The sequence below is a fragment of the Streptomyces sp. NPDC001709 genome (genome assembly GCF_053596375.1).
On record NZ_JBSFGB010000053.1, the window covers coordinates 1 to 50135 of the forward strand.

General features: G+C 70.9%; 33 protein-coding genes. 17 read left to right on the forward strand and 16 right to left on the reverse strand.

Annotated elements, in window-relative coordinates; genetic code table 11:
- From ACWC0C_RS42755 to ACWC0C_RS42780, 6 genes are all read right to left on the reverse strand, one after another.
- A partial coding sequence (locus ACWC0C_RS42755) for a beta-ketoacyl synthase N-terminal-like domain-containing protein (protein WP_450870148.1) occupies positions 1-4852 on the reverse strand: 4852 nt, incomplete at its 3' end.
- Positions 4853-4992: 140 nt separating this feature from the next.
- Complete coding sequence (locus tag ACWC0C_RS42760; protein ID WP_449201466.1) at positions 4993-6243, reverse strand: cytochrome P450 family protein; 1251 nt, start codon at positions 6241-6243, stop codon at positions 4993-4995.
- A 49-nt stretch (positions 6244-6292) separates the two neighbouring features.
- Positions 6293-9436 carry a non-ribosomal peptide synthetase gene (locus ACWC0C_RS42765; RefSeq protein ID WP_450870150.1) on the reverse strand — a complete coding sequence of 1048 codons (3144 nt, stop codon included), beginning with the start codon at positions 9434-9436 and terminating at the stop codon, positions 6293-6295.
- 112 nt (positions 9437-9548) lie between these two features.
- The gene (locus ACWC0C_RS42770) at positions 9549-10376 is read right to left on the reverse strand and encodes a hypothetical protein (RefSeq protein ID WP_449201464.1); all 828 of its coding nucleotides are present in this window, start codon (positions 10374-10376) and stop codon (positions 9549-9551) included.
- A 371-nt stretch (positions 10377-10747) separates the two neighbouring features.
- Complete coding sequence (locus tag ACWC0C_RS42775) at positions 10748-13042, reverse strand: AAA family ATPase (RefSeq protein ID WP_450870152.1); 2295 nt, start codon at positions 13040-13042, stop codon at positions 10748-10750.
- A 356-nt stretch (positions 13043-13398) separates the two neighbouring features.
- The gene (locus tag ACWC0C_RS42780) at positions 13399-14250 is read right to left on the reverse strand and encodes an oxidoreductase (protein ID WP_450870153.1); all 852 of its coding nucleotides are present in this window, start codon (positions 14248-14250) and stop codon (positions 13399-13401) included.
- A gap of 207 nt (positions 14251-14457) precedes the next feature.
- Between ACWC0C_RS42780 and ACWC0C_RS42785 the strand changes: the two genes are divergently transcribed.
- A complete protein-coding gene (locus ACWC0C_RS42785) occupies positions 14458-15330 on the forward strand; it encodes a helix-turn-helix transcriptional regulator (protein WP_450870155.1) in 873 nt (290 codons plus the stop codon).
- 28 nt (positions 15331-15358) lie between these two features.
- Here the strand turns inward: ACWC0C_RS42785 and ACWC0C_RS42790 are convergent, their stop codons facing one another.
- Positions 15359-16843: an MFS transporter gene (locus ACWC0C_RS42790; RefSeq protein ID WP_450870157.1), complete on the reverse strand. Its 1485-nt coding sequence runs from the start codon at positions 16841-16843 to the stop codon at positions 15359-15361.
- Between the two features lie 245 nt (positions 16844-17088).
- Between ACWC0C_RS42790 and ACWC0C_RS42795 the strand changes: the two genes are divergently transcribed.
- Both ACWC0C_RS42795 and ACWC0C_RS42800 read left to right on the forward strand, forming a co-directional pair.
- The gene (locus tag ACWC0C_RS42795) at positions 17089-18036 is read left to right on the forward strand and encodes a helix-turn-helix domain-containing protein (RefSeq protein WP_450870159.1); all 948 of its coding nucleotides are present in this window, start codon (positions 17089-17091) and stop codon (positions 18034-18036) included.
- Positions 18037-18320: 284 nt separating this feature from the next.
- Positions 18321-19052 (forward strand): DUF7873 family protein, encoded by a 732-nt coding sequence (locus tag ACWC0C_RS42800; RefSeq protein WP_449201457.1) that lies wholly within the window; start codon positions 18321-18323, stop codon positions 19050-19052.
- Positions 19053-19652: 600 nt separating this feature from the next.
- On the opposite strand, the gene ACWC0C_RS42805 is transcribed toward ACWC0C_RS42800, so the two are convergent.
- Positions 19653-20396, reverse strand: coding sequence for a helix-turn-helix domain-containing protein (locus ACWC0C_RS42805; RefSeq protein ID WP_450870161.1), 744 nt, complete (start codon positions 20394-20396; stop codon positions 19653-19655).
- 230 nt (positions 20397-20626) lie between these two features.
- Between ACWC0C_RS42805 and ACWC0C_RS42810 the strand changes: the two genes are divergently transcribed.
- From ACWC0C_RS42810 to ACWC0C_RS42820, 3 genes are read left to right on the forward strand one after another with little or no spacing between them, the layout of a single operon-like run.
- Positions 20627-21316, forward strand: coding sequence for a DUF4097 family beta strand repeat-containing protein (locus ACWC0C_RS42810; protein WP_449201455.1), 690 nt, complete (start codon positions 20627-20629; stop codon positions 21314-21316).
- 13 nt (positions 21317-21329) lie between these two features.
- A complete protein-coding gene (locus ACWC0C_RS42815) occupies positions 21330-22307 on the forward strand; it encodes an ATP-binding cassette domain-containing protein (protein ID WP_450870163.1) in 978 nt (325 codons plus the stop codon).
- Entirely contained in the window at positions 22304-23089 is a 786-nt protein-coding gene (locus ACWC0C_RS42820) for an ABC transporter permease (RefSeq protein ID WP_449201453.1), read from the forward strand. Before ACWC0C_RS42815 ends, ACWC0C_RS42820 begins: the two co-directional genes overlap by 4 nt.
- A 237-nt stretch (positions 23090-23326) precedes the next feature.
- Here the strand turns inward: ACWC0C_RS42820 and ACWC0C_RS42825 are convergent, their stop codons facing one another.
- The 3 genes from ACWC0C_RS42825 to ACWC0C_RS42835 all read right to left on the reverse strand — a co-directional run bounded on the left by ACWC0C_RS42825 (position 23327) and on the right by ACWC0C_RS42835 (position 26467).
- Entirely contained in the window at positions 23327-23707 is a 381-nt protein-coding gene (locus tag ACWC0C_RS42825) for a DUF6009 family protein (RefSeq protein ID WP_449201452.1), read from the reverse strand.
- A gap of 199 nt (positions 23708-23906) precedes the next feature.
- On the reverse strand, positions 23907-25433 hold the full coding sequence (locus ACWC0C_RS42830; RefSeq protein WP_450870165.1) for a DNA primase family protein: 1527 nt from the start codon (positions 25431-25433) through the stop codon (positions 23907-23909).
- A complete protein-coding gene (locus tag ACWC0C_RS42835) occupies positions 25430-26467 on the reverse strand; it encodes a bifunctional DNA primase/polymerase (protein WP_450870166.1) in 1038 nt (345 codons plus the stop codon). Before ACWC0C_RS42835 ends, ACWC0C_RS42830 begins: the two co-directional genes overlap by 4 nt.
- A gap of 917 nt (positions 26468-27384) precedes the next feature.
- Between ACWC0C_RS42835 and ACWC0C_RS42840 the strand changes: the two genes are divergently transcribed.
- The 3 genes from ACWC0C_RS42840 to ACWC0C_RS42850 all read left to right on the forward strand — a co-directional run bounded on the left by ACWC0C_RS42840 (position 27385) and on the right by ACWC0C_RS42850 (position 32082).
- Positions 27385-28650, forward strand: coding sequence for a ParA family protein (locus tag ACWC0C_RS42840; protein WP_450870188.1), 1266 nt, complete (start codon positions 27385-27387; stop codon positions 28648-28650).
- Positions 28647-29792 carry a ParB/RepB/Spo0J family partition protein gene (locus tag ACWC0C_RS42845; RefSeq protein ID WP_450870168.1) on the forward strand — a complete coding sequence of 382 codons (1146 nt, stop codon included), beginning with the start codon at positions 28647-28649 and terminating at the stop codon, positions 29790-29792. The genes ACWC0C_RS42840 and ACWC0C_RS42845 overlap by 4 nt, the downstream gene beginning before the upstream one ends.
- Positions 29793-30087: 295 nt before the next feature.
- Positions 30088-32082 (forward strand): hypothetical protein, encoded by a 1995-nt coding sequence (locus tag ACWC0C_RS42850; RefSeq protein ID WP_450870169.1) that lies wholly within the window; start codon positions 30088-30090, stop codon positions 32080-32082.
- 82 nt (positions 32083-32164) lie between these two features.
- Here the strand turns inward: ACWC0C_RS42850 and tpg are convergent, their stop codons facing one another.
- The 3 genes from tpg to ACWC0C_RS42865 all read right to left on the reverse strand — a co-directional run bounded on the left by tpg (position 32165) and on the right by ACWC0C_RS42865 (position 36109).
- Positions 32165-32722 carry a telomere-protecting terminal protein Tpg gene (tpg, locus tag ACWC0C_RS42855; RefSeq protein WP_449201446.1) on the reverse strand — a complete coding sequence of 186 codons (558 nt, stop codon included), beginning with the start codon at positions 32720-32722 and terminating at the stop codon, positions 32165-32167.
- Positions 32723-32725: 3 nt separating this feature from the next.
- Positions 32726-34939 (reverse strand): telomere-associated protein Tap, encoded by a 2214-nt coding sequence (tap, locus tag ACWC0C_RS42860; RefSeq protein WP_450870170.1) that lies wholly within the window; start codon positions 34937-34939, stop codon positions 32726-32728.
- Positions 34940-35032: 93 nt separating this feature from the next.
- Complete coding sequence (locus ACWC0C_RS42865) at positions 35033-36109, reverse strand: hypothetical protein (RefSeq protein ID WP_450870172.1); 1077 nt, start codon at positions 36107-36109, stop codon at positions 35033-35035.
- A 545-nt stretch (positions 36110-36654) separates the two neighbouring features.
- Between ACWC0C_RS42865 and ACWC0C_RS42870 the strand changes: the two genes are divergently transcribed.
- The 6 genes from ACWC0C_RS42870 to ACWC0C_RS42895 all read left to right on the forward strand — a co-directional run bounded on the left by ACWC0C_RS42870 (position 36655) and on the right by ACWC0C_RS42895 (position 42658).
- On the forward strand, positions 36655-37767 hold the full coding sequence (locus tag ACWC0C_RS42870; protein ID WP_450870174.1) for a bifunctional DNA primase/polymerase: 1113 nt from the start codon (positions 36655-36657) through the stop codon (positions 37765-37767).
- Complete coding sequence (locus ACWC0C_RS42875) at positions 37764-39278, forward strand: DNA primase family protein (RefSeq protein ID WP_450870175.1); 1515 nt, start codon at positions 37764-37766, stop codon at positions 39276-39278. Before ACWC0C_RS42870 ends, ACWC0C_RS42875 begins: the two co-directional genes overlap by 4 nt.
- Positions 39275-39676 carry a DUF6009 family protein gene (locus ACWC0C_RS42880; RefSeq protein WP_449201442.1) on the forward strand — a complete coding sequence of 134 codons (402 nt, stop codon included), beginning with the start codon at positions 39275-39277 and terminating at the stop codon, positions 39674-39676. Before ACWC0C_RS42875 ends, ACWC0C_RS42880 begins: the two co-directional genes overlap by 4 nt.
- Positions 39677-39973: 297 nt before the next feature.
- A complete protein-coding gene (locus ACWC0C_RS42885; protein WP_449201441.1) occupies positions 39974-40960 on the forward strand; it encodes a Gfo/Idh/MocA family protein in 987 nt (328 codons plus the stop codon).
- Positions 40957-41964 carry a Gfo/Idh/MocA family protein gene (locus tag ACWC0C_RS42890; protein WP_450870177.1) on the forward strand — a complete coding sequence of 336 codons (1008 nt, stop codon included), beginning with the start codon at positions 40957-40959 and terminating at the stop codon, positions 41962-41964. Before ACWC0C_RS42885 ends, ACWC0C_RS42890 begins: the two co-directional genes overlap by 4 nt.
- 130 nt (positions 41965-42094) lie before the next feature.
- Positions 42095-42658, forward strand: a complete 564-nt coding sequence (locus tag ACWC0C_RS42895; protein WP_450870179.1) for an NADPH-dependent FMN reductase — start codon at positions 42095-42097, stop codon at positions 42656-42658.
- Positions 42659-42746: 88 nt separating this feature from the next.
- Here the strand turns inward: ACWC0C_RS42895 and ACWC0C_RS42900 are convergent, their stop codons facing one another.
- Positions 42747-43934, reverse strand: coding sequence for a cytochrome P450 (locus ACWC0C_RS42900; RefSeq protein WP_450870181.1), 1188 nt, complete (start codon positions 43932-43934; stop codon positions 42747-42749).
- Positions 43935-44045: 111 nt separating this feature from the next.
- A complete protein-coding gene (locus ACWC0C_RS42905) occupies positions 44046-45272 on the reverse strand; it encodes an acyltransferase family protein (protein ID WP_450870183.1) in 1227 nt (408 codons plus the stop codon).
- Between the two features lie 311 nt (positions 45273-45583).
- On the opposite strand from ACWC0C_RS42905, the gene ACWC0C_RS42910 reads away from it, so the two are divergent.
- Both ACWC0C_RS42910 and ACWC0C_RS42915 read left to right on the forward strand, forming a co-directional pair.
- Positions 45584-46777: a cytochrome P450 gene (locus tag ACWC0C_RS42910; RefSeq protein WP_450870185.1), complete on the forward strand. Its 1194-nt coding sequence runs from the start codon at positions 45584-45586 to the stop codon at positions 46775-46777.
- A 32-nt stretch (positions 46778-46809) separates the two neighbouring features.
- Positions 46810-50135 (forward strand): AMP-binding protein (locus tag ACWC0C_RS42915; RefSeq protein ID WP_450870186.1); only part of this gene is annotated, 3326 nt, incomplete at its 3' end.

Below are 50135 nucleotides of genomic sequence, written 5' to 3' on the forward strand. Positions count from 1 at the left end.
GCCACACCTCGGCCAGCGACACCATCACCGCCCACGTCACCGGCTGGATCACATCAACCCGGTCCAGCTCCCGGCCCGCACGCAGCACCTCCACCACATCGAAGTCCACGAACGGCGCCAGCGCCGCCGCACACTCCTCGATGCGGGCCTTGAACACCGGCGACTCCTCCAGCAGCCGGGCACCCATACCCACCCACTGCGTCCCCTGCCCCGGGAACACCAGGGCTGTCGGGCCGTCGGCCGTGGCCGTGCCGCGCACCAGCGACGCCGTGACGTCGTCGCTCGCCAACGCGGCGAGTCCGGCGAGGAGTTCGTCGCGATCGGTGCCGACGACGACGGCGCGCTCCTCGAACGCGGTACGGGAGGTGGCCAGCGCGGCGCCGACCTCGGCCGGCTCCAGCTGCGGGTGCGCCTCGGCGTACGCGAGCAGGGTCTCGGCCTGAGCGCGCAGGGCCTCGGGCGTCCGGGCCGACACGAGCCACGGCACCACGCCCGGGGCCGGTCCGCTGTCACCCGACCCCGGATTCGGGGCTTGCGTTGCCTGCTCCACGATCAGGTGGGCGTTCGTACCGCTGACGCCGAAGGAGGAGATGCCCGCGCGGCGCGGGCGACCGGTCTCGGGCCACTCCCGCTCCTCGGTCAGCAGCTCGACCGCGCCCGCCTCCCAGTCCACGTGCCGGGACGGCTCGTCCACGTGCAGGGTCTTCGGGAGCACGCCGTGCTCCATGGCCTTGACCATCTTGATCAGGCCGCCCACACCGGCGGCGGCCTGGGTGTGACCGATGTTGGACTTGAGCGACCCCAGCCACAGCGGCTCGCGGTCCTCGCGGCCCTGCCCGTACGTGGCGAGCAGCGCCTGCGCCTCGATCGGGTCACCCAGCCTGGTACCGGTCCCGTGCGCCTCCACCGCGTCCACATCCGCCGCCGCCAGGCCCGCACTCGCGAGCGCCTGACGGATCACCCGCTGCTGGGACGGGCCATTCGGGGCGGTCAGGCCATTGGAGGCGCCATCCTGGTTGACGGCGGAGCCCCGGACGACCGCGAGGACCTGGTGGCCGTTGCGCTCGGCGTCGGACAAGCGCTCCAGGAGCACCATGCCCACGCCCTCGCCCCAGCCGGTGCCGTCGGCGCCGTCCGCGAACGCCTTGCAGCGGCCGTCCTCGGCGAGCCCGCGCTGGCGCGAGAACTCCACGAACATGCCCGGGTTGGCCATCACGGCCGCGCCGCCCGCGAGGGCGAGGGAGCACTCGCCGGAGCGCAGGGACTGGGCGGCCATGTGCAGGGCGACCAGGGAGGAGGAGCAGGCGGTGTCGATGGTGACGGCCGGGCCCTCCAGGCCCAGGGTGTAGGCGATGCGGCCGGAGGCGACGCTGCCGGTGGTGCCGGTCAGGACGTAGCCCTCGTAGCCCTCCTCGGCCTCGTGCAGGCGCGGGCCGTAGTCCTGGGCGGTGGCGCCGACGAAGACTCCGGCGGGGGCGCCGCGCAGGGTGCGGGGGTCGATGCCCGCACGCTCCAGGGCCTCCCAGGAGGTCTCCAGGAGCAGGCGCTGCTGCGGGTCCATGACCAGGGCCTCGCGCGGCGAGATGCCGAAGAAGCCCGCGTCGAACTCGGCGGCGTCGTGCAGGAAGCCACCGTGCCTGGTGTACGTCTTGCCGTGCTGCTCCGGGTCGGGGTCGTACAGGCCCTCGACGTCCCAGCCGCGGTCCTCGGGGAAGCCGGTGACGGCGTCGCCGCCGTCGGCGACGAGCTGCCACAGCTGCTCGGGGGTGCGGACGCCACCGGGGAAACGGCAAGCCATGGCGACGATCGCGATCGGGTCCTCGTCGCCCGCGGTGGTGGCGGCGACGGGCAGCGGCGCGGCGCCGCTCTCGCCGCGCAGCTCGGTCAGCAGGTGGCGGGCCAGGACCTCGGGGCTGGGGTAGTCGTAGAGGGAGCTGGCGGGCAGGGGCACGCCGGTGGCGCGCCGGAGGGCGGCGCACAGCTCCATCGACATGTGGGAGTCGAAGCCGAGTTCCTTGAAGGGGAGCCCGGGGGTGACGCCGTCGGTGTCGTCGTGGCCGAGGGCGGCGGCGGCGCGGCTGCGGACGAGCTGGACCAGGGCGCGGTGAGCTTCGTCATCGCCGAGGGCGGTGTAGCGGGCGCCGGGACGCTCGTCGGCGGCGGCGCCGGTCTCCGCATCGGGGGTGCCGGCGGTGGCGGGGGCCCGGCCGGTGGGTATGCCGGTCGACTCCTCGACCCAGTACCGCTCGCGCTGGAAGGCGTAGGTGGGCAGGTCGACGCGGGCGGCGCCGAGGGGCGCGTAATACGCGTTCCAGTCCACCGACACGCCGTGGGCGTGGAGTTCGGTGAGGGCCGTGAGGACGGCGGTGTCCTCGGCGAGGCCCTTGCGCTGGGCGGGGACGAGGCGGGCGTCGGGCAGGGTCTCGCGGGCCATGGCAGTCAGCACGGCGCCGGGCCCGATCTCCAGGAAGGTGTCGACGCCCTGGTCGGCGAGGTGACGGACGTCGTCGGCGAAGCGGACGGCGTCGCGCACGTGGCGCACCCAGTGGGCGGCGTCGCGGGTGCCGTCCAGGGCGGGTGGCATGGGGATGCGCTCGGGGGCGTACGAAAGCGAGGCGGCGATCTCGCCGAACTCGGCGAGCATCGGTTCCATCAGCGGCGAGTGGAACGCGTGCGAGACGGTGAGGCGCTTGGTCTTGCGGCCCTGCCCGGCGAGGCGGGCGGCGACGGCGAGAACCTGCTCCTCGTCGCCGGAGACGACGACGGAGCGGGGGCCGTTGACGGCGGCGATGCCGGTGGACTCCCCCAGCAGCGGGCGGACTTCGTCCTCGGACGCCTGGATGGAGACCATGGCGCCGCCGGTGGGCAGGGCGCCCATGAGGCGGCCTCGCGCGCTGACCAGGGTACAGGCGTCGGGGAGAGTGAGGACGCCCGCGACGTGGGCGGCGGCGATCTCGCCGATGGAGTGCCCGGCCACGAAGTCGGGGCGTACGCCGAGGGATTCGACGAGGCGGTACAGGGCGACCTCGAAGGCGAACAGGGCGGGCTGGGTGTGCTCGGTGCGGTGCACGGCGTCGCTGTCGCCTTCGCCCTCACCCTCTCCGAACACGATGTCCTTGAGCGGGAGTTCGACGTGCGCGCATATCTCGTCGAAGGCGGCGGCGAACACGGGGAACGCCTCGTACAGCTCGCGGCCCATGCCGGGGCGCTGGGCGCCCTGGCCGGTGAACAGGAAGGCCGTCCTGCCGCCGGGCACGGCGGCGGTGTCCGTCTCGACGGCGCCGGGCGCGTTGTCGCCGGACGCCAACGCGCTGAGCGCGCGCAGGAGTCCGGCGCGGTCGCGGCCGACGGCGGCGGCGCGGTGGGCGAAGGCGGTACGGGTGGTGGCGAGCGAGAGCCCGAGGTCGGCCGGGCGCAGCTCGGGGCGCGCCTCGACGTGGGCGAGGAGGCGGGCGGCCTGGGCACGCAGGGCCTTGTGGGACCTTCCGGACACCGGCCAGGCGACGGGGAGTGCGGGGGCGGCGGCCTCGGGGCGGGGCTCGGGCCGCGGGGCGGCTTCGAGGACGACGTGGCAGTTGGTGCCGCCCATGCCGAAGGAGGAGACGCCCGCGAGGCGGGGGCCCCGGTCCTCGGGCCAGTCGGCCGGCGCGGTCTGCACGCGCAGGCCGAGGTCGTCGAGGGGGATGGCCGGGTTGGGGGTCTCGTAGTTGAGGCTGGCAGGGATCTGGCCGTGCCGCAGGGCGAGGGCGACCTTCAGCAGGCCGACGATGCCCGCGGCGCCTTCGAGGTGGCCGACGTTGGTCTTGGCGGAGCCGACGGCAAGCGGGGCGCGGCGGCCGGGCGCGGTGCCGAGGACGGCGCCCGCGGCGGCGGCCTCGACGGGGTCGCCGACCTTGGTGCCGGTGCCGTGCAGTTCGAGGTACTGCACGTCGGCCGGGTCGACGCCCGCGTGGCCGTAGGCGGCGCGCAGAACGGCCTGCTGGGCCTCGGGGTTGGGGACGGTGAGGCCGTCGGTGGTGCCGTCGTTGTTGACGGCGCTGCCGCGGATGACGCACAGGACCCGGTCGCCGTCGGCGAGGGCGGCGGCGAGCGGCTTGAGTAGGACGGCGCCGCCGCCCTCTCCGCGTACGTAGCCGTTGGCGCGGGCGTCGAAGGTGAAGCAGCGCCCGTCGGGCGAGAGCCCGCCGAACCTGGCGGCACCCAGGGTGCTCTCGGGCACGATGTTGAGGTTGACACCCCCGGCGATCGCCAGCTCGGACTCGCCCTTGCGCAGCGACTCGCAGGCCAGGTGGACGGCGACGAGCGCGGAGGACTGGGCGGTGTCGACGGTGAGGCTGGGGCCGCGCAGGTCGAGTCCGTACGAGACGCGGTTGGCGATGATCGAGCGGTGCAGGCCGGTGACCGAGTGCTCGGTGACGGCGGCGAGGCCCTGGCGGGCGAGCAGCGTGGCGTAGTCGTCCCAGATGGCGCCGACGAATACGCCGGTGCGGGTGCCGGTCGCTCGCTCGGGCAGGATGCCCGCGTCCTCGAAGGCCTCCCAGGCCAGTTCGAGCATCATGCGCTGCTGCGGGTCCATGGCGCGGGCCTCGCGCGGGGAGATCCCGAAGAAGGCGGCGTCGAAGGTGTCGACGCGGTCGAGGTAGGCGCCGTGGCGGATCACGTCGCGCAGGGCTCCCCCGTCGCCCCAGCGGTCGGCCGGGACCTCGCCGACGGCGCTGCGGCCGTCCTGGAGCAGCTGCCAGAAGGAGGCCGGGTCGGGTGCGCCGGGCAGCCGGCAGGCGAGTCCGACGACGGCGATCGGCTGCTGCTCGGAGGCGGCGGACGGGTCGGACTTGGCGGCGTTGTTCACCATGGCGTACGGGACCCCACTCTTGATGCTGGCCAGGGATGTCGGGGGAGGGATGTCGGGGAGGGCGCGGGCGGGCGCCGGGGCCCGTCACCGCGTCGCGTGCGGGTGAGCGACGACGGGCCCCGCGGGCGGATTGCTGCGGGTTACTGCTCGGGCACCAGGCGGACCGGCAGCTCGAACAGGCCGCGGATCAGGGTGCTGGTGCGCCAGCGCAGCTCGGACGGGTCGGCGGCCAGGCGCATGCCGGGGTAGCGGTCGAGCAGCGCGGTGAAGGCGAGCTGGGTCTCCAGCCGGGCGAGCGGCGCGCCCAGGCAGTAGTGGATGCCGTGGCCGAAGGCGACGTGACCCTTGGTGGGGCGCCGGATGTCCAGCTCCTGGGTGTCGCCCTCGAAGCGGTCGGCGTGCCGGTTGGCGGCGGCCAGCGAGATGAGGACGAAGTCGCCTGCGGGCAGTTCGACGTCGCCGATGGTGACGGGCTCGGTGACGCACCGGAAGGTGGCGTGCTTGAGCGGGCTCTCCAGGCGCAGGAACTCCTCGACGGCACCGGGCAGCAGGCCTCGGTCGTCGATCAGGGCCTGCCACTGGTCGAGGTGGGTCATCAGGTGGAAGGTGCCGTTGGAGACGGTGTTGGCGGTGGTCTCGTGGGCGCCGATGATCAGCAGGAACGCCATGGAGATGAGCTCGTTCTCGGCCAGGCGGTCATCCTCGTCGCGCGCCTCGACGAGCGCGGACAGCACGTCCTCGGCGGGCTCGCGGCGCTTGTGCGCGATGAGCTCGGTGAGGTACGTGTGCATGGTGGAGGAGGCGGCCGCGGCGACCTCTGCGGAGCCGCCGGAGATCAGCTGCTTGGACCACTCCTTGAAGTTCTCCTGGTCCTCCTCGGGCACGCCGAGCAGGGCGCAGATGATACGGAAGGTGAGGGGGAAGGCGAACAGGTCGAGCAGGTCGACGGTCTCGTTCTCCGGCAGGGTGTCGAGCAGTTCGTGGGAGACCTGCTCGATCTGCGGGGCGAGGCGTTCCACGGCGCGGCTGGTGAAGGCCTTGTTGACGAGCTTGCGCAGCCGGGTGTGGTTCGGCGGGTCGTTGTGGAGCATGTGGTTGGCGAGGGTGGAGGAGAAGCCGCCGCGCTTGGTGGAGTCGGGCTGGTTGCGGGCGAACAGTTCCTCGGTCTTGCGCAGGTCGGTGCTCAGCCGGGGGTCGGAGAGGGCGCTCCGCACCTCTTCGTACCCGGTGACGAGCCAGACGGTGAGGCCGCCGCAGACGGGGACGCCCGGCGGGATCTTGACCTGGTGGACCGGGCCCAGCTCGTTGAGCCGGGCGTAGACGGAGTGCGGGTCCTGCATGAAGTGGTCGTCGAGCTCGATGACCTCGTGGCGCGTCGTGGTCTGCGGCATGGCGTGCTCTCTCGTGGTGAGTCGTGGGCGGGGGTGGCGGGGGCGTGGTTCAGGCGGCGGCGCGGCGGGCGCGCACGGTGTCGGCCAGCTCGGTGGGCGTGGGGGCGGCGAAGATCTCGCTGAGGCGCAGCCGGGTGCCGGTGGACTTGCTGACCCGCTGGGCGAGTTGGGCGGCGAGCAGCGAGTGGCCGCCGTTGGTGAAGAAGTTGGTCCCGGCGTCGGCGCCCGGGGCGTCGAGCAGTTCGCGGAAGTACTCGACGATCTCCTGGACGAGCGGGTCGTCGCTGTCGCGGGCGGCGGGGGCCTCCGCGGCGGCGTCGCATTCGGCGGTGTGCCACTGCTGGGCGCGCCGCGCGAGAGCGGGGTAGTCCGTCTTGTCGTTGGCGGTGGTGGGCAGCGCGTCGACGACCTCGAAGTGGTGCGGTACGGCGGCGCCGACCAGGGCGGTGCGGGCGTACTCCCAGAGGGCGTCGGCCAGTTCGGCGGACGCGGTGGCGCGGGGCTGGACGAAGGCGACGAGGACGCCGTCGGCGCTGGTGTCCCCGGCTACGACGACGGCCGCGGTGGCGAGGTCGGGGTGGTCGGCGAGTACGGACTCGACCTCGCCGAGCTCGATGCGGTTGCCGCGCAGCTTGATCTGGCGGTCACTGCGGCCCAGGACCTCGATGCGGCCGTCGGCGCGCCAACGGGCGGTGTCGCCGGTGCGGTAGAAGCGGCCGTACGCGGGGTGGTCGCCGAAGCGCTCGGCGGTCAGCTCGGGGCGGTCGTGGTAGCCCAGGGCGACGCCGGTTCCGGCGATGCACAGCTCCCCTGGGACGCCGACGGGCAGTTCGGCGCCGTCGGGGGCGGCGACGAAGACACGGGTGTTGCGCAGCGGGCGGCCTACCTCGACGGTGGTGTCGTCGGGGGCGATGCGGTCGGCGGTGACCACGGCGGTGGTCGACCAGATGGTGGTCTCGGTGGGGCCGTAGACGTTGCGCAGGGTGCAGCCGGTGGTGAGCAGGCGCCGGGCGAGCTGGACGGGCATGGGCTCGCCGCCGCACAGCACGTGCCGGCCGGCGAGCGCGGGGGCGGCGCCGTCGGCGACCAGGCGCCAGGTGGTGGGGGTGGCCTGGACGATGCGGACGTCGTGGTGGGTCAGGAGCGTGCCGAGGGCGGCGCCGTCCAGGCGGCTCTCGTCGGAGGCGACGACCAGGCGCCCGCCGCGGGTGAGCGGCAGGAACAGCTCCAGGGCGGAGATGTCGAAGGTGAAGGTGGTCAGCCACAGGGTGCCCGTGCCGGGCTCGACGGCCAGTTCGTCGGCGAAGTGGTCGATGAGGTTGGCGAGCGCGCCGTGGCCGACGACGGTGCCCTTGGGGCGTCCGGTGGAGCCGGAGGTGTAGATCAGGTAGGCGGGCTCGAGGGCGGCCCTACGGTACGCGGACGGGTCCGGGGCCTCGTCTGGCGCGGGGTCACCGGTGACCGGGACGACGGGCAGGACGGTGCGGCCGGGCGCCTCGGGCGCGGGCACCGCGGGGTCGGTGAGGACGACGGGCACCGCGGAGTCGGACAGCTGGTACTCCACGCGCCGGCGCGGGTGGTCGGGGTCGAGCGGCACGTAGGCGGCTCCGGCCAGCCACGTGCCGAGGACGGCGGCGGCCAGTTCGGGGCTGCGCGAGGCGTGCAGGGCGACCAGGCCGCCCTCGCCGACGCCGGTGTCGCGCAGCAGGCGCTCGGTGCGGCGGGCGGCGTGCCACAACTGACCGTAGGTGACGCAGCGTTCGCCGTCCTCCACGGCGACGTCGCCGGGCGTGGCGGCGACCCGGGCCGCGATGTGCTCCAGGACGGAGGGGCCCTCAGGGGCGTCGGTGGCGTTGGCGGCGGCGAGCAGCGCGCGGTCGGCGGGTCCGTGCTGGGCCAGGGTGCCGACGGCACGGTCGGGGTCCTCGCCCAGGGTGGTGAGCAGAGCGCCGTAGCGGTCGGCGAGGGCCTCGGCGTGGGAGCGCTCCAGCGTCTGCTCGCCGTAGACCAGGCGCAGCGTGATCCCGTCGGCGTCGGGCAGCAGGAAGAACTCCACCTCGAACTTGCTGCCGCCGTTCTCCACGGTGACGGGGAAAGCGCGGGTGCCGGCCACGGTGAACTCGCTCGGCCCGTTCTGCGGCACGTAGTTGAAGACGTGCCGGAAGAGGGTGTGCCGCCAGGAGGACGAGGAGCGGGGGATTTCGGACAGCAGGTGGTCGACGGGAACGTCGCTGTGCGAGAGGGCGCCGAAGAAGGTGTCGCGGGTGCGCTTGACCAGCTGGCGGAAGCTCTCCTCGGGGCGGTGGGCGAGGCGCAGCGGGAGGACGTTGACGTGGTAGCCGACGGCGCCGCGCTCGGCGGGGCGGCGTACGTCGATGGGCGAGCCGATGACGGTGTCCGGCCCGGCACCGTGCCCGGCGAGCAGCAGGGAGTAGGCGGCGAGCAGCACGACGGCCTCGGGGGCGCGCAGTTCGCGGGTGAGGCGGCGCACGGTGGCCACGGCGTCGGCGGGCAGCGGGAGGGTGACCTGGCCGCCGTCGAGTCGGGGCGCCTCGCCGCGGTCGGGCTTGCCGTAGGCGAGTTCCAGGTCCTGCGGGCGCACCCCGGCGAGCTGGTCGCGCCAGAAGGCGAAGGAGGCGTCGGAGGCGGGGGCCTCCTCGACGACGGGCGCGGGTGCGGTGAGCGCGTCCGGCAGGGGGGTGCCGTCGGCGAACGCGGCGTAGGCTGCGGCGAGTTCGCCGGTGAGGACGATCGCGGAGCTGGTGTCGAAGACCAGGTGGTGCACGGCGAGGCAGAAGACATCGCCGTCGGCGTGGGTGAAGTACCCGGCGCGCAGGACCGGGGTGCCGTCCAGGGCGAAGGGGCGGGCGACGAACCGGGACAGCTCTTCGTCAAGGCGCGCGGCGGGCCCCTCAACGGCGACGGGGACCACCGGGACGCGGAACACGTCGGGCGCGAGGACGGCCTTGCGCATTCCGGTCTCGTCGGCGTGAAAAACGGTGCGGAGAATCGCGTGGCGCTCGACGAGGAAGGTTATCGCCTTTTCCAAGTGGGTTATGGAGAGCGGGTTTTCCACCCGGAACGCGAGGGAGAGGTTGTTGACGCCGGTTCCGGGTACCAGTCTCTCCAGCAGCCAGAGCGCTTCCTCTTTGCGACTGACCGCGGTCGTCGACTCACTCGAAGAACTCGACATGACAGATTCAGCTTCCTCGGATTACTGGGTGGGGGCGTGCTCGGGGCGTTTCCCGGGGATTCCCGGACGACTTCCTGGGTTCCCCGGGGATTTCCGGGGCCGTGCGGGACGCTCAGGCCAGCAGGCCGGCGACGGCGCGCGCCACGGCGGGGGTCCGCAGCAGGTCGACGTGCTCGACGTCGAGGCGGATCTCCTCGGCGACGAGCGAGGCGCGCTCATCCTCGGGCAGCGGGTTGAGGCCGCTGTGCGGGGTGCGCGAGGTGATGACGGTGGCGTGCCGCCAGGCGGGCCGGTGGTCGACGCCGGTGGCGGCGACGAGGTAGGTGAGGAAGGAGGCGTACGTCTCGATGAGCTCTTCGGCGAGGAAGTCGTCCAGGCCCGCGGCCTCGAAGGCGACCGGGACGAGCCGCTGGAACAGGTCGGTGAGCTCGGTGGCCATCTCGCCGAGCGGCCTGCCGCTCTCGGTGATCACGCGCCCGGCTTCCTGGGCCTCGGCGACGCTGTCGGCGGCCAGGCCCGCGGCGAGGCCGCCGGTGACCTTGTGGAAGTGGTAGCGCAGCGTCTGGTCGTTCGGTGTCTCCGGGTCGACCAGGATCAGCTTCGGGGCGCTGCCCTGGAGGCGGGCGACCTCGTCGGCGACCCCGGCGGCGAAGGTGCCCCCGGCGCAGTAGCCGAGCACGGCGCGGACCGTGGGGCGGTGCTCGGCGAGTTCGGCGGACCAGCGCTTGACGTAGTCGGCTCCGGACATTCCCCTTTCGGTGCCGAGCGGCGGCTGGACGCTTTCCCATATCGACGGGACGGGGCCCGCGGCGATTTCTGTCAACTGCGCGGCGAGGTCCGTGAATCGGGCTTCGGCGCGTCCGGTCACGTCGTAGTCGACAGCGAGCACGACGTCGCCCGTTCCCTCGTGAATTACGCGCCAGGACTTGAGCTCCGGCATTTTCGTCCTCCCACGACGAGGCATCGGTGGTCAATGCATTCGCAGCGTAGCCCCGGACTGAATTTCCCTCCCCCCTATTCGAGTTGGCACCCCCCTACCGCCGCGTGTCCGGGACACCGGCCGCTCCCGGCCGCGCTTGGTGATCCTTTTACCTGCGCTTGGCGGGCAGCCGACCGACTCCTGACAAGCTTCTGATGTGGCCCAGGACACACGTGAACCACTCGTACGCCGCTGACCTGGACGGACACCACGGAAGCCGGACACGCCGAGGCGGCGGGCGGGTAAGGGGATGCGATGCGCGCCCGTCCGCGCAGTGGAAAGTAGGGGGCGCCGCCCGGGCGCCCGTGGACCGAGCGCGCCGGGAGCGGTTGTCACCCGGCCGCCGAGCGACTCTCCAAAGGATCTTGAGTTTCCGGTGCGAACAGATGAACGAGATCGGCCAGTTCTGATCGCCGCCCCAGGCCGAGCTTCCGGTAAACCCGCGTGAGGTGCTGTTCCACGGTGCTGGCGGTCACCCGCAGCCGCTCGGCGATGACCCGGTTGGTGACCCCGCCCGCCGCGAGCAGGGCCACGCGCCGCTCGGCCCGGCTGAGCCGGACGGCCAGCGCGGCGACGTCCCGGGCGCCCGGTCCCCCGCTGTCGAGGGCCCGGGCCGCCTCGGACGCGTACTCCTGCCACGGCAGCGGCCCGGGCAGGGCGAGCGGGATCCGCGCGAGCAGGGCGCCGCAGGCGCGGAAGTCGTCGAGCGCGGCGTGGTGGTGGCCCCGGGCCAGGTGGTGGCGGCCACGGGCGTAGAGGTAGTGCGGCGCGGCGGCAGTACGGGGCAGCGCCTCGGGCACCGGGCGGCGCAGCAGTTCCTCGGCGGTCGCGTGCTCGCCCCGTTCGGTGGCGGCGAGCGCGGCCCCGGCCAGCGGCAGCCCGAAGGCCGCGCCCCAGCCCTCGGGCGCCATCGCCTCGAGCGCGGTACGGGCGTGCCGGGCGGCCCGCTCGTGGTCGCCCAGGGCGCAGTCGAGCTGGGCGGCCACTGCGGCGAGGACCGCCCGGGGCGCCACCGGGCCCGGCGCCACGGCCTCGACGAGTTCGGCACAGCGCCGCGCGGCCTGCTCCGGCTGCCCGGCGGCGTACAGCACGGACAGCGCGGTGAGCGCCGGGGTCAGTGGGGGCAGCGGGTCGAGCAGCAGCCCCTGGAGCACCCGCTCGGCGGCGTCGGCGCACCGCTCCCCCGGGCGCGGCCCGAGCAGCTCGTCGACGACCCCGCCCCCTGCCTGCGCGTATTCGCCGAACTCCGGGTAGAAGACGGCGAGCTGGGCGGCCAGGTGACGGGCCCGGGCCGGGTCGTGGGCACCGAGCGCGGACAGCACGGCGGCGAGGGTGTCGACGCGGCCGTGCCAGGCGAGCACACGCAGCGCGGGCTCGGTGGGCCCGGGCTCCAGGAGCCCGTCGGCCAGCGCCTGCTCCAGGTCGGGCAGCCGCCGCAGCACGGCGCCCGGGTCGGCGCGCCACTCCTGGCGCACCAGGGCGACGAGCACCTGGGCGCGTTCACGGCGGCCGGTGCTGTGGGCGTGGGCCAGCCGCAGCCAGGCCACGGCCCGCCGGGGCTCGGCGCCCTCGGCGGCCCGGGTGAGGACGGGTACCGCCCAGGGCTGCACGGGGGCGCCCGGGCCCGGTGCCACGGCGGCCAGTTGGCGGGCCACGTCGGCGGCGGGGGCGCCGTCCTGGTGCAGCAGCCGGGCGGCCTCGGCGTGCAGGGCACCGAGCCCGTCGGGCTCGGTGCCTTCCAGGAGCGCGTCCGCCAGCGCGGACCCCACCTGATGCCCCGTCACAGGGAGTCCGAGTGCCTCGAGTCCGTCGAGGGCCGGGGCCACGGCGTGGACGGGCACCCCGGCGAGCCCGGCGATCCGGTCGGGGGTGGCAGCGGTGCCGAGCGCGGCGGCGGCACGGGCGACGGCCAGCGCGGCGGGGTCGGCGCGGCGCAGCCGGGCGGCGACGGCGGTACGGAAGGCGGGGCCCGGGCGCGGCACGGCGTCGCCGCGCCGCGCGGCGTCCTCGGCGAGGGCTCCGAGCAGCCGGGGGTTGCCCGCGGCGGCGCGGTGCCAGGCGGCCGGGTCGGCGGCGGAGTCGGCGAGCGCAGCGGCAGTCTCCTCCTCGGTAAACGGCCCCAGGTCCAGCAGCGTCAGCCGGGGGTGGTGCACCAGCTCAGCCAGTGGCCCGGTGAGTTCGTGCGAGGGCTGGGTGGCCGCCAGGAGCACCAGAACCGGCTGCGCACCCAGCCGGCCGACCAGATGGAGCAGCGAGCGGGCCGTGTCCTGGTCGACGTACGGGAGGTTGTCGACGCAGACCACGACCGGGGCGACGGCGGCCAGTTCGGCGACGGCCCGCGTCAGTTCGGCCCCGGGCACGAGCGACATCCCGGCACCGGGGAGCCACGCGCCCTGGGCGCAGCCCAGCAACTGTCCCACCACGCTGTACGGGACGTCGCGCTCCGAGGGGGCGGCCAGCGCCGTCAGCACCTGCGCGCCCTGGTACGCCGCGTCCTCGCGGACCGCGCGCAGCAGCGCGCTCTTGCCGGTGCCGGGCGCCCCGCGCACCAGCACGGCGACTCCCTCGCCCTCGCGGCAGGCCGCGAACAGCTCGGCCAGGGCGCGCAGTTCCCTGTGCCGGTGCACCGGGCGCGTGTGCCCCGCGTGCGCGTGTATCGACTGAGTGTGTACCGACTCCATCTCATCCCCCGATGTGATCATCTCGGGGCCAGTGTGCCCAGTGGAGGCGATCACGTCTGCACGGGTCGCCTGAGCTTCACTCGACTCCTGTGCATGCCGACAACCCCTGTCGCCTTATGCGACCTGGGCGTATTCGTGGATGAGGCCGCCAAGGCGGTCCAGCCGGATGAGCGATCGCCTGCGGGCACTGGCGGAAGCAACGACCGGCCCCCAACCACCCCTCGTGCCCCCAGCTCGCACCTTTCACAGTCTCAAAGCTTGAGCTTTAAGGTCCGGCTGTGGTGGACCAAGAGCGAGTGACGTCAGGCGGAGCGGCTGACGTCGTCGAAGTCGGTGGAGGACGACAGCTCGGCCCATGCCAGCATCTCGCGCTCGAAGGCGTCGCGTCCGGCCTTGACGAGCCGAAGCGCGTCGGTGCCGAGCAGCAGGCGCGTCGGCGGCTGGTCGGCCGCCACGATGCGCAGCACCGCGGCCGCGGCCCTGTCCGGGTCGCCCGGCTGGTGCCCGTTGCCGTAGATGCGCCGGGCGCGCAGCGGCTCGAACAGCTCGTCGTAGTCGGCGATCACACGGGGTGCGCGGATCATCGAGCGGCCGGCCCAGTCGGTCCGGAAACTGCCCGGCTCGACGGCGGTGACGTGGATGCCGAAACCGGCGACCTCCTTGCCGAGCGTTTCGAGGATGCCCTCCACCGCGAACTTGCTGCCGTGGTAGAAGCTGAGGCCCGGCATGGTGATCAGCCCGCCCATCGAGGTGACGGCGATGATGTGGCCGCGGCGGCGCTCCCGCATGTGCGGCAGCACGGCCTTGATCACCGCCACGGTTCCGTAGACGTTCACCTCGAACTGACGGCGAAGGTCATCCATCGACGACTCCTCGAAGAGGCCGTCATGGCCGTACCCGGCATTGGCGACGAGTACGTCGACCGGGCCCAGGTCGCGCTCGGTCTCGTCCACGACCGTGTCCACCGCGTCATGGTCGGTCACGTCCAGGATGCGGGCGTGCGCGTCGCCGGTGAGCGCCTCAAAGGCGCGTGCGTCGGCGGGCGTGCGTACCGTGCCCACCACCCGGTGGCCCGCGGCCAACGCCGCACGCGCGAGTGCGCGGCCCAGGCCGGTGCTGACGCCGGTGATCAGGAATGTCTTGGTGTCCGACACAGGAGTTCCCTTCGTGCGATGCGAACAGAGGCCGACCGGGGCGGTGTTGGGCCCCGGTCGGTCCCGACACGTTCCACTTCAGCACCGCAATCGGCTGCTGATCGGCTTCCGGGGGGTCCGCTTCGCCCCGGGGACAGCCGGACCGGGGGACTGCCAGTCCCCCTTTCGCGGGCCGTCCGGGCGAACTTGGGCCCTATCGTGAACGGCATGGACCGCAACACAGCCCTCGGTGAGTTCCTCCGCTCTCGGCGGGCACGGATCACCCCGCGCCAGGCGGGCCTGTCCGACGACGGCGGCTCCCGGCGAGTGCCAGGACTGCGCCGCGAAGAGATCGCGCAACTGGCGGGCGTGAGCGTCGACTACTACGTACGCCTGGAACGCGGACGCCGACTGAACGTCTCCGAGACCGTGCTGGACGCCATCTCCCGCGCGCTACGCCTCGATCCCGTCGAACGCACCCATCTGTTCCAGCTCGCCAAGCCCGCCGCAGGCAGGCCCCGCCGCACGGCGACGCGTCCGCAGCCGGTCCGCCCGGGGCTGCGCGACCTGCTCCGGATCCTCGAGCACACCCCCGCCCTTGTGCTGGGGCGGCGACTGGACGTCCTCGCGTCCAACCAGATGGCACGTGCGCTGCTCACCGACTTCGACGCGCTGCCGCACCGCGAGCGGAACCTGGTGCGGTTCATGTTCTGCGACGAGACCGCCCGCTCGCTGTATACCCACTGGGACACCCACGCCCAGGACATCGTCGCCTCGCTCCGGCGCGACGCCGGACGACATCCCCACGATCCACTGCTGGCCGAACTCGTCGGCGAACTCTCCATCACGGATGAGGACTTCCGCCGCTGGTGGGCCGACCAGAACGTGTATCGGCACACGCACGGCAGCAAACACTTCCACCACCCGATCGTCGGCCCGCTCACCCTCAACTACGAGTCCCTCACCCTGCCCGCCGACCCGGACCAGCGGCTGAGTGTCTACACCGCCGAGGCAGGCTCCGGCTCCGAAGAGGCGCTTCGGCTACTGGCCGCGTGGATACGGCAGCCCGAGAACTCGCACGGGCAGCACGCCGATCATTAGACGCCCGCCGGTCCGCAAGCTGAAGGGGTCAGCCACGGGGCAGGAGGAGGCGGGACAGGGCCGCGGTGGCGAGGAGGAGGGCGGCCACGGTGAGGAGACCGATGTGCATGCCCGGGAGGGAGAATCCTCCGCCGGGGCCGGAGAGCAGGCTGCCGAAGAGGGCGACGGCAAGCGCACCGCCGGTCTGGCGGAACGAGTTGAGCAGCCCCGACGCGGTCCCCGCGCGCTCTCCCGGGACGGCGTCCATCAACAGCGCGGTCAGCGCGGGCACCGCGAGCGCCCCGCCGACGCTCAGCGGCACCAGCAGGACCAGCACCAGCCACACCTGGGTGTGCGCGGTCAGCGGCAGCATGGCGAGCATCGCCCCGATGAAGATCAGCTGGCCGGCGACGATCACCGGCCGCCGCCCGATCCGCTCCGCCAGCCGCGGCGACACCAAGTTGGTCGCCGTCACCACCGCCGACATGGGGACGAACATCAGCCCGGCCTCGATCCCCGACATCCCGCGCAGCTGCTGGTAGTACAGCCCGAGGAGGAAGATCCCGCCGTAGAAGGCCGCGTTGACGGCGAAACCGACCGCCAGGGGGACGCCCACCCGGCGGTCCGTCAGCATGCCCAGCGGGACCATGGGCTGGCTGTGCCGGGCCTCCACCACGCGGAAGACGCACCCGGAGGCGACGGCGAGCGCGGCGGCGGCCAGCACGGGGCCGCTGGTCCAGCCCAGGTGGCCGCCCTCGATCACCGCGAAGGCCAGCCCGGCCAGGGCCAATACGGCGGTGAGCTGGCCGCCGCCGTCCACCGCGGCGGGCCGGCGCACGGAGCGCGGCACCCTAACCAGCAGACCCAGGATCACCGCGCCCACCGGAAGGTTGAGCAGGAAGACCGCCCGCCAGCCGGCCGACTCGGTGAGCAGCCCGCCCAGCACCGGACCCGCGGCCATCGCCACCGAACCCCCGACCGTCCACAGCGCGATGGCGCGGGCACGCGCCCGGGCGTCCTCGTAGGCCTGCCGGATCAGAGCGAGCGAGGCCGGCATCACGACAGCGGCGGCGCCGCCCTGCGCCACACGTGCGCCGACCAGCACGCCGATACCGGGCGCCAGTGCGCAGCCGAGGGAGGCGAGGGTGAACAGGGCCACGCCCCAGGCGTAGGCGCGACGGGCGCCCGCACGGTCGGCGAGGGCGCCGGCGGAGAGCATCAGGGCCGCGAACATCACGGTGTACGCGTCCACGACCCACTGCAGTCCGGTCATCCCGCCACTGAGGGACTTCCCTATCGCGGGCAGGGCGATGTTCACGGCCGAGACGTCGATGGTGATCACCGTGAAGCCGAGCAGCGAAGCGACCAGCGCGGCGCCTGCGGGCCGAGGCACGGTGGGGGCGTCGGCGGGCGGCGCGGCTGGTCGGGACCCGTGCGGCTGTCGTCGCCGGAGCGTGGACGCCGACGACTGCTGACCGTGCCCGTGGGCGGGCGCGGTGGACGCGGACGTGGAAAGGACAGGGGCGGACCGCATGATGAACTCCTCTGAGAACAAAGGGAATTGACTGCTGATCGGAGGACGAGCGGGCGGCCCCGGCCTGCCCGGGCCGCGGTCCTGTGCCTTGCACCCCCTGGGCCCCGGCGGCCGGGCCGCCCGCTGCGGGGACAACTCTCCGCCTTCACGTGGCCGCCCGGCAGACCGGGCTGTTCCCGGGGTGCGGCGTTCCAGGTCCTGACAGGGCCCCCCACCTTCCCGGTCGGCCTGCCACAATGGGCCGAATGGCAGTAGCAGACGCACGGGGCACCGAGCTCGGCAGATATCTGAAGGCCCGCAGGGCGCAGGTCCGCCCGGAGGACGTCGGCCTCCCGGTCGGCGCGGGACTGCGCCGTACTCCCGGACTGCGCAGGGAAGAATTGGCCGCGCTGGCCGGAGTGAGCGTCGACTACTACATCCGTCTGGAGCGCGGCCGGGAGACCAACCCCTCCCCCGCCGTCGTGGACGCCCTCGGCCGCGCCCTGCGACTGCGCGGCGATGCTTACGAACGCCTGCACGAGCTGGTGGAGTTGGCCTCCGGCCGGATCGGTGAACTGCCCGCCTCCTCCGATCACACCGTCCGCGACTCGGTGCTGCGGATGCTGGAGTCGGTGCGTCCCCTCCCCGCCTACGTGGTGAGCCGCTACAACCGCGTACTCGCCGCGAACCTGCCCGGCCGGCGACTGCTGCCCGGACTCTGGGACTGGCCGCAGGACCAGCGCAACCTGACCCGCTACCTCTTCCTCCACCCGGTCGGCCGGACGCTCTACCAGCCGTGGGAGGAGACGGTCGCGCTCTCGGTGGCGCATCTGCGGGCGGTCGCCGGAGCCGATCCCGACGACCCCGAACTGACCGCGCTCGTCGGGGAACTGGTGCTGAAGTCACCGGAGTTCGCCCGACTCTGGGAGCGGTACGACGTCTGCGAACGCGGCGGCGGGCAGAAGTCCTTCCTGCATCCGAAGGTCGGACCGATGACCCTGACTTACGAAGTCATGCAACTGGCCCGGACGGGCGGCCAGCGAATGGTGGTCTACCAGGCAGCCCCCGGCACCCCGGACGAGACGGCCATGCTCCGCCTGGACTCCGCGGACGCCCGACCGGAGTCGGCGCCCTCGGATCAGCCGGGGCCGGCCGCCGAGCCATGCTCATGCCCTGCCAGCGTGCTTTCCCCGGCCCACGCCTCCGCCGGCTGAGCTGTCCGCAGATCCGTGGATCCTCAGCCGGAGGCCGGTGAGTCGGCCGTGGCCGCCTGCTCCGTGCGCGAGAGGGGCGGCCTGCGGCGAAAGATCTCGGCCACCGTTGTGGGCGTTGACATGAGGTCCTCTCAGCGCGCCGGGGCACCCAGCATCCCAGGGCGAGGGCGAAGACCCCCGCCTTGGTGTCGACGCGCTCGCTCGTCTGGGGGCAGGGCGATAAAGAACGTGCGGGTGTTCGAGCCGGTGAGATACGTTCCTGCCTGTTCGAAGGGGGACCCGAAGTGGCGAAGTTGAACCAGATCATCGCCGTCGAGAAGGGTGTCAAGAGCAAGTCGCTCCAGGACATCACCGCGGCGCACCACAAGGTGCAGAAGCCGGCACTGCTGGCCGGTATCTCGCGTACGTACCAGCCCAAGGACGAGGAGGGCGAGCAGCTGCCGCCCGAGTCCACGCGGGTGCAGGTGCAGGCCGAGGACGTACTGCGGGAGATGTCCGCGTCGCTCACCCGGCTCTTCGACGTGACCGCCACCAAGGACTGGGCGAACTGCACGGCCCGCGCGGACGTCACGGTCGACGGCCGGACGATCCTCACCGACGTCCCGGTCAGCTATCTCCTGTTCCTGGAGAAGCAGCTCACCGACCTGCACACGTTCGTCAGGAAGCTTCCCACCCTCGACGCCGCGGAGTCCTGGTCGCACGACCCTTCCACCGACTGGTGGAAGACGGACCCGGTGCGCACGATCCGGACCAAGAAGGTCCCGCGCAACCACGTCAAGGCGGAGGCGACCGACAAGCACCCGGCGCAGGTCGAGGTGTACTACGAGGACGTGCCGATCGGGTACTGGACGACCGTGAAGTTCTCCGGAGCGCTGCCGGCGCGGCGGGTGAACGAGCTGGTGGAGCGGGTCGAGAAGCTCCAGCAGGCGGTGAAGTTCGCCCGCGAGGAGGCCAACGGCGCCGAGGTCACCGACCAGCGGATCGGCGACGCGGTGTTCGGCTACCTGCTCGGCTGACGCCGGCTGCGGGTAGCATCCACGATCGCCCCCGCGTGCGAGCGCGGGGGTGCGCAACAGGCGCGGGCCGGATTGAGGCCTGGTCCGCGCGATGAGCGCAAGCTGACACTGAAGTTCAGCCTGAAGACACGGTGACAGTGAAGGTTCGAGTCCTTCCCCCGGCACACACACCCGTTATCGGGCCGGGGTAGCCCAACATGGCAGAGGCAGCCGCGGTCAATCTCAGACTCTCGCTCCAGTCTCAGCATCGCCGCCGATCGCCGGATCGACCGGGGACGGACGAACGCCGTCGGATGCGAGTTCGACTCTCGCCTGCACCTCTCACCTGGTGCGGTAGTTCAAAGGAAGAACACGACGGCATGATGACTGATCCGTCCTCTTAAACGCCGCCGGCGTGCGCAATTGGGTGGCATCCCCAGGGGCCCGGGAGCTGGATACGACTCCCGGGCCCCGCCACGTTCACCGGCCTCGGCCAGGGCTGTCCGACGGTGCCGGGCTCCGAAGGTATTACGGCGTAATAGCTCCTGGTAACCGGTGAAGCCCTCCCGGCAGCACCGGGGTGCAGGGGTGGGCGGCCGTCTCCCCTGCGACGTCTGGCTATTACGGCGTAATAGGGGTGTCGTCCGACTTCGTTTCGGGTTTCGTGTAGAGGATGTCGCGAGCCTGCTCCGCGGCGCGGGCCATGCTTTCGGCGACGAAGTCGACGAAGCGGGCGATGTTTTCGAGGCGGGTGGCGGCCAGGGTGCCCGGGCCGAGGATGCTGACGCCCTGCCGGGCTGTCTCGGCGAGTTGGGCATTGGACTGGGCGGCGGCGATCATTCCCTGGTAGAAGACGCCGTTGTCGACGAGGTAGCGCTCGCGGCGGCGTTCGTCGCGTTCCCGGCGGATGAGGCCTTGCGTTGCGAGGAACGTGACCGCTTTGGAGATGGACGCCGGGCTGACCTGGAGGCGCTGGACGAGTTCGGACGCGGTGAGGCTGCCCGCGTCGGTGGTGTAGAGGCAGGTCAGCACCCGGGACATCATCTTGGGCAGGCCCTGTTGCATGAGGAGGGTGGTGAACATCTCCTCGTACTCGCGTACGGCCTCTGCGTCGCGTCCATGGGGCAGCTCGGGCGCCTGAGTTCCTCGGGGCGCGGCCTGCTTGCGGCGGTGGGCGCGGCGTTCGGTGGCACGGTGGGCCAGGTCGGCGCGGTAGGCGGTGGGGCCGCCATTGCGCATCACCTCACGCGTGATCGTCGAGGTCGGTCGGTCGAGGCGTCGCGCGATCTCCGCGTAGGCGAGGCCGTCGGCCAGTCCCAGCGCGATCTGCTGGCGTTCCGGCTGAGTGAGTCTGCCTCCCGGCATCGCGGTCTCCTTTGTGCTCCCTCGTGGTCCGTGCTGGCTCCAGCATAGCGTTCATCCCAATTCATTGCAACGGAAGGAGTGGGCGATGTTGCGTTAAGCGCATATCCATTGCAACGAAATCTCTGCATCTACCTGCATTGATGGCAGCCATGCGCAACGAAGACGTTGCAAGATCTATGAATGCAACGTAGCGTTTCTGTCATCAGAAACTACGGATGAAGGAACGCACGATGCAGAAGAACCAGAGCGCGACGCAGAAGTTCGACACCCCCGCCCCCATCTCCACCGTTCTCGACATCCCCGCGGGGCGCATCCAGTTCATCGCCGCCGACCGGACCGACACCACGATTGAGATCCTGCCCGCGGACGCGTCCAAGGGCCGCGATGTGAAGGCTGCGGAGCAGATCACGGTCGCTTACGGCGACGGCGTCCTGCGAGTTGAGGCTCCGGTGGCGAAGAACCGGATCCTCGGTGCTTCCGGATCCGTCGAAGTGACCATCCAGCTGCCCGCCGGCTCCCGCGTCGAGGCGAAGGCGGCCAGCGCCGAACTCCGCGGTGTCGGACGCCTCGGTGACGTTTCCTTCGAAGGCGCCCAGGCCGCTGTCAAGCTCGACGAAACCGACGGCGCCCGCCTCACTCTCAGCGCCGGCGACATCTCCGTCGGTCGCCTGGGCGGCCCTGCCGAGATCAGCACCCAGAAGGGTGACCTGCACATCACCGAAGCCGTACGCGGCACCGTCAAGCTGCGTACCCAGCACGGCGACATCGCCATCGGCGCCGCCCGCGGAGTCTCCGCCGCCCTGGACGCCGGCACCTCCTACGGCCGTATCCACAACTCGCTGACCAACAGCGCCGGCACCCCGGACCTGAACATCCACGCGACCACCAGCTACGGCGACATCACCGCCCGCAGCCTGTAAAGGAGCTCCCCTCATGACCAACTCGGCCATCGCGGCGAACGGGCTGCGCAAGTCCTACGGCGACAAGACCGTCCTCGACGGCATCGACCTGACCGTCCCGGCAGGAACGATCTTCTCCCTGCTCGGCCCGAACGGCGCCGGCAAGACCACCGCCGTCAAGATCCTCTCCACTCTCATCTCCCCCGACCCCGCCTCCGGCCAGGTTCTCGTCGGCGGCCACGACATCACCGCCGATCCGCAGGCCGTGCGGGCCATGATCGGCGTCACCGGCCAGTTCTCCGCCGTGGACGGTCTGATCACCGGCGAGGAGAACATGCTCCTCATGGCGGACCTGCACCATCTGTCCAAGGCGGAAGGGCAGCGGGTCACCGCCGAGTTGCTGGAGCGGTTCGACCTGGTCGAGGCCGCGAAGAAGCCCGCGTCCACCTATTCCGGTGGCATGAAGCGCCGGCTCGACATCGCCATGACGCTGGTGGGCAGTCCGCGGATCATCTTCCTCGACGAGCCGACCACCGGCCTCGACCCGCGCTCCCGCCACAGCATGTGGCAGATCATCCGCGAGCTCGTCTCCGACGGCGTCACCGTCTTCCTCACCACGCAGTACCTCGAGGAGGCCGACGAACTCGCCGACCGTATCGCCGTACTCAACGACGGCAAGATCGCCGCCGAGGGCACCGCCGAGGAGCTGAAGCGGCTCATCCCCGGCGGACACGTGAAGCTCCGCTTCGCCGACCCGGTCGCCTATCAGTCCGCCGCGCTCGCGCTGCACGGAGCGACCCACGACGACGACTCGCTGTCTGTGCAGATCCCCAGTGACGGCAGCCAGCGCGAACTGCGCTCCATCCTCGACTGGCTGGACTCGGCCGGCATCGAGGCCAACGAGCTCACCGTGCACACCCCCGATCTCGACGACGTCTTCTTCGCCCTGACCGGCGCCACCATGCCGACTCAGCCCAGCCAGTCCAGCCAGTCCAAGGAGGCTGTCCGATGAGCTCCCTCTCCCTCGCGGTGCGCGACTCGTCCACCATGCTGCGCCGCAACCTCCTGCACGCGCGCCGCTACCCCTCCCTCACCCTGAACCTGCTGCTCACCCCGATCATGCTGCTGCTGCTGTTCGTCTACATCTTCGGCGACACCATGAGCGCAGGCATCGGCGGCACGGGCCGCTCCGCGTACATCGCCTACATCGTCCCCGGCATCCTGCTCATGACCATCGGCTCCACCGTCGTCGGCACCGCGGTATCGGTCTCCACGGACATGAGCGAGGGCATCATCGCCCGCTTCCGCACCATGGCCATCCACCGTGGCTCCGTGCTCTTCGGACACGTCGCCGGCAGCGTGCTGCAAACCATCCTGAGTGTGGTGCTCGTCGGCGCCGTCGGCGTCGCCATGGGCTTCCGTTCCACGGACGCCACCGTCCTGGACTGGCTCGCAGCATTCGGACTGCTCGTACTGGTGGCCCTGGCGTTCACCTGGATCGCGGTCGGAATGGGCATGGGCAGCCCCAACGCCGAGGCCGCCAGCAACAGCGCCATGCCACTGATCCTGCTGCCCCTCATCTCCAGCGCCTTCGTCCCGCTCCACGCGATGCCCGGCTGGTTCCGGCCCATCGCCCAGTACCAGCCCTTCACCCCGGCCATCGAGACCCTGCGCGGGCTCCTCCTCGGCACCGAAATCGGCAACAACTGGTGGATCGCCATCGCCTGGTGCCTCGCTCTCACCGCACTCGGCTACCGCTGGTCGAAGGCACAGTTCGACCGCGACCCCAAATAGGCGCCATGAACACGCGGGCCACCACCCGCAGCTCTCCCCCGGTGCCCGGACAGCAGCGCAGACACAACCAAAAGAGCGCCCCACCTCGCGAAGGCCCGTAGCTGCCATCACCCCTCGATGGCAGCTACGGGCCTTCGCTCAGTCGTACCCGGGGGCGAGGCTCTGGCCATCGAGGCGACAGCTATTACGTCGTAATAGCCGGTCCAGCAGGACGGAGCTGGGTAGCCGGGTCCGCTGTCAGCTTGCCGACGCCATGGCCGTGCTGCGTCCTTGGGAGCGGTCCGTCTTGGCGCCTGGGTTCTTCGGCACGATGGTGCGTGGGTCGACGGCTTCTCCGGGGGCGCCGACGGCGTAGGGGCCGTTGGGCTGGCTGTCGCGGTCGTGCGGGAGGAGGAAGAAGACGCGCCGGCGGTACAGGCCGCTGTCGGGATCGGGTTCGGCCTGGTCGTCCAGGACGGCGTAGCCCACCATGCGGCCGTCGCGTGCGTAGCGGGGCTTGTTGCCGCGGCGGGGGGTCTTGTCGACGGCCTGACGGACGTAGTCGAGTTGTTCGGGGTCCTCCAGCCACACCACGTTCTGCTCGTGGGTGATCTCGCTTGCGTCCAACAGCGAGCTCATGACTGCAGCCCCTCCTTCGTTGGCCGGCCCGCGCGGTGAGGGATGGCCAGGTGTGCGTGTGTGGTGCGGTGCCCGCCACGCCGGGTGGCGGGCGAGCGGTGTGCGGGGGCCGCGAGGTGCGAGGCCGGGCCTTCATGGTAGTTCGGCCGGCGTCGGGTGCGCAGGGGCGCCCGGGCGGGCTTGCGGGGCGTGTGGTGGGTCATGCGTCGCTCACCAGGGCGAGGCCGGGGTAGTACTTGCGGCCGTTGGATTTAATCATTTCGGAAGGCGATGTCAGGCCGAGGTCCTGGCGGACGCGGGTGGCGAAGGCGCGGGCGGTGGCGGGACGGATGCCTTCGCCCAGGTCGCACCAGGCGCTGTATTCCGTGTAGAGCAGGCCTTGTTCGACGCGGAGTTCGGCGCCGGCGTCCGTGTCGCGGGTGCAGCATTCGGCGAGGAAGCGGCCGATGTGGTCCTCGGTGGTCGCATAGGCGCTGGTGGCCAGGCGGACCCGGTCGGGGCCTTCGAGAGGGTCGCGGGTGGCCAGGTAGCGGCGGGCGCCTTCGATGAGCCACTGCAGGATGCCGGGGCCTTCGTCGCGGACGAGTTCGAAGGCGAGGTTGTCGATACGGCGCTCGGCGCTGACGGTGCGGGTGAAGGGAATGAGGCGGATCCGGCGCCAGAAGGCGTAGCCGCCGGTGGAGACCTCGGGGCGGTGGTTGCCCAGCAGCCACAGGTGGTGTGTGGGCATGAAGGAGAAGTAGTCCTGGCGCATGCGGCGGGCCTTGATCTTGTCGCCGCCGGTGAGCAGCCGTACGCGTGCCTCGTCGAACTTGTCGTGTGGTTTGAGTTCGCTGCACACCACGAGGCGACGGCCGTGGAGTTCGGTGAGTTCGGTGGAGTGCTCGCTGTAAGAGCCTCGGTCCATGAGGAAGCCTGGCGGCGCGGCGTCCGCGTAGTCCCCCAGGATCTGGATCATGGTGTCGAGCAGGACGCTCTTGCCGTTCTTGCCTTCGCCGTGGAGGAACGGCAGTACCTGGGCGCCGACATCGCCGGTGATGGAGTAGCCGAGCAGCAGGTGGAGGAAGCCGATCATTTCGCGGCCTTCGGCGTCGTCGCCGAAGGTGTCGGCCAGGAAGCGGTTCCAGCGCGGAGTGTCCATCGGCTGGGGCTCGACGGTGGTGGCCCTGGAGTGGAAGTCCTGGGTGGGGTCGGCCTTGCGGAGCTGGCCGGTCTTCAGGTCCACGACGCCTGCCGGAGTGCACAGGGCATAGGGGTCGCCGTCCAGGACATCAGGGTCGACCGAGAGGTCCGGAGAGGCTTTGGCCTGGGTGAGCAGGGCCTGCATGCCGGTGGTCGAGAGGGTCTTGCGTTTGTGGGTGGTCAGTTCTCGGTTGCTGTAGAGGCCGTCCGGGTCGGTGACGGCCAGGTTCTCGGCCATCTCCCCCGCCGCCCACAGTGCGGCCTTCTCTCCCCCGGTGCGCTTCCAGCGGTAGCCGTCCCACGTGAACCACCCGAGGCCTTCCGCGTGTCGGAACTGCTCCCGGTACAGGCGGATGAACAGCCGGGCATTGCCGCGGTCGGAGAGGTGCGGCGGCAACAGGCCCGCCGGGCGCGCTGCCCGGACCGACGGAGCGGCCTGGGCCTGGGCAGGGACGAGCCTGGGAATCTGCTCGGCCGCCTCGAGATCGAGCATCTGCTGAGCTGCGGCCTGTGCATCGAAATGCGGCATGTCGGCGCTGCTCATGAACGTCCTTCGAGGTGGAAGGGGCGGGCGGCCCCTGCTGCAAGTCCGCTGTCGATGATCTTCTCGTTACGCATCTGCTGGGTCGGGCGGGCGGCCTGGGCGGCCTCGAGCAGTTGGTCGCGGACGGCCGCTTCGTCCAGGTGTCCGGCTGCGCTGAGGCCTCCAGCCGTGAAGGCGGCCCGGTTCAGCTTCTCGGTGAATCCGGTGCCCTCAGGAGCCGCCGAGCACGCCGCGACGGCCTCCAGGAGCGGGTCGAGGACTCGCTGGGCGGCTTTGGGTGCGCGTCGGCTTCGGGTTCTGGGTGCGTGGGGCAGCGAGGGCTTGGGGGCAGGGGGTTCGATGACGTGGCCGGTACGGACGAGTTCCTCTTCCAGCCAGGCCGGCAGCGGCGCCGGCAACCGGGTGTCGCCCAGTGCGTGGTAGTCGCCGTCGGCGGTGCGGGTGCTTGGAGCGACGATGTAACCGCCGTCAGCCCGTACGTCGACCTGCCAGGCCAGCGCGGTCTTGGGGCTGGAGCCGGTGGAGCAGCGCAGACGCCGTTCTGGGCGGGGATTGGTGTACCAGAGGTGCAGGCCGCCGGACGGGGTTCGTACACGCAGTGTGCTGTCGTCCAGGGACGGGTCGGGCTGTTTGCGGTACGCGGCGAGCAGCGCCAGGGTGTCGAAACCCGATGCGAGTCCGGTGAGGTTCACCGAGTCCGGGATCGGGATGCCGGGCAGGAGCCGGGAGCGGTCCGGGACCGGCGCGGAGTGTGCGTCGACGTCGATGACGACCAGGTTGGCAGGCCCGCAGGCGATGCCTACGCCGGAGCTTGGCTGTGCCGTCCACCAGGAGTCGATGCGGTCGGTGTCGGTGGTGGCGGCGTGGAAGCCGTGACATGGCCTGCCCGCGGGCAGGCAGGGGCACGTCTTCGGGTCGTGGCCTCGGTCCCTGCATTCCGCACAGTTCCCGGCCGGTGTCTTGCGGCCCGGGGCCAGCGGGTGGACGGGCCAGCCCTGGGCGGCGCACCAGCGGGCCACGGCGTGAGGTCGCACGGGCCTGCCAGGGGCGGGCGGGCGGGTCTCGCCAGGGCGCGGCACTGGATCGTCCTTGTCGGGTCTCGTTCTTTCTCCTTCAGTCCCTGCGGAGAAAGGCCAGGTCGTCCGGGGGATGACGCAGGCTCAGGGACCGAAGGGACTGTACTTCGAAGGAGAGTGTAGGCCGTCACGCGGCGCTGGTGAGGCAGCTTCGTCGGCGCGCCGCTCATTCGCGCATTGAGTCCCTTGGGTCCCTTGGGACCCTTCTGATCCTTGACAGGGGCCGGCGCCGGGGCAGGAGCGGGTTCCGGCGTGGCTCAGGGTCTGGGCTGCAGGGACCGAGGGACCATCGAGAGGGGGCCGAGGGTCCGGCCGACTTTCAGTCCCTGGAGAGAAGTAGCAGGTCAGAGGCCATTTCGCCGCGATGAGAGGGACCGAAGGGACCGAAGTCTCTAATTATGAGCTGAGCTTGCATATCTCTCGTATGCGCGCACGCGCGTGTGAAGTCATACGTAGGTGGGCTCATATATAGGGAGGTTCAGTCCCTTCAGTCCCTGTGCTGGGCTTGGAGACCCTTCTGACCTGCAGAAACACCGGCCGGAAGGGTCAGCTGAGTTCAGTCCCTCGGTCGGTCACTCGATCCCTGGGTCCCTGGTCCCTGGGTCCCTGGTCCCTCGGTCCCTGGCCACTGCAGGAGCGCGGGCGTCCCTGTGACGGTGAGTTTGGACGGGGCCCGGCCAGCCCCAGGTACAGGCGGGTAGCGGGAGGTTGGCTATTACGGCGTAATAGGCCGGGGGCTGCCGTGTCCTCCCCCGGTCGGCTATTACGGTGTAATAGGTCTGGATGCGCACCACCTGGCCCTGATGTCCCATCAAGATCCTGTAACTAACGTGTCGGTGCTTCCAAAGATCTTGGACGTTAGTAAGGTGTCATCCATGAGTTCGCCAGCCACCTCCAGCGACCGCGAGAAGGTCGTCTCCAAACTGCCGGGATGGCTCCGGCAGAACCTCAAAGTCAGAGCCGCACAGCGCGGCATCGAGATCCAGGCAGCCGTCGAAGAGGGCATCCGGGAGTGGTGCGGCCTTGCCTCCACACCCGCGACGATCGACACCTCGGGCGCCGACTCCTTCTCCACCTTCCTGCCTCCCGGTCAGTGGGATGAGTTCCGCCAAGTCGCCACCGACCGCCGTGTCTCCCTGATTCAGGGTCTGGCCCAGTCGGTACAGCTGTGGCTCGACTCGAACCCGGCACCGGGCGTCGCACGGCCCGAGATCACCCGTCGTATCGTCGTCTGCAACCAGAAGGGCGGCGTAGGCAAGACAGCGATCGCCGCCGGTGTCGGTGAGGCGCTCGCCGAAGACGCCGACAGGCTGTATGCCGTCCGTGTGGCGAAGGCGCTCGCCGAGGCTCTCCGCGCAAGCGACGCGGAGTCCGACGGCGAGCAGGCCGCCGACGATCCGCTGGACATCGAGAACCTGCCCGGTCTCGGACTCCGCGTCCTGCTCGTCGACTTCGACCCGCAGTGCCACCTCACGAACCAGCTCGGGGCCGTACCTCTGCCGATGAACGGGGACAGCCTCACCAACCACATGGCAGGCGACCCCAAGGGCGACCTCCGCGATCTCATCGTCTCCATCGACGACGACACCTTCGGCGGCCGGCTCCACCTTCTGCCTGCCTGCAACGACGCCTTCCTCCTCGACGTCCGGCTGTCCGCCGTACGAGCCAGGGAAGCAGCACTGGAACGCGCCCTTGCTCCGCTCGAAGCCGACTACGACGTGATCCTCGTCGACTGCCCTCCAAGCCTCGGCCTCAGCATGGACGCCGCCGCGTACTACGGCCGTCGCCGTGACGGCGAGACGCTCGGTCAGTCCGGAGCCCTGATCGTCGTACAGGCCGAGGACAGTTCCGCCGATGCCTACGAACTGCTCACCACGCAGATCGACGACCTGCGCAACGACCTCCAGGTCGACATCGACTACCTCGGCATCGTCGTCAACCTCTATGACTCGCGCCGTGGGTTCATCGCCACGTCCTCGCTGCAGGGATGGGTCGACATAAAGGATCCACGGGTTGTCGGGCTCATCGGTGACCTCAAAGAACAGAAAGAAGCGGTCCGGATGAAGCGTCCGCTGCTGTCCTACGCGCCCAAATCACAGCAGGCGATCGGGATGCGTGCACTGGCTCGGGAGATCGCATGAGCAAGGCCGACCAGCTCGGAGCCGGCCGTTTCGGTGGGGGAGTACGGCCGGTGAGCGCGCGCCGCCAGGCCGTGGCCGCCGCCACCGGGGTGCCCACTGACGGCGTCGCCCCGCCCAGCGAGTTGCCTCCGCACCGCATCAGCCTCAACCCCGACAACCCTCGCTCCAGCCTCGGTGACCTCTCCGACCTGGCGGGCAGTCTGAAGACGCACGGACAGAAGCAGGCGATCACGGTCATGAACCGCGATGCCTACGTCAGGGCCAACCCGGAGCGCGAAGCGGACCTCGACCCCGACACCACCTACGTCGTCATCGACGGCAGCAGCCGACTCGCCGCCGCGCGCGAAGCGCAACTCCCGACCATCAAGGTCCTGGTCAGCGACGATCAAGGCGTCAACTCCGAAGAGCTCCTCGAATCCGCTCTGGTCGCCAACATCCACCGGCAAGACCTTCCGGAGCTGGACGAGGCCCGAGCGCTCCAGCGTTTGCTGGCCATCCACGGCAGCCAGACCGCGCTGGCCAAGCGGCTCCACCGTTCCCAGGGCTGGGTGTCGCAACGGCTCGCACTTCTCAACCTCACTCCCGAACTCCAGGACCGTGTCGGAGAAGAGCCCATCGATTTGCTGCGCGCCGTGGCCAACAAGCCGGCCGCACAGCAAGAGACGGCGCTCAAGGAACTCAAGGACGAGCGGGCCCGGAAGGAGGAGGAGAAGCGCGGCCGGAAGGCGGCCCCGGAGCGTCCGGCGCCGGTAGCCACCGCGCATCAGACGAGCGAGCCTGAGAGCTATTACGGCGTAATAGAGGAAGGCAAGCCGGATGCGTCGCCGTCGAGCGCGTCGTCGGCGCCGGCCGGTGGTGAGCGTGCTGTCCAGCAGCCGGTGCCGGAGCCACGGACCGAGCCGCCCGCGGCCGCGTCGTCCGCGGGCTCGGGCCAGGACGCCGAGACCGGATCCCACCCGCGCAGGGTTCCCTATAACGAGCCCGGCATCCTGGCCATGCTCTTGGACAGGAACATCGAGAGCGACGACACGTTCTTCGATCTGCTGCGGTTCCTCAGCAAGAAGGGTCTGGAGCGGGACCCGGCCCGGCTTGCGGGCCTCGCGCAGTCCCTCACCGAGCAGGCCGCGGCGCAGGGCGACTGACGTCGTGGATCCCGGGAAAGGGCCGACTCCGTCTCGGAGTCGGCCCTTTCGGCGTTCCTTCACCATCCACGAGGTCCGAGCCGAAGGCTGCCGTACCGCTATTACGCCGTAATAGCTTCCTGATCCTTCTCTGTGGCAACGGCGGAGGGGGAGAGGAGCGTTTAGACGTGGATCACGTTGGTGGCCGGGGGAGTGGCGGGATGTGCGTGCAGGTGGACGGACCCTGCACAGGCCGCCTTCCTCGATGACAGGATGTTCGTCGGGGAGCCGATTCGCGAGGTCACGGGGGATATGAGTGGCAGGCATAGAGCTTGAGGCGCTGGACGACATGCCGTGGGAGCGGCTGGAGTCGGCGCTCGGGCAGCACCCGCCCAAGGAGATGCGGCGAGCGCTGCGTCGTCTGGCACTCAAGGGTGGGGCGGCGACGGAGGAAGACTGCTACCCCCTGTTCGACTGCTTCGCGCTGGGCACCGGACGCGTGGCTTCCGTCGCAACCGCCGCGCTGCCGTTCGTCGTTTCACTCGCCGGCGATCCGGACATGGGCGCCCGGGTCACGCTCGTCCAGCTACTGGCGAGCTTGTCCAAGGCGGCAGCCGAAGCCGACCCGGGGCTGGTGGACGCGGGGTGGCACGAGGCGTGGCGGCTCCAGCGTCCCCGGATCAGGGCGCTGCTCGCGGACTCCCTGCCCGAGGTGCGGAGGGAAGCCCTCCCCCTCGGAGAGGATGTCGGCGCTCTGCTGGAGCGGTGGCACGCCGAGACGGACCCGACGGTGCGGCTGCCCGTCCTGCTCGCGCTGGGCACCGCCGCAGCCGGCTCCACCCAAGCCGGGCTGGTGGGCCGGGTGCGGGCGGTGGTGGCCGAGGCGCTGCGGACGGACGGTCCCGTCATGCGGGTGGCGGCCGTGCACGCCTGGGCCGCGTTCGATCCCCAGGCATCGGTCCGTGAGCTGGATCTGCTGGTGGAGGTCCTGTCCGACCCAGCCGTGCGTCCGCAGTTCGAGGCGATCTGGTACGTGCCGGACGTCGACAGTGCTTTCACCCGTGAGGATGTCATCTCCTGTACGGCCGACCTGTTCCAAGGCGCTCCGCGGACGGCACTCGCCTTCGTCGTCCGGCTCATCGGCGCGGCGCGCCGGAACGGGGACACCCTGCTGTGCCGCGCCGCGCTGGACGAGGGGTGGCGGCTGCTGGTGGTCCGGCCGTCCGCGGCATCCGCGCTGTTGCCGCTCGCGGGTGCGCTGCTCGCCGAGCCGGACGACGCCGTACGGTACCGGGCGGCCCACCTGCTGGCCGTGCTTGGTTCGCAGGCGACTCCGTACGCCGATGAGTTGGCCGCGCTCCTCGACGACCCGGGCGAGGACGAGTTTCTTGAGGGCACCGTCGGCGACCACGCTCGCTGGGCGCTGACCCGCATCGGCGACGAGCGCGCCCTGCCAGGGCTGGTCGAGCGGCTGTACGCGCCGTACCGGGGCCAGTATTCACGCGGGTACGTCTCGGGCGACCCGCACCTGCCGGAGGTCAAGGACGTCCTGACCCCGCTGCGGGCGCATGCGGAGGCCCTGCTGCCCGCAGTACGGAAACTGCTCCGGGACGACGGCGTGGGCGGCTCGCTGACCTGCTGCTTCCTGGAAATCCTCACAGCGTGGGGGCCGACCGCGTCGCCCGCGCTGCCGGAAGTGGTGGCCCTGCTGGATGACACCCGGTACTCGCTGCGCGCAGTCGATGCGCTGGTGGCGATGGGACCGGCTGCGGAGTCAGCCGAGCCCGCCGTGCGCCGCTGCACGGTCCTCGACTTTCCCGGCAATCATCACAAGGTGGCGTGGGCGGCCTGGCGCCTGGGCGGCGACCGCGACGCGGCGCTGCGGCTCATCGGTGAGGCGGTGCTGACCGAGGAGGGGCCGCGTTACGGTCCGGTCGGCCTCCTCGGCGATTTCGGACCGGCGGCCGCGAGCCTCGCCGACCGGGTGCGGCATGTCATGGAGCACGGTGACAGCTGGCTGCGGCTGCGGGCGGCGGTCGCGCTGTGGTCGATCACTGGTGAGCCGGAGCCGAGTGGATCCGTCGTGGAGGAGTACCTCCTTCCCGTCGCCGATGGCGGCGACGCCTACGGCTACTTCTTCGAGGCGCTGCGCGCCCTCGCCAGGATCGGCACGGTCTCTCCGGCGGCGCGGGCAACCTTGCGTACGGTGCATGGATCCGACCGGCGGCTGTCGACGTACCGGGACTACCGGGCTTTCCTGCAGGACGAAGAGATCCGGTCCGCGATCGACGACGTGCTCGCCCTGCCGTGACGACCGGCCGGCGGGCGGTGCCAGCAGCGGTCCCACTGATGACGACAAGCCTGCCTATGTGACAACTATCGTGCGGGCGTTGTCAGAGCTCGAAGTCGATGCGCTCCACGTCCGTGAATGCGACGCCGAGGCCTTGGGCGCGGGTGTTGTCGGCGCGGAAGTACATCTCTGCCAGGCCCTCGGCCGCGATGTCCTGGAGGCGGCGCTCGGTGGCGCCTTCGTCGCGGGCGGTGAAGAGGCGGTCGGCCCAGCGGGGAGGGAGGGCCTGGGTGATGTCGCGGATGCGGGCGTCGTCGGTGGTGCCCGGGGCTGCGGTGAAGCCGAAGCGGGCGCGGGTGGCGAAGACCAGGCCGTCGGTGGTGACGGCCTTCTGGCGTGCTCTGGCCCGGAGCCTGGGCTGCCAGCGGTGGCGTACTTCGCGTTCCAGGCGGGCGGCGAGGTCTCGGCGGGGATGCTTCAACTGGCCGACCACGTACCGCTCCACGGTGCGCTGGGACACGCCGAGCAGCTCCGCGACCTGTCTGGTGCCCTTGAGCTGCTTGACGAGGTATTTCATCTGCGCCTGGGCACTCTTGGGAATCGGGCGGGTGAACGCGCCTTCCAGTGCGCGGTCCAGGCCGTCTGCGATCGAGTCGACCATGGTTTACTCCCCGTCGCCTGCGGTGGCGTCGTCCTTGATGAGGTTGGCGATGTTGAAGACGCCGCCGTGCTCCTCGAACTGCTGCTCAGCCCACAGCACGGTCCGGCTGCCCTGGTGCTTGACCATTCCCGGCGAGATGCCGAGGCGGAAGGTGCCCGGTGCAGGCTTGCCGTCGGCCGTGTGCGGCAGGAAGTCGAGCGGGCTCGGGCCGGTCGCGGGATACACGACGGCGTCGGTGCCGATGGCGACCGGGTAGACGCCGGCCGCGGCGGCGGTCTTCAGCAGTTTGCGGTGCATGCCGATCCGGACGGTGGCCAGTACGGCGGCCCGGATGTCGGGACGCCATGTCTCGCGCGCGAGCGCCGGCCATGGCTCGTAGTACGGCACCTGACCTCGGTTGCGCTGGCGCAGCTTGCCGATGCCGCCCTTGGCCGTCGCCTTGATGGCGCCCACGAGCAGTGCCATCGTCGGGTCGACGCTCTTGGAGCGTGCCATGGCGTCCAGGAAATCCTGGCCGGTCATGGCGGTGGTGACTCCGAGGTCGGCCATGGTCGCCACGTAGGCGTCCCGCAGGCGCCTGTACCAAGGGTCGAGGTAGCGGCCGGTCCTGGTGCGTACGTACGCCTCGATCGGCGCGACCTGGAAGCCGAGTTCCTGCGCGTACGCCACTGTCGGAGTCGCATACCAGGCCGGGCCCTCGGGGCGGTCGCCCTTCGGTGTGAAGGGGCTCGGGAGCCGGTCGCCGTCGACCGTGCGGCCGTTGATCTCCACTCGGGAGAGGTCGACGTGGGAGAGGTCGACCAGCCAGGAGCCGGGCAGGGACGGGTCGAACTTCGGGTTGCCGGTGAGGTGGGTCGGGCCGTTCAGGCCGACTGTGAGGCCGTTGGCGGCCGCCGCGAACGCCATGTTGACGTCGATCGCGACCAGGTACGGCCGCATGCACTCCTCGTCGGTCAGCTCACGGCACCAGTCGTACGGCTCCTCCATGAGCATCTCGGCGGGAGTGCGCAGGTGGTGCCGGGCGTACTTGCCTTTGAGGACGGGGTGCTCGTCCGGCACCTCGCACTCCACGACGTCGTACACCGCTGTCAGCGCGTCCGCGTTGAAGGCCTGCCGGAACTCTCCGGTGGTCTCGTCCTTCTCCGCGCGGGTCGGCGGCCGCAGTGCGGTCATCAGCTCCAGTCCGGTGACCGCCGTGGTGCCTCGTGGTGTCATCACCCGGTCCGCGTACGTGCCCAGGTATCGCGCCAGGTCCGCCGGGTGCATGCCCGGCAGCCGTGGGTCGTCCTTCTTGTCCCATTCCCGTGCATCCAGCGCGTGCCAGGCCGGGATGCACAGCTGCACGCAGTTGCGTTTCGCTCCATCGGCCGGGCGGTAAATGCGCGCCCAGGGGCCGAAGCCGCGCTGGGTCAACTTCCAGTCGGCGCGCGCGAGTTGCTTGACGACCTTGTGGCCGTCCGTGAGCCGTCCGGCGCGCTGCTCCTGCTCGGAGAGGGCGGCGGGCAGGCCGTAGCGCTCCAGTGCGGCCGGTGCGAGGACGAGGAGCGGGTCGGCGTCGCGGCCGTTGCGGTGCAGCCGGGCGCGGCCGAGCCTGGCTTCGGCCAGGGTCCATTCCACCAGGGCGGGGAGGGTCTTGGCGGGCACGTCGAGGATCAGGCCGCCGACGCAGTACGCCAGGACCTGGCCGTCGGTGTCGAGGTCGATGACGGCCAGTGGGCCGTTGGCGAAGCGTGGGTCGGCGGTTGTTGTGGACGTGGCCGGCTTCGTCTCGGGCTTCTTCGGCGTCCTCTTCGGCGTCTTCTCCGGGTTCTTCGTGTCCGGGTGGCGCGAGGAGGCGCTGGTGGCGGTGGCCGGATGGGGCAGGGCCGCCGGGGCTTGTGGCGTCCGGGCTTGTGCGGGCTCCGGTGTGGCGGGAGCGGTGGCGGGATGTGGCGGGTCCGGTTCCGTGGGCTCCGTGGGCTGGTCCGGGAAACGTTCGGCGAGCTTGTCCAGGAGGCGGGAGTAGGCGGCGCGCTGCGGAGGGCGCGGCTCGGTCTTGCCGAGTTCCCAGTTGGCGACGGTCTCGCGGCGGGTTCCCAGAGTGGCTGCGATCTGCGTCTGGGTCAGGCCGGCGGCCTCGCGCAGACGCCTGCGCTCGGCGGGTGACGGCAAGTCGTCCTGAGAGAGCTGTTCCAGCAGCGCGTCGACGGCTCCGAACAGTTCGTCCTGAGTGGGCACAGCGCTCACCTCCGCGCCCATCCTAGCCGAAACGCTCACCACATTTCATGTCAATCGCTTGCTGAAACGCTCATATGGCACTCATTGCGGCACTCAGAGGACGCTCATGGCCGACACGTCGATCGTGCTCGTCCCGACCAGAGCGGTGGCCGGTCGCCAGCTCGTCGTCAGTGTGCCGGGCGGCAGACCGCAGTCGGCCGCCAGGTCCGCGGCGCGGCCGAAAAACGCGTCGCCGGAGGGATCACCGAGGACGTCCAGAGCGTGGGCATAGTCGAACATGACCCGGGCCAGTTCGACACGGTCCTTGCAGCGGCGCGTCTCGCCGACGGCGCGAGCGAGGGTCACCAGGCGCAGGGCCGGGTCCTCGGTGGTGGCGAGCAGGCGCAGCGCGACGGCGCGGTGGCGAGGGCCGATGGCGGGGACCGCGAGTTCCTCGGCGAGCAGTGCGCGGGCCTGGGCGATGCGGCCGCAGTGCAGCAGGGTCTCGGCGATGTCGCAGCGCCAGGGCAGGTGCGGGAGCCTGCTGGGGGCGTGGCGGCGGGCCAGGCGGGCGGTGGCCAGGAAGGTGTCCAGAGCGTCCTGGTGGCGGTGCAGGGCCAGCTGGAGCCTGCCACGGGCCCGTAGCCAGGGCACGCCGGACCAGCCCGGGTCGGTCTCGGGCCGGCCGAGGTGGGCGGCGGCCTCGTCGTACCGGCCCTGGGTCATGAGGACTTCCGCCTGTACGGCGGTGGACCACAGGTGCAGCGAGGTGTGCCGCCGTCCGATGGCGTTCTGGGCCTCGGCGGCTTCGTGTCCGGCGGTGGCGAGGTCGCCGAGTTGGAGGAGGGCCTCGGCGCGCAGGATGCGGAACGCGGCGGCCCAGGAGGCCGTTGCGGCCCGCTGGTGGAGCTTCGCGCACCAGGCGACTGTCCGATGAGGAGCGCCGTTGTGCAGCAGGACGCGGGCGGCGTGCAGCAGGGCCGGATGGGTGCCCGGTGCCGGGGTGGTGGAGTGCAGGAGTCGTTCGGCAGTGCGGGCGTCGCCGGGCCGGATGGCCGGGTGCCCGGTATGCCAGTGCGGCGGCACGGTGCGGTCCCGGTGCGGCGGCCGGGCGGGGCGGGAGGTACTGCGTCCCAGACTGTCGGACCGCTGTGGCGTAACGGTGCGTCGGGTCGTTGAGGTGTACTCCATCGGGTCAGTGAAGCCGAGAGCCCAGGTGCGGGCCAGGTGCCTCAGGCCGCCCTCGAGCGGGCTTCAGGCGGGATCGGCTCGCGGTAGAGCGGTGATCCAGAGGGCAGCGACTGAAGAACAGCTACCGAGACTGAAGAACAGCTACCGAGCGATGGTTGGTCGCTGTTGAGTCGCTTGAGGAAAAGGCCAGTTCAGAGGCGGTGTGGAGGCGGTGACAGCGACTGAAGCGACTCAAGGTCCGGATATACGAAGACATTCGCGCGTGTGTGCGTGTGTGTGCGCCTGCGCGTGTGGGCGTCATATATAGAGGGCTTGAGTCGCTTCAGTCGCTGTTGGTTTGCTGGCGAGGCTGTGACCTGCGGGTTTGTGGAGCGACTGAAACAGCGACTGAACTGTGCTCGGTCGCTGCGGGTTTGCTTCGGTCGCTGGCGGGCTTGGCGGGGCGGTGCGTGTGAACCTCCTGCACAGGTCTCACTTCCATTTCACATCTGGTTCGCTAGTCTGTGTCTGTTGTTGAGTCGCTTCGGTCGCTAACGGGGGAATGCATGGCCGATGAGCTGCGCGTTTTAAGCAGCGACTCACCCAGGCCCGTTCCTGCCGAGGCAGACGTCCCACATTCCCTGGCCGTCGCCCGGTGGTGTGCCGGCCGTGGGTGGCCGGTTCACCCGCTGGCGCCGGGACGCAAGACGCCCGCGGGCAATTGCGCGGCGTGCCGCCAGCCCGGGCACACGTACCGTGGCTGCGGCTGTCCGGCCGCCGGTCGCTGGTGTCACGGATTCCGTGCCGCCACGCTGGACTTCGCCCGGATCGGGCAGTGGTGGGGCAGGAGGCCCGACTTCGGAGTCGGTATCGCCTGCGGCCCCGCGGGTCTGGTCGTCATCGACATCGACGCGCACGCACGGCAGTTGCCGGGGCGGGACCGTCTGCTTCCGGGTATCGACATCGCCGACACCGTCGATCTGACCGGGCTCGCCAACGGCTTCCACACCGTCGGTGTGCTGGCCGCGCTGCGCGGCGCGACGTCTCCCGCGGACGACGAGAGCACCTTGCGGGTGCGCACGCCCTCGGGTGGTCTGCATGTGTGGTACCGGAGCCTGAGCGGGCACCGTTGGCAGTGCTCCTCCGGCTCCGGAGGCGGGCGGGCGCTGGCGTGGCAGGTCGACGTACGGGCGCACGGCGGGTACATCGTCGCGCCCGGTACGGTGACGGAGGCGGGAATGTACGGGGTGGCGGGTGAGGTACGGGAACCCGCGCCGCTGCCCGCCTGGCTCGCGCGCGAACTGGAGCGCACCGGCCATCTGGAGCCCGCGCACGTGCCCGCGCCCCGGCCGGTGCCTCCACGGGCCCGGCAGGCCGTCCTGGCCCGCAGTCGCGGGTCCGGTGCCGGCGGCCGGTTCCTGGCCGGCCTGTTGGCCGAGGTGACCGCCTGTGCGGCCGTGCCCGAGGGAGCGGGATTCACCGAGAAGCTCAACCGGGCCGCCTACACCGCCGGCGGGCTCGTCGCCGCAGGCCTGCTGAGCGAGCAGGAGGCGGAGCGGGCGCTGCTGGAGGCGGCCGCGCAGGCCCGGCCCGGCCAGGAGCGGCGCTTCGGCACGGTCATCCGTGGCGGGCTGAGCGCGGGCCGTAACCGTCCGCTGCATCCAGGAGGCGGCCGATGACACAGGGCCCCAGCAACACCCTCTTCGATGCCCAGGCGGTCGCCGCGCAGATCCTTGCCCAGCCCGTGCCCGTGTCTTCCGAGGACGACGAGGATCAGGACGGTCTACGGGCCACCAGTGATGAGGCCGTCGCCGACGGACTGCTGCCCGACACCCTCAGCGACCGCGGCAACGCCAAGCTGTTCGTGAAGCTCTACGCCGACGACTACCGGCATGTTCCGGGTCTCGGCTGGTACCGGTGGGACGGCACCCGCTGGCAGGCGGACGAGGACGACACCGTGCTGTGGGCCGCCGGTGATCTGGCGGAGTCCATAGCGACCAACGACCCGCGCGGTGTGTTCAGCACGGTGTCGCTGCAGCGTCACCGCAGCCGCGCGCTGAGCACCAGCGGGATGAACGCGATGCTCGCGCAGGCCAAGTCCGCGCCCGGCATGGTGCTCAACGCGTCGCTGCTGGACGCCGATCCGTACGCCCTGTGCACTCCGGCCGGGATCGTGGACCTGCGTACCGGTCTGATCCGTACACCGGAACCGAACCGGGACTTCCACTCCTGCTCCACCACCGCGGCTCCGGAGCCGGTGCCCACGCCACGGTGGGACCGGTTCCTCTCCGACACCTTCGGCGGCGGGCCCGAGGGCGCGGAGATGATCGACTTCCTGCATCTGCTGCTCGGCTACTCGATCACCGGTGACGTCGGCGGTCAGGTCATGCCGTTCCTGTTCGGCTCCGGCAAGAACGGCAAGTCGGTGCTGCTGGACGTGCTGATGAAGCTGCTCGGCGACTACGCCGACGCCGCGCCGCCCGGCTTCCTGATGGCCCGTCCGTACGAGGGACATCCCACGGACCTGGCCGAATTGCACGGCCGCCGGGTCATCGTGTGCAGTGAGGTCAAACCCGGCGACAAGTTCGACGAGGCCCGCGTCAAGCTGCTCACCGGCGGTGACCGCATCAAGGCCCGCCGGATGCGTCAGGACTTCTTCAGTTTCCAGCCGACGCACAAACTCTGGCTGCTGGGCAACCACCGGCCCGAGGTCGGCACCGGCGGCTTCGCGTTCTGGCGGCGCATGCGGCTCATCCCGTTCGAGCGGGTCGTCCCCGATCACCGCAAGGTCGACAATCTGGCTGACATCCTTGTCACAGAGGAGGGACCGGGCATTCTCAACTGGCTCATCGTCGGCGCGCGTCGCTATCTGGCCGGTGAGAAGGACCTCACCGGGCCGGAGCGGGTCCGGATCGCCACGACCGTCTACGCGGAGACAGAGGATCACACCGGACGGTTCCTGACCGAGTCCTGCCGCATCGAGCCCTCTCTGCGGGCAGAACAGGCGCAGCTCTACGCGGCGTACAAGTCATGGTGTCAGAATGAGGGGGCCCCGGCCGGTTCGTCCCGGGCCTTCGCGGCTCGGGTCCGTGAGATGGTGGGACTGGCGTCGCCCAAGGAGATGATCCTCTCCAACCAGCGGAAGTACTACCCGGGTATCGGACTGGTCGCCGACGAGGAGACAGCATGAGCGCCCTCATCGCAGAGGACGAGATCATCCACGAGGTCGAGCTGGTCTGGCTGGAGGACACAGACGCGCTCGACTACGTGCGCCAGAGCCTGGACCGGCTCCCGACGCGGCGCGGCAGGCCCGCCTACCACCGCGACGGACGCATGGTCGGATACGCGCTGCTCGGACCGGATGCCAAGCCCTCCCGCTCGTCGGGAACGTTCCGCCGGCGTGTGTTCTGGCTGCTGCCGCACGACCGTGACGCCGTTCCCGACGGGCTGTATGTCACCGGCGCGCCCGCCGAGGCCGTCGATCCGCGCACGCTCGCGCCCGGCAGCAAGGGCCGCAAGACCGAGCGTTCCGAAGGCGGGCCGCAGTCGCCGGAGGTGCGGAAGCTGGGCGTCACGCTGCCCTTGTGAGCGGGGGAGTGGAACGTTCCGGCGGGATCGTGGTGCCCGGCGGCTGTCTGTGCTGTCCGGGCTGTCCGCGCCGGGGCGTGGGTTCGGATGGCGGCGCGCGCCGGGCTGAGGGCCTGGTTTGTGTCACCGGGCTTTGAGACTACCCACGTTGGTGATGTTCCCGGCCTAGCGGTGCGGGTGAGACTGATCAGGATTTTGACCTGTGGGAGGTCGGCGGCGCCAGGCGCAGGACCGACGGTTCCCGCAGGTGGTCTCGCCTGTGCAGACGCTCACTAGGGAAGAAGAGCTGGGGACCCCATGCGGCAGCTTGAGATAGCACTGATCGGCGCCGGGCTGATAGCACGGATGCATCTGGAGGCGTGGATCGGCGCCGGCGCGTCCGTGCGCGTCCACTCCCTGGACGGCCGCGCCGCCGACCTGGCCGGCGAGTTCGGTGCCAAGGCCGTGGACACGCTGGCCGAGGCACTGGACGGCGCGGACGCCGTGGACATCTGCTCGCCGACGGGCACCCACCGGGACATCGCCCTGGCCGCCATCGCCAAGAACGTGGCGGTGGTGTGCGAGAAGCCGCTCGCCGCCGATGTCGCCGAGGCCGAGGAGATCGTCGGCGCGGCGCAGCGGGCCGGTGTGCCGGTCTATCCGGCGCACGACATCCGCTTCGCTCCCGCCTTCTCCCGGCTGCACGACCTGGTGGCCGAGGGCCGTCTCGGCGCGGGCACCGTCGCCAGGTTCACCGTGGCCGGATACCATCCACGGCCCTGGACCGGTCACGCCTCCGCGGAGTCGGGCGGCATCCTGACCGACCAGATGCTGCACGGCGTGGACATCGCCTACTGGCTCTTCGGTGACGTCGTACGCGTGCACGCCCACTACCAAGGAGAGATCGCCGCACCGGCGCCGGAGGGAACAGCCGCGGTCGGTACGGCCGTTCTCACGCACGCCAGCGGTGCGCTCAGCCAGGTGGTGAGCCGGTGGACGCCGACGCCGCAGCCGCCGATCCGCGTCACCTACCACGTCTCGGGAACCGGCGGGACGATCGTCCACGACTCCGAGTGGCCCCAGGAGATCCAGGTGTCCGGCGGACCGGCCGGGACGTTCGGCTATTACGGGGAATCTCCGTTCGCCTCCGAGATCCGGGAATTCGCCGAGGCGTTGAGGGGCGGACCCGAGCCGCGTCTGGTGTCCCACGACGCGCTGGCCGCCGTCCGCATCACCCAAGCCGCGGCACGCTCCGCATGGACAGGACGCGCCGTCGAACTGCCCGTGAAGGAGGCTGCCGCATGAAGGTCGCCGTGTTGTCGTTCGCCCACGAGCGCGCCGTGACATACGCCCGGCTGCTGCACGACATGCCGGACGTGGACCTGGTCGTCGCCGATCCCGACGGTTCACCGGACGACCCGGCGCGAGGCAGTGGCACGGCGCGCCGGATCGGCGCGAGGTATGTCGACAGCTGGGACGAGGTGTTCGCGCTGCGCCCGGACGCCGTGGTCGTCACCGGCGAGGCCGGCCGTCGCCGTGAACTCGTCGAGCGGGCCGCAGGAGTTGGTGCGCAGGTGCTGTGCGAGCAGGCGCTCGCGGCCGACGAGGAGGACGCGCGGGCCATGGTGCGTGCCTGTGAGGACGCGGGAGTGCGGCTGAGCATGGCCTCGCCGACCTGCTTCGGCCCGGCGTTCGCCGCCGTACGCAAGGAGATCGCCGAAGGTGAGGTGCTCGGCGCGCTGACGGCCGTGCACGGGGCGTACAACGCGCCCTATCCGGCCGGAGCGCAGGCGCGGCGAAACGGAGCGCTCGGCACCAACGCGCCTCATCTGCTCGACATGCTGGACGTCGTGCTCGGCGGGATCCCGGCGGAGCAGGTCTACGCGCAGTCGAACAGCATTCTCGGCGCGGAGCCGGACGTGGAGAGCGCGGCGCTCGTCACCGTGCGCTACGCGGACGGAACCGTCGCGTCGCTCGACTGCAGCTGGGGCCCGGCGGAGTACGGGCCGGCCGTGGGCGGACCGGCCATGACGTTCATCGGCGAGCGGGCGAGCGTGGAGTTCACCGCCTCGCCACGGCTGCTCGGCGGCTTCGACCGCGCCACGTCCGGCGAACGGTGGGAGACGCGCGGCGAGGACCCGTACGCGGTCATGCTCGGTGAGTTCATCGGCGCGGTGCGGCGGGGGAGCGGGGCCGGACCGGACGGTGCGGCGGGTCTGCGCACGCTGCGGATCGTCCAGGCGGCCCGCGCATCGATGCGCACCGGTCAGCCGGTGGAGTTGGCCGTGCCGCAGGCCGTACGGCCGTGACCGTACCGCCGTAGCGGACATCGGTCTGGCTGGTTCGCGCCGTAGGGGCCGGCGTGCTCGGAGACCCTGTTGACGCTTGCCCTTTGATCCTCTTGATCCTCGCCCACGACCTCGTACTCGGGAGACACGCATGACCACCATCGGCATCATCCTCGGCACCACCCGCCCCGGCCGTGTCGGGCCGCAGATCGCGGAATGGATCCAGAAGACGGCCGGTGCGCGCGAGGACGCGGACTTCGAGCTCGTCGACATCGCCGACTACGCACTGCCGCTGTTCGACGAGCCGCGTTCGCCCCGCATGGGCGCCTACGAGCACGATCACACGCGTGCCTGGGCCGCCAAGATCGCCGAGCTGGACGGATTCGTCTTCGTCACGCCCGAATACAACCGGTCGATTCCGGCCGCGCTGAAGAACGCCATCGACTTCGTCTACAACGAGTGGAACAACAAGGCCGCCGGCTTCGTCGGATACGGCAGCAACGTCAGCGGCGCCCGCGCCGTCGACCACCTGCGGCACATCGCCGGAGCGGTCCAGCTGGCGGCCGTGCACACCCAGGTCCACCTGTCGCTGCAGAGCGACTTCGAGCAGTTCACGACCTTCAAGCCGGCCGAGCGCCACGAGGCCGCGCTGCAGCAGATGCTCACCGAGGTGATCACGCTGACCGAGGTGCTCGCACCGGTCCGCCGGGCCTGATCGGAGCTGTCGCGCCGGCGGCAGGCGGTCACCTCGGCGGTGCCCAGCCTGCCGCCGGTCCGCCAGGTGCTAGCGGTGCTGCCAGGTGCTACCAGGTGACAGGCAGTTCGATCAGGCCCTGGATGGTGCTTCCCGGCTTGATGGGAATCTCGTGCGCGGGCGCCGCGAGGGCCAGCTTCGGCAGCCGCTGGAACAGCGTCCACAGAGCGATCTCGAGTTCGGCGCGGGCCAGGTTCTGGCCTAGGCACTGGTGGATGCCGAAGCCGAAGGCGACGTGGTGGCGGGCGCCGCGGTGCCAGTCGAGCTGGTCGGGCTCCGGATAGACGCCGGTGTCGCGGTTGATGAGGGACAGCGGGAAGACGAGGCCGTCGCCGGCGCGAATGGTGTGGCCTTCGATCTCGATGTCCGCCGTCGCCATGCGCAGCATGATGTCCGCGATGGACGTGAAGCGCAGTAACTCGTCGACCACGGACGGCATCAGCGTCTCGTCGGCCAGGAGCTCAGCGAGCTTTTCCGGGTGCTGGAGCAGTGTGAACGTACCGAGCGAGATCATGTTGGCCGTGGTCTCGAAGCCTCCCACGAGCAGGACGCTGGCGAGCATGACCAGTTCCTGGCGGTCGTCCGAGCCCGACGCGCGCTGCTCGCGGATCAGGTCGCCGATCAGGCCGTCTCCGGGATCCTGCCACTGGCTTTCGACCAGCTTGTGGAAGTAGTCGTTCAGCTCCTTGCGGCCCTGCTCGACCTCCTCGGGACGCTGGCCGAGCGTGAGCCGCCGGGACTGCTCCTCGAAGAAGCCGGCGTCGGCATAGGGAGCGCCGAGCAGCGCGCAGATCACGATGGCGGGCAGCGGGAAGGCGAAGGCGGTCACCAGGTCGGCGGGCGGGCCCTGTTCCTCGAGCGAGTCGAGGAGCTGGTTCACCGTCTGCTGGATCCTGGGACGCAGTGCGGTGATCCGCTTGGTGGAGAAGCTCGGGATGAGCTTGCGGCGCTGTGCGTTGTGCTCCGGGTCGTCGACGCCGACGAGCGGCAGGCGCTGGCCGCGGACGGTCGCGCCGCGTGCCGTGGGCGACGGGAAGTCCGGGTGCGTACGGTCGCTGGACAGGCGCGGGTCGGCGAGCAGCCGGCGGGCCGCGTCGTGGCCGGTGACGGCCCACACCGAGCGGCCGTCGAACAGCGTGACACGCGCCAACGGCCGTTCTTCGCACAGTGGTTCATAGCCTGCGGGAGGGCGGTACGGGCAGGTGCGGTCCTGAGGGAATGCCACTTCTGGTGTCAAGGACGACCTCGCTCTGCTCGGTAGGGGGTACTCCGACAGGTCCGACAGGTCCGACGCGTTCTATGTGTTCGACGTGTTCGGCGGGTCGGTGTACGAGCTGTGTGGTCGGGGTCAGGGTAGTGAGGGGTTCTCGAGTGTGGATCGAGGGCGGTGGGGCTGCGGCGCCGGCTCGGGCTGTGCCTCAGACGCGTTCGCACGCTTCCTGCCGCGGCCCCAGCGGCGCATCACCGGCTGTTCGACCAGGGTGTGGAGCAGCCAGGCGGCCAGTAGGTTCGCCAGGAACAGGGTCAGGTAGAGGCCGAGGGCCGGGACAAGGCCGTAGGTGTGTGCTCCGAGCACCTCGCGGCGGCCGTAGAAGACGACCAGGACCTGGACCATGTAGAAGGCGAAGGAGACATTGCCCAGCCACACCATGGTCCGGCTGCCGAGCCGGCTGCCGTCGCCGCGCAGGTCCGACGAGGCCGCGGCGCCGATGAGCATGGCGATCGGGACGATGGTGGTGGCGCTGAAGTAGTACGGCGGCGGAACCACGTTCGCGAGCCAGTAGCCGCAGGCGAACAGGACGGCCGAGGGCCACAGGCCGATGCGCGGCCACAGGCCCGCCGCGACGATGCGGGCGAGGATCATGCCGAGAGCGAACTCGAACAGGCGCGGCGGCGGGAACATGTAGCTGAACCAGTACTGGTTGAGCGTGAGGCCGTGCCCGGTGTCGAGACCGCCCGGAACGAACCGTGTCACGGCCGCCATGCCCACGACGCCGGCGACCATTGCCGCGGCCCACAGCCACAGCCGGCGCTCCGCGATCCGCCGCACCAGGAGGATGAGCAGCGGGAACAGCGCGTAGAAGAGCAGCTCGGAACAGAGCGACCAGGCGGGCCAGTTGACGCTCTGGAGGTTCTCGATCCGGTTGCTGAACGCGTGGAGCAGGAAGAGGTTCGACAGCCAGGCGTGTACGGGAGTCGCGGAGGCGAACAGCCACATCGCCAGCGCCCAGGTCACGATGTGGTTCGGATAGATCTTCAGGCCGCGCCGGCGCCAGAAGGCGGTGACGTGCTCGCCGGGCGTCGCCGACCATGTCAGGACGAAGCCGCTGAGCACGAAGAAGAACGACACACCGATGGCGCCGGCCTTTCCGGCGAGGTGGGCCAGGGGTCCCGCGATGTCCTGGTCGGCGAAGAAGTTGACCGGCGCCGTCGGCTGCAGTGGATTGGCGAGCACCGTGCTGTGAGTGAGGAACACCAGCAGTGCCGCGATGAACCTGAGGCCGGTGAGCGAGGGCAGCGAGGCCCGGTGTCGCGGTGGATCGCCGAGTGACGAAGCGGCGGTTAAGTCTGCCATGTGCATGACTGCCTTTCGGTCGGGGGCGTGGCCCGCTGGGCGGTCGGTGCGCGGCTCCATTAGCGCGTCGGGTGCTCGACGTCGGGACGAGCGCGGATCGAGGCCGGCCGCACGAACACATTCCGAGCAGAGCTGGATTCGAATTCAAGCAATTGTGGCGTCACATTCAGGCGCATGAAGAAGCGTGCTCCGGCTCGCTCGTGACCCGCTCGAGGTCCACTCCCACCTACCAGTCCTGGGGATGGCATGCCGATACCGATCGTTTAATCTCGGATGGCCAAGCGGGCTATTCCCTGGATGAGAAGGATTCCATGAGCGACGCAATCTCCTTCGAAGAGCCGTGGGCACGCACCCATCAGTTCGACCCTCCGGCGATATTCGATTCGCTGCGCAAGGAACGGCCGCTCGCGAGAATGGTGTATCCCGACGGACACGTCGGCTGGATCGTCTCCAGCTACGAACTCGTACGCAAAGTCCTCAGCGACCCGCGGTTCAGCCACAGCACGGAGATCGGCCACTTCCCGGTGACGCACCGCGGACAGGTGATGCCCAACCATCCGCGGATTCCCGGGATGTTCATCCACATGGACCCGCCCCACCACACCCACTACCGGCGCCTGCTCACCGGCGAGTTCACCGCCCGCCGGGCCGGCCTGCTCACGGCGCGGGCCGAGGCCGTGGCCGCCGAGCAGATCGACGTCATGCGGGAGCACGGCTCGCCCGCGGACCTGGTGGCCAACTTCGCCAAGCCGCTGTCCCTGCGGGTCCTGTCCGAACTCGTCGGCCTGCCCTACGACGAAGTCGACCGCTACGGCCACGCGCCGACGCTCCTGCACGACTCCGAAGCGGACCCGCAGGAGGCCGCGGCAGCCATGAGCCAGGCCGTCGCCTTCTTCGCCGAGGTCATCGAGGCACGGCGCAAGGAGCCCGCGGACGACCTCATCAGCCGCCTCATCGCCGGCGGAGAGCTGACCACCGAAGAGCTGTGCAACATGGTCACGCTGCTCCTCTTCGCGGGCTACGAGACCACCGAGAGCGCCCTCGCCGTCGGCGTGTTCGCGCTCCTCCACCACGCCGACCAGCTGGCGGCGCTCCGCGCGGACCCGTCGAAACTCGACGCCGCGATCGAAGAGCTCCTCCGCTACCTCACCGTCAACCAGTACGACACATACCGCACCGCCCTCGAAGACATCGAACTGGCCGGTGAAACGGTCAAGAAGGGCGACAGCGTCACGGTGTCCCTGCCCGCCGCCAACCGTGACCCGGCGAAATTCGAGTGCCCCGCACAGCTGAACATCGACCGCGAGACCTCCGGTCACATGGCGTTCGGCTTCGGCATCCACCAGTGTCTGGGCCAGAACCTGGCACGCGTAGAACTGCGCGCCGGCCTCTCCGCTCTCCTGCGCGCATTTCCCGACCTCGGCCTTGCCGTCGATTTCGAAGAGGTGCCGCTGCGGCTCAAGGGTTCCGTCTTCGCGGTGAAGAGCCTGCCCGTCTCCTGGTGAACTCCGTTTTCCCCGAAAGGACATGCGGCACAGTGCGCACCGATCTCATCAAGCCCCTGCCCGTCGCACTCCTTCGGAACGCGACCCGTTTCCCGGACAAGGTCGCATTCGCCGACGACCGCCGAGCGGTCACCTACGGCGAGCTCGAGGCACGGACGCGCAGACTGGCCGGACACCTGGCGCACCTCGGCATCGAGCGCGGCGACCGCGTGGCCATCTGCCTCGGCAACACGGTGTCCACCGTGGAGAGCTATCTGGCGATCGTGCGCGCCGGCGGCATCGGCGTACCGCTCAATCCGGCTTCGGCGCCGGCCGAGATGGAGTACGTCCTTGCTGACAGTGGCGCCAGGCTGGTTGTCACGGACGGGGCGCGGGCGGGGCGGTTCAGGGATGTCGCGGGGGAGGGGCCCCCGGGGCACGCGGGTGCGGGTGCGGGTGTGCGTGCGGGTGCCGGCGTGCCCGGGATGGCGCTGCTCGTCACCGGTGAGGTTCCGGAAGGTCTGCGTGGAGCGGCGGGAGTGCAGGCGTACGACGCGCTCGCCGACAGCGAGCCGCCCGTGCCCGCCCGGGACGATCTCGCTCTGGACGACGTGGCCTGGATGTTCTACACGTCCGGGACGACCGGCCGGCCCAAGGGCGTGCTGTCGACGCAGGCCAACTGCCTGTGGTCCGTCGCCTCCTGCTACGTACCGATCCCGGGGCTCACGGACGAGGACCGGGTGCTGTGGCCGCTGCCGCTGTTCCACAGCCTTTCGCACATCGCGTGCGTGCTGTCCGTCACCGTCGCCGGCGCCACCGCCCGGCTCATGGACGGCAGCTCCGCCGAGGACGTCATGCGGGTGCTGCGCGAGGATGGCACGACCTTCCTGGCCGGCGTCCCCACCACCTACCACCACCTGGTCAGGGCCGCCCGCCACAGCGGCTTCCGCGCGCCCGCCCTGCGCATCGGTCTGGTCGGCGGCGCGGTCACCGGATCCGGCCTGCGCCGCGACTTCGAGGAGACCTTCGGAGTGCCGCTGGTCGACGCCTACGGCAGCACCGAGACCTGCGGCGCCATCACCATGAACCCGCCGGACGGCGCCCGGGTCGACGGCTCCTGCGGCTTGCCCGTGCCGGGCGTCGACGTCCGTATCGTCGACCCGGCCAGCGGAGCCGACGTCGCCGTGGGACAGGAAGGCGAGGTCTGGGTCAGCGGGCCGAACGTCATGGTCGGCTACCACAACAGCCCCGAGGCGACCGCTGAGGCGATGCGCGACGGCTGGTTCCGCACCGGAGACCTGGCCCGGCGCGACGAGGCCGGCTACTTCACCATCTGCGGCCGGATCAAGGAACTCGTCATCCGCGGCGGCGAGAACATCCATCCCGAGGAGGTCGAGGCGGTCCTGCGCACCGTCGACGGCGTCGCGGACGCGGCGGTCGCCGGCGCACCGCACGACACGCTCGGCGAAGTACCGGTCGCCTATGTGATCGCCGGCCCCACCGGATTCGACCCCGCCTCACTGATCGCCCGCTGCCGCGAACAGCTCTCCGCCTACAAGGTGCCGGAACGGATCCACGAGGTCACGGACATCCCTCGTACCGCATCGGGCAAGATCAAGCGGCGCCTCCTCGCCGAGCAGCCGGGCCGTCTGCGGTACGCGGCGAGCGGACACCACGACACGCTGACGCGGGTCGAGTGGATTCCGGCGCCGGAGCACGGCAACCCCGGTGGGACGGCGCGAAGTTGGGCGGTTGCCGGTCCGGCGGACGGAGTCGTCGGCACTTTGGAGGCGGCGGGTGCCGAGGTGCGCTGCTATGCGGACCTGGCGGCGGTGCGTACTGCGGTGGCTGACGGTGCAGCGGTTCCGGATGTGACGGTGCTGGTGCCGTCCGTTGCGGACGCGGACGCGGACGCGATCGTCGTGGGACGCGACAGGGCCCGGCTCCTTGCCGAGGATGTGGACGCGTGGCTGGCGCGACCGGAACTGGCGGCCTCCAGGCTGGTGATCCTCACGCGTGGCGCGGTCGCGACAGACGCATCCGCCCCTGCGGACGGCGTTCAGTCGCTCGCCGAGGTCCCGGTCTGGGCCGTCGTGCGCTCCTACCAGGGCGCCTGGCCGGAGTCGCTGACCGTCGTGGACGTTCCGGATGGCCTGGACGGCTCGAACGCTTCGTATGCCGCGGACGTCCTGATGACGGCGCTCGCCTGCAACGAGCCGCAGATCGCTGTACGTGCCGACGCCCTGCTCGTTCCTCGGCTGACACGCCTGCCAGTGGCCGACCGTCCGCATTCGGAGCCCTGGCCCGGAGCCGCCGGCACCGTGGTGGTCACCGGAGCGGACACCGCACACGGCGCGGCGCTGGCACACCGTCTGGCCACCGTCCACCAAGCGAGGAACCTGCTGCTCGTCAGCGCGCCCGGCGCCGACGCCACCAACTCGGGCGACGAACTGGCCTTCGCCGAGACGAGCGTCATCCGGGTCACCGCCGACGCGGCCCGCCCGGAGCCGCTGCGCGAGGCCTTGGCCGACCTGCGCCACCCGGTCACGGCGGTGGTGCATGCCGCCGACGATCCCGAACTGGCCCTCCAACTCGACCACATGACGGCAGCCGAGGACATCACCGCCTTCGTCGTGGTGTCGTCCGATGCCGCTGGTCTGCTGGGTTCTCCCGACGATCCGGCTGCGGCCGTCGAGGCCCTGCTGTGCGACGCGGTGGTACGCAACCGCCGACTGCGGCAGCTGCCCGGTTCGTACCTCGCCTGGGCCGGACGGCCCGGTGAAGGCGGTGACGGTGGCGGTGGTGAGGATGCGGGTCGACCGGCCCAGGATCTGCTCACCGCCTTCGACATCGCTCTGACGACGAATCCCACGTCGCCGCTGGCCGCGCTGCCCGCCGGCGCACCGGCACACGATGCCCAAGTGCCCGTGATCCTGCGCTCCTTGATCGAGGAGCCGTACCGACCGGGCGAGCCGGACGAGGCTGTCACGGCGGCGCTGCGCGACCGGCTCTCCGCGATGGACGAGCGCGCGCGGCAGGCACTCCTCGAAAACCTGGTCCGCGCGCAGGCCGCCGATGTACTGCGGCTGGCGGGCCCCGAGCTGGTGCCGGCCGACCGTGCCTTCCGCGACCTGGGCCTCACCTCCAAGGCCGTCGTCGCACTGCGCGACCAGCTGACCGAACAGACCGGACTGCGCCTGTCCACCACGGTTGCCTTCGACCACCCCACCCCGGCGGCCCTCGCCGCCTTCCTGCGCTCCGGGATTCTCGGAGACCCGAGGCCCGCACCGGTGACCGATACGGTCACGCCCGCCGATCCGGACGAGCCGCTGGCCATTGTCGGTATGGCGTGCCGGCTGCCGGGTGGTGTCTCCTCGCC

Coding starts and splice junctions, on each gene's coding strand:
- ACWC0C_RS42885 (WP_449201441.1), top strand. CDS start 39,974: ATGCGGCAGCTTGAGATAGCACTGATCGGCGCCGGGCTGATAGCACGG.
- tpg (WP_449201446.1), bottom strand. CDS start 32,722: ATGGTCGACTCGATCGCAGACGGCCTGGACCGCGCACTGGAAGGCGCG.
- ACWC0C_RS42870 (WP_450870174.1), top strand. CDS start 36,655: ATGGCCGATGAGCTGCGCGTTTTAAGCAGCGACTCACCCAGGCCCGTT.
- ACWC0C_RS42785 (WP_450870155.1), top strand. CDS start 14,458: ATGGACCGCAACACAGCCCTCGGTGAGTTCCTCCGCTCTCGGCGGGCA.
- ACWC0C_RS42790 (WP_450870157.1), bottom strand. CDS start 16,843: ATGCGGTCCGCCCCTGTCCTTTCCACGTCCGCGTCCACCGCGCCCGCC.
- ACWC0C_RS42840 (WP_450870188.1), top strand. CDS start 27,385: ATGAGTTCGCCAGCCACCTCCAGCGACCGCGAGAAGGTCGTCTCCAAA.
- ACWC0C_RS42905 (WP_450870183.1), bottom strand. CDS start 45,272: ATGGCAGACTTAACCGCCGCTTCGTCACTCGGCGATCCACCGCGACAC.
- ACWC0C_RS42805 (WP_450870161.1), bottom strand. CDS start 20,396: ATGCCGGGAGGCAGACTCACTCAGCCGGAACGCCAGCAGATCGCGCTG.
- ACWC0C_RS42830 (WP_450870165.1), bottom strand. CDS start 25,433: ATGAGCAGCGCCGACATGCCGCATTTCGATGCACAGGCCGCAGCTCAG.
- ACWC0C_RS42825 (WP_449201452.1), bottom strand. CDS start 23,707: ATGAGCTCGCTGTTGGACGCAAGCGAGATCACCCACGAGCAGAACGTG.
- ACWC0C_RS42770 (WP_449201464.1), bottom strand. CDS start 10,376: ATGCCGGAGCTCAAGTCCTGGCGCGTAATTCACGAGGGAACGGGCGAC.
- ACWC0C_RS42845 (WP_450870168.1), top strand. CDS start 28,647: ATGAGCAAGGCCGACCAGCTCGGAGCCGGCCGTTTCGGTGGGGGAGTA.
- ACWC0C_RS42865 (WP_450870172.1), bottom strand. CDS start 36,109: ATGGAGTACACCTCAACGACCCGACGCACCGTTACGCCACAGCGGTCC.
- ACWC0C_RS42820 (WP_449201453.1), top strand. CDS start 22,304: ATGAGCTCCCTCTCCCTCGCGGTGCGCGACTCGTCCACCATGCTGCGC.
- ACWC0C_RS42875 (WP_450870175.1), top strand. CDS start 37,764: ATGACACAGGGCCCCAGCAACACCCTCTTCGATGCCCAGGCGGTCGCC.
- ACWC0C_RS42815 (WP_450870163.1), top strand. CDS start 21,330: ATGACCAACTCGGCCATCGCGGCGAACGGGCTGCGCAAGTCCTACGGC.
- ACWC0C_RS42810 (WP_449201455.1), top strand. CDS start 20,627: ATGCAGAAGAACCAGAGCGCGACGCAGAAGTTCGACACCCCCGCCCCC.
- ACWC0C_RS42880 (WP_449201442.1), top strand. CDS start 39,275: ATGAGCGCCCTCATCGCAGAGGACGAGATCATCCACGAGGTCGAGCTG.
- ACWC0C_RS42760 (WP_449201466.1), bottom strand. CDS start 6,243: ATGCCGCAGACCACGACGCGCCACGAGGTCATCGAGCTCGACGACCAC.
- ACWC0C_RS42895 (WP_450870179.1), top strand. CDS start 42,095: ATGACCACCATCGGCATCATCCTCGGCACCACCCGCCCCGGCCGTGTC.
- ACWC0C_RS42795 (WP_450870159.1), top strand. CDS start 17,089: ATGGCAGTAGCAGACGCACGGGGCACCGAGCTCGGCAGATATCTGAAG.
- ACWC0C_RS42890 (WP_450870177.1), top strand. CDS start 40,957: ATGAAGGTCGCCGTGTTGTCGTTCGCCCACGAGCGCGCCGTGACATAC.
- ACWC0C_RS42765 (WP_450870150.1), bottom strand. CDS start 9,436: ATGTCGAGTTCTTCGAGTGAGTCGACGACCGCGGTCAGTCGCAAAGAG.
- ACWC0C_RS42910 (WP_450870185.1), top strand. CDS start 45,584: ATGAGCGACGCAATCTCCTTCGAAGAGCCGTGGGCACGCACCCATCAG.